This window comes from Aliterella atlantica CENA595 (genome assembly GCF_000952155.1).
In the GTDB taxonomy this organism is placed as follows: domain Bacteria; phylum Cyanobacteriota; class Cyanobacteriia; order Cyanobacteriales; family Chroococcidiopsidaceae; genus Aliterella; species Aliterella atlantica.
In genome coordinates this window covers 115,343-173,013 of the sequence record NZ_JYON01000009.1, presented here as the reverse complement: position 1 = coordinate 173,013, position 57,671 = coordinate 115,343, and the positions used below count along the sequence as shown (strand labels likewise).

Below are 57,671 nucleotides of genomic sequence, written 5' to 3'. Positions count from 1 at the left end.
CATTCTGTTATTGGTAATACTAGGAGGACTAACGCTGTTGTTAGTGCAAAACTGGTCGCCAGTCCTACCTTTAGTATTTTTAGGCGTGACAACTCCAGCGCTACCATTAGCAGTTTGGATTTTATTTAGTTTAGCCGCAGGTGCTAGTACATCTTTGGCGATCGCTAGCTTGTTGCAACTAACCAATTTCTTTAGTCAACCCAAATCTAGCAGCCAGCGCCAAGTCCAACCACCGCCTCGTACTCAATCCCCGCCCAAACAAGCGTCTTACACTGCAACAAGCACTGTACCACCCAAAACCTCCCCTCCGCCTTCAGATCCCGCGATCGATGATTGGCAGGAAAGCAGTAATGAGGACTGGGATTTTGAGGAAGACGATAAACAATCTCCTCCTCAAGATCGCGTTCAAGACTCAAGAAACTATGAAAAAAGCAGCGAACCCAAAAGCGGCTATCAAACAGGCTCAGTTTATTCCTATAACTACCGAGAACCCAGCGATTCTGGAGTTGGTAGGACTGAATCGGTATATGATGCTGACTATCGAGTTTTGACCCCACCATATCGAGAGCCAGAAAAAGTTCAAGAACAAGAAGAGGAAGATTGGGGCTTTGACGATGATGAGTTTGAAGATGAAGATGATGCACCAACGAAAGGCAGATAACTATTTCCTATCGATAATCTTCCTCAACCTTGCCTAACTCAACACTGCTCGACACTCACGTAGCACCAAGCAGAATTGGATGGAAAAAGATTTTCCCGCACGCTTTGCCACTGCTCGCGGGATTCTTGCTTAACTTGACCAGTCATTGCTGCTTCTTGTAGAGTCACAAAAGCATTTAAGTCTTCCAAATCGCATCTAGTCGCGAGCAACTGGCGTAGTTGTTCCTCCGCCTCGATAGTCAAGTAACCAGTTTTTAAAGTTTTTTGTACCAAATCGCTAATTAAAGCCATCCTTTCAACCTTAGATTCATAAGCCAGATAGTGCAATACCAACAGTCAACTCCGGCAGATGCTTGCTCGGATACCTTTAACCCTGTAAGGCTGATGTCATCACAGAATCAATCTGTAAAACTTTAGCTAGTTTGAGTAACCGAATTTGGGTTGAACTCATCTTGGCTTGACGTTGCAGGTGTTAATAAAGTTTCAGTAAATTCTATATAAAAATTGGATTAAGGAAAAGATATTTATTTAACAGAGCAAAAGCGATCGCACTTCATACCACCTCTAAAACACAGTCAGGAAAAACCAATGAGCAGCTTACTAAAAGGAGTAAACTTATACTTGATCGGCATGATGGGTGCGGGCAAAACCACCGTAGGGCAAGAAATTGCGCGGAAATTAGGCTATAGATTTGTAGACACGGACGCAGTAATTGCCCAATTTACGCAAAAATCAATCAATCAACTATTTGCCGAAGTTGGTGAAGGAGAATTTCGTCAAATAGAAAGCAAAATCCTTGCCGAGGTTTGTGCCTACACAAATTTAGCGATCGCTACAGGTGGAGGAATTGTTACTCAACAAAAGAACTGGAGTTACCTGCGTCACGGCTTAATTGTTTGGCTAGACGTACCAACAGACGTGTTATACCAACGCTTGGCAGAAGACAATACCAGACCTTTGCTCCAAAATGCCGATCTATTAACCAAACTGCAACTAATCTTACAAGAGCGGCGATCGCTCTACAAACAAGCAGATCTCCATATCAGCGTCAGCGCCAATGAAACAGCTTCTCAAATAGCCGCACGGATTATTAGCGAAATTCCTACCGTCTTAAAGCCCGATCCCCCATCATCGTCCAACACTTAGCAGCAAATGCAGTTGAAAAATGTTCTTAACGACATTGTTTAGCAAGTGCAAACTAAACTAAACTGCATTGAAGACCTTGCAGCCAAACTATGATCGAAGATCGCGAATACATCAAAGAAATCGAAGCTACTCGCGTACGAGTATTAAGCGAAGCCTTACCCTACATTCAACAGTTTTCTGGTCGAATTGTCGTTGTCAAGTACGGCGGCGCAGCTATGAAAGATAGCACCTTAAAAGATAAAGTCATCCGCGATGTAGTCTTTTTATCCTGCGTGGGATTGCGCCCTGTAATCGTTCACGGTGGCGGTCCTGAAATCAATAGCTGGTTAGATAAGCTAGGAATTGAACCGCAATTTAAAAATGGACTGCGAGTTACTGACGCGCCTACAATGGACGTAGTAGAAATGGTATTAGTGGGGCGGGTCAATAAAGAACTTGTCTCGCTAATCAACAAAGCTGGAGGCTCTGGGGTAGGTTTGTGCGGCAAGGATGGCAATTTGATCAAAGCTCGTCCTGAAGGTCGCCAAGGCATCGGTTTTGTGGGCGAAGTCAATACAATGGATGTGCGTCTTTTGGAATCCCTGCTCAAAGATGGGCATATTCCTGTCGTTTCTAGCGTCGCTGCTGATGAATCAGGGCAAGCTTACAACATTAATGCCGATACTGTAGCTGGAGAAATCGCTGCCGCTTTGGGAGCAGAGAAATTAATTTTACTTACAGATACAGCAGGGATTTTGCAAGATTATCAAGACCCGTCAACCTTGCTTTACAAATTAGACATTCAACAAGCAAGGGACTTAATAGCTTCTGGTGCAGTTGGTGGCGGGATGATTCCGAAAGTAAATTGTTGCGTGCGATCGCTAGCTCAAGGCGTAAAAGCCGCCCACATTATCGACGGACGCATCCCTCACGCCTTACTCTTAGAAATTTTTACTGACAGCGGCATTGGTTCGATGATCGTTGCTTCGGAGTTTCAAGCATAAAGCGATCGCCAAAAATTCCCTAATAACGCGCGGGTTGTCTAAATCTATCTTCCCGCTGCCACCTTCCTCTAGGAGTAATAATTACAGGATTAATTAACGTTGAGTCGCGAATTGTCGGATTAACTAGAACGGGATTAGAAAGCGGCTGATTTCTTCTATTTAAAGGGGTAGGATACGGGTAATAATTAGGATTGGCATAATATCCAGGATTAACAGAACCAAACGGAGAACCTGGAAATGGGTCTTTGTAAATAACTGTATTGCCACCAGGAACTCGATAAATACCGTTTGGTGGTGCAACTATAACTGGCTGTTGGAGTGGGAAATTTCTCCTAATTACTGGACTTGGATAATATCCAGGATTGACATAACCAGAGCGAAAACCCGAAACTTGGTCGCTGTATATAATTTGGCTGTTATCAGGAACTTGCTCAACTGTGCCAAATACTGTCCGTTCGGTTCTAATTACTTGAGCGGTAGCAGGCAAACTTGTTGCAGCAATTAAAACTACACTTACAGGAAATAGCGTCCTCATACCAATCCATTTATTTTGGTTAAACTGCCAGCGCTGAGTATGCATATATTTGTGCCGTTGGGTGAAAAGCCTGACTAAATAATTCGTAATTCGTAATTCGTAATTCGTAATTCAAGAGGTGCAAGCCCCTGACTTTAGTTCAAGGCGCGAATGAGCGAATTGTCGCGTAGCGACTTGACGATCGCGAAATCTGCAAAGCACCCATAAAAAAGTCGTAATTAAATTCTAATAGTTCCACGATTTTACTGCTTCTCGTCTGGGGAATATTTCCTAACTGGCGGTGAAAATGGCAACATCAAGGAAAGATGAGTTCTAAATTTTAGGGAAAAGTGACAGAAAGTTTAGAAATTGCGACCAAAGAGTATCAAGCTGGAATTGCTGCTTTTGAACGCGGACAGTACCGCGAATCTGTCGATCGCTTACAAAAAGCTAGCGCTTTGACTACTGGCAACTCCCGCTTGGGCGGAAAAATCCAAATCTGGCTAGTTACAGCTTATGAAGCCGCCGGACAAAGAACAGAAGCGATCGCCCTATGCGAGCAACTCAAACAACACCCTGACTCGGAAACTAGCAAGCAAGGTAAAAGGCTGCTGTATATTATGCAAGCACCGCAGCTAAAAAGACCCACAGAATGGATGACCCAAATTCCAGACCTTGCCGCAATAGCCGATAATGAAAGCCAAGTCCGTATAGGTAGCGGCAATAATAAACCCAAACAACCTCCACAGCCAGAATTTGTAGATTTAAGCCAAGTAAATACTCAAGACAATCGCTTTATTTGGGTATCTTTAATTGCGATCGGTTTAACGCTAATTGGATTGTTGTGGATAGCCTGAAATTATTTGGAGGTGTTAGCTGTGTACAGAAAATTTAAGCGGGGAGTAGGAGATTTTTGGCAGCGATCGCGTTTTGCCTGGATAATGCTGCTAGCATCGTTGCTGTTATCTGGTTGCGTGCAGTACGACGTAGGCGTAAATTTTGCTAGTCCCCATCGCGGCGAAATTGTCCAGCATATTAAGCTAGGAGAGCGCCTGACAAGTTTTAGCGGCGAATCAGCTACGCAATGGTTAAGTAGTATCGAACGACGCGCTAGGGAACTGCAAGGCAAAGTCAAGCGAATTTCAGCAGAAGAAATTACAGTCAAGATTCCCTTCAACAATGGGGCTGAACTAGAACAAAAGTTCAATCAATTTTTCAACCCCGTTAGCCAGCAAAATGCTACAGTAGCCGCTGCTGAAGAATTGCCGAAAATTGACTCTAAACTCGATTTACAGCAAAATAACCTCTTACTACTGTTACGCAACCGCTTGAGTTATGACTTAGATTTGCGATCGCTGTCTCTAATTGCCAATAACAACAACGTTCTAGTTAGCCCAGGTTCGCTGTTCGATTTAGAATTTCGGCTCAATACTCCCTGGGGTAGTCGCAGCGTAGAAAAAGCTGAAAACTCTATTGCCCCAGAAAATCCTCAAAATCGTCGCCAAATGGTATGGAAGCTGCAACCAGGTCAAATCAATCATCTAGAAGCAGTATTTTGGCTACCTAATCCGCTAGGTATTGGTGCTGTTGTTATAGGTTTAATCGTTGCTAGCGGCATTTTCCTGAGATACAATTTCATGCCCGATCCGCGCACGATATCAAAGCCGTCAGTTGTGCCACAAAACCAAGCAAGCTAATACTTTCAATGCGGTCAAATTTATATTGACCGCATTTTTGCTTACGGAGATAAGCGCTTAACTAACCAACTGCGATTGCTTTGCTGCAAATAGAGCAAGCGATCGTGCAGCCTACTAGGTCTTCCTTGCCAAAACTCAATTTCTCTAGGAATAACTCGATAACCGCCCCAGTGAGCAGGACGCGGAATAACTTGTTCTGCATATTTAGCTTGTAATTGAGCTAGACGTTGCTCCAAAACTTCGTAACTTGCAATTTCTTGACTTTGGTTAGATACCCAAGCACCTAACTGGCTGTTGAACGGACGACTGTGAAAATACTCATCAGATTCTTGAGCAGAAACTTGAGTTACTTGTCCTTCAATCCGTACCTGGCGCTCTAGTTCCGCCCACCAAAAAACCAAAGCCGCTTGCGGATTTTCGGTTAATTGTTGCCCTTTATGGCTTTCATAGTTGGTATAAAACACAAAACCGCGATCGTCAAAGTCTTTAAGCAACACCATTCGGGCAGTAGGTTTGCCATCTTTAGTTGCTGTGGCGATCGTCATCGCATTCGGTTCGGGCAGTTGCGCTGCTAATGCTTGCTCGAACCACTTTTTAAATTGTTGCACCGGATCGGGGTATAAATCTGTTTCCCTCAATCCTTGTTTCGTGTAATCTTTGCGAAGAGCCGCTACACTAATGTCCATCTTATGCAGAAAAATTCCTTGGGAGCTACTTATACAGGTTACTTAAGATGCGCCGTTCAGCCTCATTTCAACGTTTAATTGTCATTGGTCTGAGCGGTCCCATAGTTGCTTTAAACGTTTGGGTTTTGTCTCAGGCTTTCAGCTATTTTGACCATCTATTTACAGTATTAACTGTGTCGGCAATTCTGTCTTTTTTATTAAACTACCCAGTTAAGTTTTTTGAAAGAGTTGGCATTAGCCGCGCTCAAGCAGTGATTATTGTTTTGCTGATTGGCATAACATTATTGGTCTTGCTCGGACTAACTTTAGTGCCGTTAATTTTTGACCAACTAAGGGGGCTGCTGTTGGGGATTCCAGCTTGGTTAGAGATGAGCCAAGATAACCTAGCATGGTTGGACAAATGGGCAAGGGCGAGGCGCTTGCCTCTGGATCTAACTGGCTTTAGCAATCGGATTACTGTCCGCGTAGAAAACCAAGTGCAAACCTTTGCGGGTGAAGCATTTGGCTTTGCATTGGGTACGCTTTCAGGCTTAGTTGATACTGTCCTAGTAGTTGTATTGGCTTTTTATATGTTGCTGTACGGCGATCGCCTATGGCGCGGGTTAATCGACCTCTTGCCATCTTGGTTGGGACCTGCTCTTAGTACATCTTTACGGCTAAATTTTCACAATTTCTTTATCACTCAACTCATGCTAGGGCTATTTATGTTTGTCACCTTGACTCCTATATTCTTAGTCCTCAAGCTACCTTTTGCCCTACTATTTGGGCTGCTGATTGGCGTTGCCGAACTAATCCCCTTTATTGGCGCAACTTTAGGTATAGGTACAGTTACAATTTTAGTTTTATTCCAAAACTGGTGGTTGGCGATTCAAGTGGCAATTTTGGCTGTGGTTGTGCAACAGTTCAAAGATAATATTTTAGCTCCTAGATTAATGGGTAATTTTACTGGACTTAATCCCATCTGGATTTTTATTGCTTTATTAATGGGAGCAGAAATTGCTGGTCTTTTAGGCGCTCTTGTAGCAGTGCCGATTGCAGGCACGATTAAAGGCACAATTGATGCCGTTCGCGCTCAAAAAGTCGATCGAGTTATGCCAATGGCGGTCGACGAATCACCCTAGAAAACGAAGTCGATAATCGAGCGTTCAATGGAGAAAGAAAATGGATGCTGCCAAACTGTTTGAGAGTATTGCATTATTAATTGACCTTGCCCAAAAAGGAGAAATCGATCCCTGGGACGTACAAGTAATTGAAGTGTTCGATCGCTATCTAGTCAAGCTATTTGCCGATCGCCAAACCACAGCCTCAGCTTACGAAGCTGATTTATCCCAATCAGGGCAAGCTTTTTTATTAGCTTCTATGCTGGTTTTATTCAAAGCTAATACTTTAAGCAATTTAGAATTAAACCCCCAAGAACCAGTTGAAGACGAATTAGCCCTATTAGAGCAGGGCAGCATAGGCATGAAACCTAGATTGCATCTAGAACAACAACTGCGCCGTCGCCCTGCAGCTTTGCCACCTCAAAAACGGGCAGTAACCTTGCAAGAACTTATTGACCAGTTGCGCTTGATGGCAACTCAAATTCAAGCTAGCGAGCATGGCGATCGCCCAACTGCCAAGCGATCGCTGCGTCCAGTTTCTCGCGCTCAAATTACCCGCACTACCTTAGAGCTTGCCCACCAAGAAAATTTAACCGAAGTTGCTGGAAAATTAGCTCAATTTCTCAGCAGTTATGCTCAAGGGCGGCGAGAACAACAACAAACATGGCTCAACCTCGAACAATTAGTAGAATTATGGTCGCACGCTATGCCTAGCCATACTATCCACAAGCAACCAGCAGACTTAGCAACCCCGCACCCAATACAAGGCGATCGTGTTGGCGTATTTTGGGCTTTGCTGTTACTATCGGCTCAGTCTAAAGTGGAGTTGTCCCAAGAAGAATTTTACCAAGAACTCAAAATTCGTACTTTGGAGGAGTCGGCGATTGGCGAACTTCAAGATGCCAGCTAAATTGTCAATATTTAATAAAGGCACGAAATCCGAGTAAATTAATAAACAGGTAAATAACTTCCTAAACAATGCCATCTCGATTAGGACTGGCAACTTATTCTAGCTATGAATCTTTGCTCGTGAAGCTTCCAAGCTGGAACCAAAGGATGATGGCAATATTAAATAACTAAAGTGAAATGGCATTAATACCGAGGAGTGAATCTTTATGAAAGCCATGATTCTAGCGGCTGGTAAAGGTACTCGCGTGCGTCCTATTACCTATGTAACGCCCAAACCGATGATTCAAATCTTGCAAAAACCAGTAATGGAGTTTTTGCTAGAACTACTACGTCAGCATGGTTTCGACCAAATCATGGTCAACGTTAGCCACTTAGCTAACGAAATAGAAAATTATTTTCGGGATGGACAGCGGTTTGGAGTAGAAATCGCTTACTCATTTGAGGGGCGAATCGAAGATGGCGAATTAGTGGGAGAGGCGATCGGTTCTGCTGGCGGAATGCGGCGGATTCAAGACTTCTCGCCATTTTTTGACGATACTTTTGTCGTATTGTGCGGCGATGCTTTAATTGACTTAGATTTAACTGCGGCGGTGAAGTGGCACAAAGCCAAAGGTTCAATTGCCACAGTAGTTATGAAGTCCGTACCTAAAGAAGAAGTTTCTAGCTACGGCGTAGTTGTCACTGACGAAGACGGTAGAATCAAAGCTTTCCAAGAAAAACCATCAGTAGAAGAAGCTTTAAGTAACAACATCAATACAGGAATTTATATTTTTGAGCCAGAAGTTTTAGATTATGTTCCTTCCGGTCAAGAGTACGATATCGGCAGCCAACTATTTCCCAAATTAGTAGAAATCTCCGCACCCTTCTATGGCATCCCAATGGATTTCCAATGGGTAGATATCGGTAAAGTCCCTGACTATTGGCAAGCGATTCAGGACGTGCTACTAGGTAACATTAAGAACGTCCAAATCCCCGGTCATCAGGTCAAAGAAGGTATTTATACAGGCTTAAACGTTGCCGTAAACTGGGACAAAGTAGACATTACAGGACCAGTTTACATCGGCGGCATGACGCGGATTGAAGATGGAGCTAAAATAGTCGGACCAACCATGATCGGTCCTAACTGTTGGGTATGTGGGGGCGCTATGGTAGAAAATAGCGTAATCTTTGAGTATTCGCGTCTCGGTCCTGGCGTTCGCTTAGTAGATAAGCTAGTTTTCGGGCGTTATTGCGTAGACAAAAATGGCGCTACTATTGACGTTCAAGAAGCAGCATTAGACTGGCTAATTACCGACACAAGGCAAGCACCACCTTCGCATCCGGCAGTGGAAAGACAAGCGATCGCAGAATTATTAGACAGCCACTAGAACAGTGACCAGTTATGCAGTGACCAGTGACCAGGTAAAAGAGAAGTAGCAAAATACTGTTAATTAACAGCCACTAATTACTATTTCTTAACTGGTAACTGGTCACTGGTTACTGGTCACTGATTAAGATATGTGTACCGACTGAGACTTTGTTCGTAAGTTTGCAATAGCCTTTGCGATTCTGCTAAGGTAATGCGCTTTTCTTGCAAAGCTTGTTCGGTACGCTGGCGGATGCTTTCTACTAAATCCTCGGCATCATATTGTACGTAGCCCACAACTTCTGTCATCGTGTCCCCTTTGACTACGTGTTCGATTTGGTAGCCTTTGGGCGTTAACTGAATGTGAATGGCATTAGTATCGCCAAATAAATTATGCAAATTGCCCATAATTTCTTGGTAAGCACCGCTGAGGAACATTCCCAAGTAATAAGGCTCTCCTGATTGATATGAATGCAACTCCAAAACAGATTTGACATCGCGCAGATCGATAAAGCGATCGATTTTGCCATCGCTGTCGCAAGTTAGATCGGCTAAAATGCCTCGCCGCGTCGGTTCTTCACCTAACCTGTGAATCGGCATAATCGGAAATAGCTGATCTATTGCCCAACAATCTGGCGCTGATTGAAACACAGACAGATTGACGTAATAGATGGAAGCCATAATTTTTTCCAATTCTTCCAAATCGTCAGGAACGTAATCTTGCTGTCTGGTAATTGCCAAAATCTTCTCGCAACAAGCCCAGTAAATGCGCTCTACCCTAGCACGTTCAGTTAGGCGCAAAATGCCTAAGTTAAACCGACTAATGGCTTCTTCTTTAAATTGAGCAACATCGTGATAAGCCTCTTGAAAATTCTCAACGTTAATCGATTGATAAGTTTCCCATAGATTCCAAATAATCGGTGGTTCGCCTTCTTGGGGTGGTTCTGGTTGCCCTGATGGTGCATCGCAGGTGCTAAGAACATCAAAAATTAGCACTGATTGGTGGGAAGCGATCGCTCTACCACTTTCGCTAATCAATGTTGGTACGGGTAACTGCCGTTCGGCACAAGTATCTTTCAACTCCGCCACAATATCATTGGCGTAGTTTTGCATATTGTAATTTTTCGAGGCGTAAAAATTAGTTTGCGAACCGTCATAATCTACGCCCAAGCCGCCGCCAACATCTAAATATTTCATATCAGCGCCCAAAGACGCTAATTCTACATAAATCTGACTAGCTTCGCGAATTGCATCTTTAACGACGTTAATTGCCGAAATTTGCGAACCAATATGGAAGTGCAACAACTGCAAAGAATCTAGCAAATCAGCCGCTTTTAATTGTTCTACAGCTTGGATAATTTCGGGAATAGTTAACCCAAACTTAGCCCTGTCGCCGCTGGATGTACCCCAGCGCCCCATTCCTTGCGTACTTAACTTAGCCCGTACGCCTAAAATCGGTTTAATGCCCAATTGACGGCTAGCAGCAATCACTAAATCGACTTCCTCAATTTGTTCGAGAACAATAATTGCCGTTTGTCCCAATCTTTGGGACAGCATCGCCGTTTCAATGTATTCTCGGTCTTTATAACCATTACAAATTAACAGCGCTCCTGGCGTATCTAAAAGAGCTAAAGCAATCATCAATTCTGGTTTAGAACCAGCTTCTAAGCCAAATTGGTGCGGTTTGCCAAAGCGCACCAAATCCTCAATTAAGTGACGTTGCTGGTTGCATTTGACCGGAAAAACGCCTCGGTAAACACCAGAATAGTTATAACGAGCGATCGCTTTGGCAAAACAAGCATTTAAGCGTTCGATCCGATCTTCCAAAATGTCCGAAAAGCGCAACAGCATTGGTAAACCCAAATTGCGCTGTTTGAGGGCATTTACTAATTCAAATAAATCTAAAGAGCCACCGCGATCGCCTTTAGGAGATACAGTGATATGACCTGCGGCATTAATTGAGAAGTATGGTTCTCCCCAACCTTCTATCCTATAGAGGTCTTCGCTATCTTCTATTTTCCACTGGGACGAAGGCTCAGTTTTAACTAGCGCCACCGACGTTTTTTGTTTGCGAGCTAGTTTGCCATTTTTATCTTCGCCTGTTTCTGGGGCGGATTTTTTTTCAATTGCTGACGTGGCGGTTGACTCTAAACCCATTTTCTACTAAACCTCCATTAGCACCTGACGAATAGCCAGTCTAACAAATCTATTCCCAGACCATCTCATCTTATAGGAGACTTTGTAAGCTAATCTGATTTTTGTACTAATTTCGTAGATTTTAGGGAGATAGTTTTGGAGAGGACATTTCTTGCAATCAAGCCTGACGGCGTACAACGTCAACTCATCGGCGAAATTATCTGCCGCTTTGAAACTAAAGGTTTTACTTTGGTTGGCTTAAAATTCATGAAAGTTAGCCGCGAACTTGCCGAGCAACATTACGATGTTCACAAAGAAAAACCCTTTTTTAACGGACTTGTAGAATTTATTACTTCTGGTCCAGTTACAGCTATGGTCTGGGAAGGCGATGGAGTCGTCGCTGCGGCTCGGAAAATGATTGGTGCTACTAATCCTCTTTCTGCCGAACCAGGTACTATTAGAGGCGATTTCGGCGTAAATATCGGTCGCAATCTCATTCACGGTTCTGATGCTGTAGAAACGGCGCAGCGGGAAATAGGGCTTTGGTTTAAGCAAGAAGAATTAGTTGATTGGCAACCTACTTTAAGCGGTTGGATGCGCGAATAAGACAAAAATAGCCCGCATTTGCGGGCTAATCAATTACTCATTCAGAAACTGGACTTTGTTCGGGTTCTATAGCTTCGCTTTTAACAAATGGTTGAGTTAAAGTTCGTTTCGAGAAACCCCAGACAAAAATTAATGCGATCGCACTAATCATTAACCACTCTGGCGGGACTAAATCGGGGTTGAATACCCGCACGAGCAAGCGCAAGCCTACTAGCGCCACAGTAATATAGCCAGCAGTCTCTAAATGGACAAATTCATCGAGCCAGCGAATAAATAAGCCAGCCATAAAGCGTAAAGTTACAATACCGATAGTTGCGCCTGTAAGTACCAGCCAAGTTTCTTGCGAAACTGCGATCGCTGTTGTGACGCTATCTAAGGAAAATGCTAAGTCTGTAAAGGCAATAACGGGGATAGCTTGCCAAAGTGAGTCAAAGCGCGGTCCGTGATGTTCTCTACCATCATCGTCATCAGAAGTAAAGTATTGAAATACCAGCCATAGCAAATAAGCTGCTCCTAACAGTTCAAACTGCCAGAACTTTGTTACCCATGTAGCTGTCAAAATTAGGCTAATTCGCAGTACATAGGCAACAACTAAGCCTAAATTGAGCGCTCTATTTTGTATCTTAGGATCTTCCAGTCCTTGGGCGATGGCGGCTAAAGCGATCGCATTATCGGCAGATAGCACTGCCTCCAGAAAAGATAAGATGATTAAAACTAAAGCAGCTTCAATCGATGCGTGGTACGGGGAATTTAGAATTTGGTCGAGCATTAACTATTTCTATAATTTGAGACTTATAAATTGCGTATCAGGTTAGATAAATCAACTGTTGCTACTTTATTACAGCTTAACCTCTAGACGATAGATTCTACAGCTTTACTTAGGGAAAGGGCGATCGCTGCTTTTCACTACCGCAAAGTTGTAAATAATTTTTGTCTTTATAGTAATTTTATGTATATTTTATGACTACTGCTTTGAATAAAAACAGTAATATTACGCTTGCCAATCAAAGAGGCATGAAGTTAAATTGCTTTGATATTTTATAAAACTGCTGAAAAATAATTGGCAAAGATACTTTAAAAATAAATAACAAATGTCTTGAGTGCAATAGATAACAAGTAATTGTCTAGTTAGCAGTAAATAATTTAATGTACATTTGTTGGGTAAAAATTTTACTATTTCAACAGTCTTTCTAATATATAAAATTAGCAGTAATAAATTACACTTAACTTATCGTAAAGTGTAAAAGCTAACTGCAAGAGCAACTTTATGGCACATATTAGTCAAACGGAAACAATCATTGAAGCCGGACGTACAGAGAAGCAATACTGGAAAGATTTATGGAAATACCGAGAACTATTTTATTTTTTAGCATGGCGAGATATATTAGTTCGATATAAACAAACAGTTATAGGTATTGCTTGGGCATTAATTCGACCGCTTTTAACAATGATTGTATTTACAATTGTATTTGGTAATCTAGCCAAGCTGCCTTCTAGCGCACCTTACCCTATCCTGGTATTTGCTGCAATGCTACCTTGGCAGTTTTTCTCAAATGCACTTACAGAATGCAGCAATAGTTTAATTGTTAATGCTAACTTAGTTTCTAAAGTTTATTTTCCTCGCTTGATTGTACCTACTAGCGCAGTAATTGTTAGCTTTGTAGACTTTATGCTGTCTGGTACAATTTTGCTGGCTCTAATGGCATGGTATAACTTCGTACCTAGCTGGCGAATTTTGATATTGCCTATATTTATTCTTATTGCTTTTGCTGCCTCAATGGGTGTAGGGTTGTGGCTAGCAGCCTTAAATGTTAAATACAGAGATTTTCGCTATATAGTGCCATTTATTGCTCAGTTTGGACTGTATATTTCTCCAGTAGGTTTCAGTAGCAACATCGTCCCAGAAAAATGGCGGTTGTTATACTCAGTTAATCCAATGGTAGGTGTAATTGATGGATTTCGCTGGGCGATTTTAGGAGGAGAAGCACAACTATATTTGCCAGGATTCATTCTTTCTATGGCTTTAGTTATCTTCCTATTTTTTAGTGGAATTTGGTATTTTCGGAAAACAGAGCGATCGTTTGCTGATGTGATTTAGGTAATAGTTATAAACAATGACAGAACCAGTAATCAAAGTCGAAAATTTAGGCAAAAAATACATCATTAATCATCAAAAACAAGAGCGATACACCGCCTTAAGAGATGTAATGACTAAAACAGCCAAATCTTTCGGCAAAAAAATACTAAATCCTTTTAAAGCAACACCTAGTTCATCTGTAGAAGATTTTTGGGCATTAAAAGATGTATCTTTTGAGATTAACCCAGGCGATCGCGTAGGCATTATAGGTCGAAATGGAGCAGGAAAATCAACTTTATTAAAAGTTCTCAGTCGCATTACTGAGCCTACAACTGGGAGAATCGCAATTAGAGGTAGAGTAGCAAGCTTACTAGAAGTAGGTACAGGATTTCATCCCGAATTAACTGGTAGAGAAAACATATATCTTAACGGTTCTATCTTGGGTATGAGCAAGTACGAAATTCAAAAAAAGTTCGATGAAATTGTTGCTTTTGCTGAAGTAGAAAAATTTTTAGACACACCAGTAAAACGTTATTCTTCAGGAATGTACGTACGTCTAGCTTTTGCTGTAGCAGCACATTTAGAGCCAGAAATACTGATAGTAGATGAAGTATTAGCAGTAGGAGATGCAGCTTTTCAAGAAAAATGTTTGGGGAAGATGGAGTCAGTAGGTTCTAGTGGTAGAACTGTTATTTTTGTAAGCCATAACATGGATAGTATTCGCAGGCTATGTACGTCTGGGATCTATCTTAATTCAGGAGTCATAAAAGACAAAGGTTTAATCGAACCTATAATTGTTAAATATTTGGAGCAATTTCGCGGACAGCAAACTGATAACAATATTATCAGTTTTAATAAGCCTAATGCAGCAAGTTTTTATGTAGATAGAATTGAAATTTTAAAGGTAGATGAAACCCCTAATTACGAAGTCTATACGTGGGATGCGGTGAGATTTAGGATAGTATTTTATTCTCCTTATAATCTAAAAAATGGCTCTGTAGTTATGCAAATTTCCACTCTTACAGGAACAGTATTAAGCTTATGTTCAACTCAACCAGATAGTTGTGTGAAAGTTGATTTTAAGCAAGGAATGAATCAGATTGATTGTATATTTCCCAAATTAATGCTTTCAGCAGGACAATATCTTATAGGTGCTGGGTTAGCAATAGCAAACGCAGAGTGGCTTTTTCGAGAACTAGATAGAGGTGTCATGAATGTCTTGTCAAAAGATATCTTTAACTCAGGACTTGCGCCCGCTTCTTCTCGCTATACAATTCCACAAGAACATCTTTGGGAAGTATAAAGCATAATGCTGAATATTGATAACAATTTTACTTTTAAATGTTGTCCTGTATGCACTCAAGATACAACTTATAAGGTGGGAAATATTAATTATTCTTCGCCAATCTACTTTTCAAGCCAAGAAATATTAGTTAATATGCAACCTGCATTGTGGCGATGTAAAAGTTGCAAGTCAGGTTTTGTCCAAAATATTATTCCCGAAGAAATAGCTACTTATCTTTATACAAATAGTTCTGCTGATAAAAGATGGTCTAGCTCGAAATTTACAGAATCAAAATGTCAAGAAGTCATCAAGGCTTTAAACGCAATTTTTCACTCAGGTTCAAGCGTATTAGATATTGGCTGCAATACAGGAGAACTGCTAGATTATGCTAAGGAAAAAAATTGCAAAACATTTGGAGTTGAATATTCATTAACAAGTAGAAATGTGCTTAAAAGCAAGGGACATACCGCTTACGGCGATCTACTTGAAGCTAACGATTGCTACGACATAATTACGGCATTCGACTTGATAGAACATTTGTATGACTTACCAAGTTTTTTGGAGGTTTGTCATGAAAAACTAAATAATAACGGTTATTTAGTTTTTCTAACAGGTAATATTAATTCTATAAGCTCTTTAATAACTAATTCTAAATGGTGGTATGTAAGTTATCCAGAGCATATTATTTTCCCTTCAAAGCATTACTTCAAGTCTAATCCTAAATTTAAACTGCAAGCATGGATTCCTACTTATGCCAGCAAGTATTTCAAAAGGTCTTGGCTATTTTTCATAGAAAGATTTACTAAAAGTTGTTTATTAAATAGATATAATGGTTTTCCTTCTATTGGTAAAGATCACATATTGATTATTTTAAAAAAATGTCTTTTTGATAATTAAGTGTTTTTAACATAATCTTGATATCCGAGATATTTTGTATGCAAAAGTGTAAGTATATTATATAAAAACATTATTATAATCTAAAAAGGAGCTTAAATTAACTAAGATGTGTAATTTTAAATTCAAAATATAACCATTATGAATAACACTTCTGACAAATTGCAACAATTATCTATAACACCTTCAAACAGACCTGTGTCGCCTTGGTTAGACAAAGAAAGCTGTACATCAATACAAAAAAACGATGAGTTTAAATATCCAAAAATTTCGGTGGTTACTCCCAGTTATAATCAAGACCAATTTATAGAAGCAACTATTAGTTCTGTACTAATGCAAAATTATCCGAACTTAGAATACATAATTATAGACGGTGGTAGCACTGATAAAAGTGTAGAAATTATTCGTAAATATGAGCAATATCTTACCTATTGGGTGAGTGAAAAAGATAGGGGACAGTCTCATGCAATAAATAAAGGCTTTGCCAAATCAACTGGTGACATTCTCTGCTGGATCAACTCTGATGACTTACTGAAACCAGGCACGTTAGACTTTGTAGCTAGAAGTTTTTCAGATACATCTATACCCGCTTGGCTTATAGGTTGTAGTGAAATTATTAATAGTACGGGTTCTGTAATTAAGCTAAAAACACCCAAAAATCTAAGTCTCAAAAGTATGTTATTGTGGCATAAAAACTGGTTTTCTCAGCAATCTACATTTTGGACTCAACCTATGTGGGAAATTGCAGGGGATTTAGATGAAACTCTTTATTATGCTATGGATTTTTCTTTATGGATTAATATGTTTAGGTGTAGTTCGCCTATTATAGTTGAAGATATTTTATCTTGCTACCGCTTTCAAGATCGAGCTAAATGTTTAGTTCAACCAGATAAAGCTTTTGCAGAAATTTTAGTTGTTCTATCAAAAAAACTAAAACCAACGTTAAAAGATGTAAAGTTTAAAACTTTTGTAATAGAAGCTTTGATTAAAGTGGCTGCTGCATATAGTTTGCAGCAACTAAAAGGCAATAAGGTAGCTAAAGTTGGCAGAAAAATTGTCAGAAAAATAGTTTCAACATAATATAGACCTTGCACTTGAAGTCGTTCAAAGATAAAAATTGCCTAGATTAAATTTGCCATATTGAATTTAATACTAAAGTTTAAGACTTTATCACTTTGCATATAAAACATGATCAAAGATACAGTTAAAAAAATTCTAAATTCTTTAGGATTTGATGTAAGAAAATACAATCCTCAAGCTTCTGAATCTAGTAGACTTAATCATTTTTTTACATATTATAATGTTGATTTAGTGCTAGATGTAGGAGCAAATGTTGGACAGTACGCCAAATTTATTAGAAAAATTGGATATTCTGGAAAAATAGTTTCATTTGAACCTCTATCAAGTGCATACTCTCAACTACAACTTATTAGCAGTAAAGATCCTTGTTGGGAAATTGCGCCTCGTGCCGCTATTGGAAGTTATGAAGGAGATATTACTATTAACATATCTGCTAATAGCCAAAGTAGTTCTGTATTAGATATACTTGAATCCCATCTCAATGCAGCACCTGAATCTAGGTATTGTGATACCGAAACAGTAAGACTTACTAAACTTGATACTATAGCTCAACAATATATTACACAGGGTACTAAATCAGCTTTTTTGAAGATAGATGTTCAAGGATTTGAGAAGCAAGTTATAGAAGGAGCAAGTCAAATCTTATCCACAATACATGGTATTCAAATAGAATTATCTCTAGTTCCTCTATATCAAGGTCAATTAATTTTTTCAGAAATGTTGAAATTTATGGAAGAAATAGGTTACGAACTTCATGCTGTTATACCTGGATTCACCGATTTAAAAACAGGTAGATTGCTTCAAATGGATGGGATATTTTTTAGAAAATGAAAGTATGTATAGTTAGCCGTTCTGATGGTAGAAGTGGTGGCTTTGCGGCTGCCTATCGACTTTATCAAAGTTTACTTCAGTCTGGTGTAGATGCAAATATGCTAGTTGAGGACAAACAACGCGATGACTCTACAGTTTTATCTCCAAAAAGCAAAATTGCTAAGGGATGGGCAAAGTTCGTCCCAACTTTGGACGCATTGCCACTATCACTATACCCACAGCGAGAACGTGGTAGCTACTCTATGCAATGGGTTCCAGATCGAGTTGCTGCAAAAATTGCTCGCATTGCACCAGAAGTTATCAATTTACATTGGATTAATGCTGGGTACGTACAATTAGAAACTGTTGCTAAGTTCAAAAAACCGATTGTTTGGACGCTACATGATATGTGGGCTTTTACAGGCGGTTGTCACTACAGTGGAGACTGCGATCGCTATATCAAATCGTGCGGTTCTTGCCCTCAACTCCACAGTAGCAGCGATTGGGACATCTCGCGCTTATTGTGGCAGCGAAAAGCTAAAGCTTGGCAAAATTTGAATTTAACTATTGTTACTCCTAGCGCTTGGTTAGCTGAACGTGCTAGGGCTAGTTCTTTATTTCAAGACTTGCGGATAGAGGTAATCCCCAACGGTATTAATACTCAAAGCTACAAGCCAATCGATAAAAAAACCGCTAAAGATATATTAGGATTACCCCAAGACAAACAGATTATTTTGTTCGGTGCAACTAATGCAGCAAGTGACTTAAGAAAAGGATTTCATTTGCTCCTACCAGCTTTGCAACTCTTGCAGCAATCTCATGGCGATCGCTTAGAAGTAGTAGTTTTTGGTTCATCCCAACCTAGCAATCCACCAGATTTTGGATATAAAACTCACTATTTGGGTAAGCTATATGACGATATTTCCCTATCTTTAGCATACTCCGCTGCAGATGTCTTCGTTGCACCTTCAATTCAAGATAATTTACCCAATACAGTTATGGAAGCTTTAGCTTGTGGTACTCCGTGTGTCGCCTTTAAAATTGGCGGGATGTCTGACTTGATAAGCCATCAACAATGCGGTTATTTAGCTCAACCATTTGTCGTAGAAGACTTATCTCAAGGTATTTCTTGGGTAATAGAAAATATCGAAAGACATCATAAATTAGCGAGCAATGCTCGAAAAAAAGTTGAAGAAAACTTTACTTTTAAGATTCAATCTAGCCGCTACTTAGCTCTTTACAAACAAGTAACAACTTAGATTTTGAACTAAATATGACAATTAAACCCGATATTTTATTTATTCTCATCGAATTCGCTTATTTAATAATTTTTCTCACCTTTGAGTTTACTAACTTTAGCTTTCTAGTTGGGATAGCGTATGTTTTAGCAGGCTTCAAATTCTCTATTGCTGCAACTGCTTCCTCTGATATGCTTGCTTATAATAAAGTTTATGATGGGATAGCAAGTTTTGGTGCAGAAGCAACTTTTCGCCGCCAAGGTTATACTATGGAGGGCAGTTTTTTAAACTTACTATATATTGTCAAATTGTTACATATACCGTTAATAGTATTTCATATAATCATAGTCATTCTTTTTTTACTATCAGTCAACTTTCTATGCCAAGCTCTGGTATCTAAAAATCAAGCAACTCGAATAGCCTTGTTATTTGGCTTCTTCCCAGTTGGCGGAGAGCTTTGTTTTTATCTGTTAAGGCAACTTTTATCCACTAGCTTGGTATTTACAAGTTTAGGCTTTTTATATAGAGATAAGCTAACCAAAGCTTTTGTTATTTTTTCTTCTTCTGTATTATTTCATAGTTCTGCTATCTTATATACTCCTTTTTTCATTGCTAAATTAATAAAAAACAATATATTAAAAATAACACTAATTATGCTCATTTATGGAGCTTATATCTTTTTAATTTCTAATACTGATGTAGGTGGTCAGCTAATTTCTTCTCTAACCGGAGAATCATCAATATACTCTTCTAAATACCGTATAAACACTTTAGCAGATTATACTGTAGCCCAAGGTCAAAGACGAGCAGATATTGGAGTAATTACTGCAGTTATGCTCTCTTACTTTGCTTTAATGGTGACATTTAAAATCAATGCTATCCAAAAAAGTAAGTTGTGGCTATATCATAGCTTCACATTTATATTTACTGTCTTTTATATACTTTTAAATTGGTTGGAAATATTCTGGATATCTTCAAGAGTTAATTTCATTTCAGATATGTTGCTTTTTACATCAAATATATTTCTAAGTATGGAGTTTTCATTCAAGCATAAAGACAAACTAATTTTTTCTACTTTAGCTGTAGCACTTTTTTGGATTTCTACATATGTAATTATTAAAAATTATGAAACCAATGGAGTATTATTTAGGATTTAATTTTAATTTGTCAATCTATTAACATATTTTCATTGTTAAAAAAAATACAATTGTAATATAAACAAAAATTATAAAGAAAACAAATTAAGATTAAGCACATAAAATTCAATAAAATTTATAAAATAACATTTATGAGCTATAACAATTCATTGGTAACACCATTAATCTCGGTTATTGTTGCAGTATATAATCGCTCTGCATCCTTGCAGCGTTGTATTGATAGCGTAGTAGCTCAGACCTATGCTAATAAAGAATTAATTATTATAGATGGTGGTTCTACTGATGGCACAGTTGACATACTGAAAGCGAATAATGAAAAAATTACTTACTGGGAATCAGAAAGCGATCGCGGAATTTATCATGCCTTCAATAAAGCACTAACACAAGCAAAAGGCGAGTGGATCTATTTTTTGGGTTCTGACGATTATTTATGGGATGCTCATACCTTAAAGACTATAGTTGATGAACTAGAAAACATTAAAGATGAAAATGTCAAAGTAGTGTATGGAAAAGTTGCTATCGTTTCTCAAACGGGCGATGTACTGCAAGTAATCAATAAGCCTTGGTATCAAGTAAAAAAATTATTTTTACAAGGTTGTTATATATGTCATCAAGGTGTTTTTCAGCATCAAAGCCTGTTCGCGCAACACGGACAATTCGACGAATCTTTTCCTATCTCTGGTGACTACGAATTATTACTAAGAGAATTAAAATCTCCACGTAGCCAGCCTATATTTCTCCCCGATATTACAGTAGCAGCCATGCAAACAGGAGGTTATAGCACTTCCCCACAGCACAGAATTAAAATTTTGCAAGAATATGCTAGAGCAAGGCGAAAAAATCGCGTGCTTGTATTTCCCTTGGTTTGGCTGTGGAGTTACATAAAAGCTGTGATTTGGTTAATGCTAATGAAGACTTTTAGCAAGCAAACTGTGACATATATAGCCGATCGCTATCGATTTTTTACAGGAAGAGTGCCAATATGGAGCAAAATATCCCAGAGTGAAAACCCGTAAGACAGCTTTCTGCCTTTAACACTCTAAAATTGCATCCTACTTAAAGCAAAGCTTGTGAAAGTCCTGCATATTATCCCTTCAGTTGCTCAAATTAGAGGCGGTCCCAGTCAAAATACCTTGGTATTAGTTAAAGCCCTTCGCAAATGTGGAGTAGATGCAGAAATCGCCACAACTAATGACAATGGTCCAGACTTGTTAGACGTGCCTTTAGATCGGTGCAGCGAGTATCAGCAAGTTCCTGTGTGGTTTTTTCCTCGCTTTTCACCCCCAATCAACTCAGTACGCGAATTTGCCTTTTCCAAAGGGCTAACTAAATGGTTATGGCAAAACGCTTCTAAATACGACCTATTGCACGTCCGCGCTCTATTTTCTTATGCTTCTACCGCCGCAATGGCGATCGCCCGCAGCCAAAATTTAAATTATCTAGTTGAACCTCACGGTTTACTCTGTCAGTGGTCGATGCAACAAAGCACGCTCAAAAAACAAGTTTACCTCAGTGTAATCGAGCGAGCAAACATCAATGGTAGCCAAGCTCTACGTTTTAGCTCCCTGCAAGAGCAACAAGAAGCAGCCCAACTTAACCTCAAAGCGCCGAGCTTTGTCTTAAATCACGGGCTAGCTATACCCGAACTTATCCCTAACGCCCGCCAGCAACTACGAGAATTGCTGCAAGTTCCAGAAGATCGACCTGTAATTTTGTATATGTCTCGGCTGCACCCGAAAAAAGGACTAGATTATCTCATTCCTGCTTTAGGCAAACTAGCACCACAAGAATTTAGTTTTGTTTTAGCAGGAAGCGGTACGCCTGAGTACGCTGCCGAAGTAGAAGCGCTGTTAGTTGCCGCAGGGATTCGCGATCGCACCTATCTAGCTAACTTTGTCTCTGGCGAAACCAAGGATATATTCTTACAAGGAGCCGATTTATTTGCTTTGACTTCTCACTCAGAAAACTTTGGCGTTGCTGTTTTAGAGGCAATGGCGGTAGGCGTACCTGTTTTAATTACACCTGGTGTCGCTTTAGCTCCTTTAGTTGCCCAACATCAACTAGGATATGTAGCCGAACTGGATGTAGAGGCAATTGCTTTTAGTCTGCAATCTTGGCTAAACGAGCCACTGCAAGCCAAACAAATGGGCGATCGCGCTCGGCAACTAGCAAGGGAAAAATATGCATTAGAGCGCGTAGCTGCCAACTTAAAAGACATTTACACAGCTATTCTCAAACGAGAACTTATTAGTTACTAAAAATCTATGGAAACAACTGCAAGCAAACACGATTATGGCTACAGCAACAGTAATGCAGGGCATCATCACGCCTACTTACTACCTGTGCTTTTACCCATGTTACGTACCCACACAGAGCGCAGCGATGCTAAAAAGTTGCGCGTGTTGGATTTAGGCTGTGGTAACGGTAGTCTTAGCAATGCGATCGCCCAAAATGGTTATGAAGTCGTGGGCATTGAAGAATCAGACTCAGGCTTTAAGTTTGCTTGTCAAAGCTACCTAGATTGCCAGTTTATCCAAGCAAGCATTTACGATTTACCCTATTCGCAGTTAGCCGACGCTTTTGATATCGTCATCTCTTCTGAGGTAATCGAACACTTATTCTATCCTAGAGAGCTATTAAAAAATGCCAAAAAATGTCTTAAACCCAACGGAAGCTTGATTTTGACCACACCCTATCACGGTTATTTTAAAAATCTATCGCTAGCTGCGACTAACAAAATGGACAATCATTTTACAGCCTTGCGCGATGGTGGGCATATTAAGTTCTTTTCGGTAAAAACGTTAACTTCTTTACTGATATTAGAAGGATACACAGATATTAACTTTAGTTTTGCTGGTCGATTGCCCTATCTATGGAAATCAATGTTATGTTCTTGTACGCCTACTAAGGAATAGATATTTAGCAGCATAGAGCAATGATTGAGAAAATAACCCCACTAATTTTAACGTTCAACGAAGCGCCTAATATTGACCGCACTCTGCAACATTTAACATGGGCGCAAAAAATTGTAGTAATTGACAGCTACAGTACCGATAAAACTGTAGAAATTCTCCAATCCTATCCTCAAGTAGAAGTATTCGAGCATAAGTTTGAATCCTTCGCTGCTCAATGCAATTATGGTTTAGAAAAAATTCAATCTCAATGGGTACTATCATTAGATGCAGACTATATTTTAAGCGATGAATTAATTGCAGAAATTAAATTATTACCCCCAGAACCAGACGCAGACAGCTATTCTGTTAACTTTAAATATTGCGTTTTTGGTAAAGCATTACGCGGAACTTTGTACCCAGCTAGGCAAGTGTTGTATCGCAAAGATAAAGCTTATTATCAAGAAGACGGACACGCTCATAGAGTAAGTATCAACGGATATTCAAGCGCTCTTGCATCCTATATATATCACGACGATCGCAAATCGTTAGATCGTTGGCTGAATGCTCAAAATAAATATATGATAATAGAATCAAAAAAGATTCTCACAACTCCAAATAGCCAACTTAGCTTTAGCGATCGCATCCGCAAGCAAAAAATTATTGCGCCATTAGCAATATTGTTTTATTGCCTAATTTTAAAACAAGGCATCCTAGATGGTTGGGCTGGCTGGTATTATGCATTCGAGCGGATGCTAGCAGAAACTTTACTATCAATCCGCTTAATAGAAATGGAAAAGTTACTGCATAACCAAAACTAGACAGACGAATGCTCGACATTAACTAAATTAGCGCAAAAAACTGATGACACTCAATCGCAAATATAGGAGACATCAATTTAGCTGTTTAGCACTTGTTGGACTAATTGTCGTCATATTAAGCTGTATTCCGCTCCGCATGGCGATCGCCAAACAGATTGCGCCCGCCCCTCAAGCTATTCTTACTTTGGGCGGCGATATAGATCGGGAAATATTTACCGCTCGCTTTGCCCAAATGCATCCATCCTTAGACATTTGGATTTCTTCTGGCGCTAATTTAGAGGCAACGCGGCGGGCTTTTCAGCAGATTGCGCCGACACGAGTTCATATAGATCGGCGGGCAATTGATACTGTAACTAACTTTACTTCATTAGTTGCTGATTTTAAACAGCACAAATTTCATCATATATATGTAGTTACTGCTGACTACCATATGCGCCGCGCAAAAGCGATCGCAACCTTCGTCCTTGGCAGTCAAGGGATTGCCTTTACTCCTGTAGCCATGCCTACTAATAAACCTGTAGAATCTCGGTTGCACCTACTGCGCGATGTTTGCCGAGCCTTACTTTGGGTGCTTACAAGACGTACTGGCGCTAGCCTGCATCCTAGTATTTAATGCAGAATATAGCTTATTATCATCTTAATTATTTTGCTGCAATCAGTTAAAAAGGATAACACCCTTGAAAAAAGCGTTAATTTGTGGAGTATCAGGTCAAGATGGAGCATATCTAGCTCAATTACTCCTCGATAAAGGGTACACCGTCTGCGGTACTTCCCGCGATGCTCAAATCTCCTCATTTTCCAATCTCGTGCGTTTGGGCATTCGCGATCGCTTAAAGTTAGAATCAGCCTCCTTGAACGACTTTCGCAGCGTCTTACAAGTGTTAGCAAAAATTCAGCCAGACGAAGTTTACAATCTAGCCGGACAAAGTTCTGTCGGTCTTTCCTTCGAGCAACCTGTAGAAACTCTCGAAAGTATTTCAGTAGGTACGCTTAACTTACTAGAGGCGATTCGCTTCATGGGCGAACCAATCAAACTCTACAATGCAGGCTCTAGCGAGTGCTTTGGTGATTGCAGCCAACAGCCAGCAGATGAAACTACTCCTTTTCGCCCCCGCAGTCCGTACGCTGTAGCCAAAGCAGCAGCATTTTGGCAAGTAGCTAACTACCGCGAAGCTTACGGCTTATTTGCTTGTTCTGGCATCCTCTACAACCACGAGTCTCCGTTGCGCCCAGAACGTTTCGTCACTCAAAAAATTATTGCTGCGGCGTGTCGCATTGCTCGCGGGAGCCAAGAACAATTGCATTTAGGAAATATTTCTGTTGTGCGCGATTGGGGCTGGGCTGCTGATTATGTGGAAGCTATGTATTTGATGTTGCAGCAAGAGCAACCTGACGATTATGCGATCGCTACAGGTGAAAGTCATCCACTATCAGACTTTATTGCTACAGCTTTTGCTTGCTTAGGTTTGGACTGGCGCGAACACGTAGTTAGCGATGCGAGTTTGCTGCGCCCTACAGATATTGCAGTAGGTAGAGCTAATCCTACCAAAGCTAAAGAAAAGTTAGGATGGCAAGCACGCCATAAGCTTAAAGATGTAGTAGAAATGATGGTACAAGCTAAACAAGCCGAGTTGGAGCGTACAAATACAACTCCATGCGTTTAGATAATTACACCCTAGGTAGCTATACCCCTGGTGCTACTTTATGGCAGCAGCTACTTTGGTATTTTGTCGGACAGCCATTATTTTGCAGTTATTGGCTGCCCTTTTCTAGATTGAAAGTATGGCTTTTACGCTCTTTTGGTGCTGAAGTTGGACAGCACGTACGGATCAAGCCAGGAGTAAGGGTAAAATTTCCTTGGCGGTTGAGCGTTGGCGATTATGTTTGGATTGGCGAAAATGCTTGGTTAGATAATCTTGCTGCAATTAAGATTGCTAGTCATGTTTGTATATCTCAAGATGTTTATTTGTGTACTGGAAATCACAACTGGAGCCATCCAGATTTTCAGCTAATTACTGCCCCGATTGAAATTGAACAAGGTTGTTGGATTGCCGCTCGTGCCGTTGTTGGACCTGGAGTTACTATTGGCAAAGGTGCAGTTCTAGGATTAGGTAGCGTTACAGGGCGATCGCTCCAAGCTATGACTATTTATACTGGCAACCCTGCCCAACCGCTCAAACAGCGGATTATTTAACTATATTTCCAACTATTTAATAATTACTTTTTATACACTGGGATTGCTCGCGCATTTAAAAGATTTTTAAAATATAGCCTGTGTAATTTTATACATTAAATTTAGGCTAATTATTATATATAAATTTTTTAAATATTGAGACTAAATAACAAGTAGTAACTTAGTTGATTTTGAGCTAAGAGTCAATAACAATTTGTTGCATTTGTTGCTAATAAAATTGCAATGTGCTAATTTGATTTACCGTACTACTACTCCTACAAATAGTATATACTTTTATTTTTGCTTCCGTAAAATTACACTTGTAAGCTTAAATAAACCAAGCTACATTCCTGGTGTAATTTTGTTTTGAGTGTCTACCATCAAACATCTGTATCCGCAGATACTTGCATTTGAGCTTAAAGACTTAAGCTCATAATTTTTAATAAATTTTAATTTTTCTATGACCAAACAATTTGCATCAGTAACTCAGATAAGCTGCTCGATTTGCCCAAAAACCTCAAAATACACGTAAAAACGGCAACGAGTAGTAGCAATTTTTGGCGAACGACGCAAGTGTTTGTTAGACCCAAGTTTAAAGCTAGGAAGCTAGGGATGTTAGATAAATATTGGTCAAAACCTGCTCAAGTCAAATTAAAACCATTGGGAAAAAAAGATAATCAAACAAAACTACATAGTTGTTTAAAGTTGTCTGTTTTCACACAGTTTTATCCTCCAGATTATGCAGCTACAGGTCAATTAGTTGAAGAGCTAGCTATAGAATTAGCTAAGTTAGGCATAGAGGTACAAGTATTTACCGGACAGCCTGGGTACGCTTTTGAAAAAGCATCCGCTCCTTTAAAAGAATGTGCAGATAAATTACATATTAGGCGATCGCGCACAGCTAAGTTATGGAATGCCCGGATTAGAGGCAAAGCAATCAACGGACTGTTATTTTGTCTGCGTTCTGGGTTGCATTTATTAAAATCAGCAAGTCGTGGCGATATCTTGCTGCTGACAACTGCACCACCTTTCTTGCAAATCCTTGGCTACTTAGCTAATCGTTGCTTCGGTACGCCCTACGTTTGTTTGATTTATGACTTGTATCCAGATGTAGCAGTGGAGTTGAAAGTAGTTTCACCGCAAAACTTGCTAGTCAAAAGCTGGGATTGGCTAAATAAAAAGATTTGGCGCAAAGCCCAAAGTGTCGTAGTCTTAAGCTCGACAATGAAAGAACGAGTACAAGCCAAATGCCCAGAAATAGCTCAAAAAATTACTGTAATTCACAATTGGGCTAATCCAGATTGGATCGTACCAATCGCCAAACAAGATAACTGGTTTGCTCAAAAGCACGACTTAGTAAATAAATTTACAGTGCTTTACTCAGGTAATATGGGGCGCTGCCATGAAGCAGACACAATATTAGCAGCCGCAGCACAACTACAAAACGAGCCAATTCAATTTATATTTATTGGCGGTGGCGCAAAACATAAAAGTTGCCTGCAACAAGTAGATCGCCTAAATTTACATAACTGCAGGTTTCTGCCCTACCAGGAAAAGGAAGTTTTACCCTACTCGCTTACAGCTTGTGACTTATCTCTAGTTAGCATCAACGAGGGTATGGAGGGATTAGTTGCGCCCAGCAAACTTTATGGTACTTTAGCCGCAGGTCGTCCAGTAGCAGCAATTTGCGAGGAGCATTCGTACTTGCGATCGCTACTTGCAGAAGCAGGGTGTGGCGATACCTTCAATCATGGAGATGGAACGCAGTTAGCCCAGTTCATTCGCCATTTAGCTAATAATGCACAACTAGCAGCCAAAATGGGTAACTCAGGACGACAATACTTAGAAAGGAACTTTACCCCCGAAATTATTGCTCGGCAATATTCTAAACTATTGCGTCAAGCCGCAGTCAAACCCCAAAAACCTATTTTGCCCAAATTGTTTAAATCTATTTCTCAAACAGTTAAAAAAGAAAAAATTAAACGCTAAACGAGCGAAGCTTGTGAGTAAATATGACTAAGTTATTGTCCTGCACCAGATTGCCGATTGGCAGCTAAATTATGGAAGAGCAACAAAAAACTCAGCATTTAGCCTTTGAGAAAAATGGCAAGCACCTCCAGCCATCATTACCTATCTATTCAAACTCCTTAGCCAACAATAGCGATCGCTCTGACAACGATTTAGACTTGCGATCGCTTTTGACAGTAATGCGTCGGCGAGCAATCACAATAGGCAGTGTAGCGATCGCCATCGCTGTAGGTATTGGTTGTTGGACATTATCGCGGGAACCTAAATACGAAGGTACTTTCAAACTTCTAGTTGAACCGGTAACTACAGAAAACAAACTAGACGAACTAACGCAAATTCCTGGGATCAGTAACATCAACTTGCAGCAACAGGGCTTAGACTACGATACCCAAGTTCAAGTGTTGATCAGCCCTGAATTAATGGAGCCAATTATTGCTAGATTAGCCCAGCGCTATCCAGATATTGACTACAAATCAATGTTGGAAGATTTAGCAATTGAGCGTTTTGAAGCTACAAAAATTTTAGAAGTCAGCTATCGAGCTACGCAACCAGAGCAAATTCAATTTGTCTTAGAGCAGCTAGCTAAAGAGTATTTAAAGTATAGCTTGGCAGAGCGACAAACTACTTTGCGTCAAGGCATCCAATTTGTTGATGCTCAGTTGCCAGAAATGAGAAGTCGTGTCAATAGCTTGCAAAGAGAATTACAAGTATTTAGACAACAATACAATTTTATCGACCCAGAAGTTAAAGCAGAGCAACTAGCAAAGCAAGTAGATGAAATTGAACTGCAACGCTTAGATACAGCCAAAGAATTAGCAGAAACTCGCGCCCTGTACGCAAATTTTCAAACTCAATCTGGCGCAGCACTAGCTGATAGTCCAGAATTTTACACGGCAACAAGTTCGCAAGAGCGAACAGATACACCTCAAGCTTTAAAAGAAGCTCCTGTTTATCAAAAATTAGTAGGACAGTTGCGCGATATCGAAAGCCAAATTGGCGCAGACTCAACTCGATTTCAAGACGACAGCCCGACTATGATTGCGCTACGTCAGAAACGAGAAAATTTACTACCAGTACTGCGGATAGAAGCGCAAAGGATATTAGGAAATAAATTAGTAGAACTGTCAACTACCATTTCTAAATTAGAGGTGCGTTTGGCTCAAATTGTCCAAGCAGAAAACAAAATAGATAGGCAAATCGAACAACTACCAACCTTGGCACGTCAGTACACAGACTTGCAAAGAGAATTAAAAGTAGCAACTGAAAGCTTGAACCGATTTTTAGAAAAACGCGAATCATTGCAGATTGAAAACGCGCAAAATGAAATTCCTTGGCAAATTATCGCCGCGCCCAAAGTCGACGACGAAGATCCAGTTTCACCCAAGATCGCACGCAATTTGATTTTAGGAGCGATTGCAGGCATCATGGCTGGTATAGGTGCAGCTTTATTAACAGAACGGTTAGACAATGTATTCCATTCACCTGAAGACCTCAAAGAGCTAACAAAGTTGCCGCTTTTAGGTGCTATTCCCTTCAACAAAGGACTCAAACAACTGACACCTTTAGCACAAGCCAAGGTAGAAAAGAAAGTAGACGGCTATAAATTGGTACTGCCCAATATTAACAGCCAGCAAAACGAGTCTTATTTCCCATTTATAGAAGCATTCCGTTCTCTGCATACAAATATCAATTTTCTAGGTTCAGATACGCCAATTCGCTCTTTAGTAGTGAGTTCGGCAGAAAAGGGCGATGGTAAATCTACTGTAGCCATACAATTGGCACAAGCTGCAGCATCAATGGGTCAGCGAGTGCTAATTGTCGATGCGGATATGCGCCTACCTCAAGTACACTTACGCTTAAATTTGCCCAACGAGCAAGGTTTGAGCAACATCATTTCAACCAACTTGCCTATATACGAAGTAATTCAGCGATCGCCCATATCAGATAACTTGTTTGCGATTACTTCCGGTCAAATCCCGCCCGACCCAATCAAACTGCTATCTTCTAAAAAGATGCTGAATATCATGGCAGAAATACGACAGGAGTTCGATTTGGTAGTTTACGATACGCCGCCGATATTAGGTCTTGCTGACAGCAGTATCATTGCCAAACATACAGACGGAATTGTGGTCGTTGTCCGCCTAGCTAAAACCGATCGCTCAGTAGTCAAACAAGCATTAGATGGATTGAGGCTTTCTCGCGCCAATGTTCTAGGGACAGTAGTAAATGGCGTAAAAAAACACAGTAGTAGTGCCTACAATTACTACTACTACAAAGGCAAGACTCCCCACGCTAACTCTAATTGAACTGTAAAGCAAGTGTATTAACAAACAGTGAAATACCGAAATTATCAGCAAGCATTACTGCTACTGCCGTTAATTGCAGTAATGCTTAACAGTCCAGTTAAAGCATCTGCTGCAACTACTGATACTACACAACAAATTAGCCGCAGCCTACCTCCTGGTTTGACAATGCGTTTGCCACCTCAAAATTGGCTAAATGCCCGTTTGGGCGATCGCAGCAGCCCAAATATTCAAGTTGTGCCTCAAACCTCTAAAACTGGTTTGAGGCTCGATTTATTTAAATGCCAGCAGCAAACAGCAGCTTGTTTTGTCGGTAGCGTAGTAGCCCAAAATTCACCAGCAGCAGGCAACGAACTAGCAAAACACCAAGCTGCAGCTGCACCAGTTACCCTTGCTAAAAATTTGCGCGGCTATTTGTTAACGCCACAAGCAGGCAAACCAGTTTCATCGCTGATGTGGCAGCAAGATAAACAATATTACACCGTTGAATTGCCAGCTACCTCGCCGCGCCAACAAGTAATTTTTCTCGCCTCAGCGATCGCCCGTTCTGCACCAATCCAAAGCACAGCAAGCTCTCAGGCAATAGCCCAAACGCCACCACCCGAACAAGCACAGCGATCGCCTTTGCAAACTCGCGCTCCTGTCTTAACCACAGCAGAACAACTGCGCCAAGGAGAAGTATTAGTTAATCTACGTTATCGTCAATCTTTCCCTGAAGGAAGTGCCGCAGACACAGGTTTAACAGGTCAACCGACGCTAGGTGTCACTTGGGGAGTAACAGACAATTTAGAGCTAACACTTGATGCTCAAACCGTTGATAACTCTGGTCCTGGTCGTCAAGGTCGGTTTGATGTCAAAAGAATTAATAGCGACGACACCAGCCCAAACTTCTTTCAAGAAATTACCTTACAAGGCAAACACCGAATTTGGCAAAACGAATCGGGGACTCAAGCTTTAAGCGGTGTAGTTGCAGTTTCAGCGGGCGTTCAAGGCAGACCTTACCGTTTTACAGAGGCAAATGGAGCGATCGCCTCTAGCGGGCGCAATAGCGGCTTAGTTACTTCTTTCGAGTTGCCGTTTACAATTTCACCTAGCGATCGCTTGCAACTAACTTTATCGCCCAAAATTGCTTTTTTCCCTAATAGCCACGCTCTCTACTACACTAGACCGCCTAGAAGCGATTCTGAATCTTTTGGGACGACTTTTGGTTTAGCGGGCGGTATCAGCTATCAAGTTCTGCCTCGTCTGTTATTATGGGGCGATGCTTTTATCCCTGTAACTGGCAATAACTCAATCAACCGTGCTACAGGCTCTCCAGCGCGGACAGTTGCCTTTAATGCTGGCTTGCGCTACCTAGTTAATCCGCGCTTGGCTACAGACTTATTTGTTTCCAATAGTTTAGGCAATACAGGAGCGATGTCTGTACTTGGCGATCGCGCCTACACTTCTTTAGGTTTGGGCGTGACCTTTTTGCCTGGAGTTAGTAGCGCCAATCGTCGCTACGCTCAAAGCTTCCGCACAACTGTGCAACCACCGCCTAGCACTGTGGCAGGATTTGGCTTTTTAGACGGCGGTACGGTTGCTAACCAACAACTATTATTAAATTTGCAAGGTGGCAGTCAAGGACTACTAGGCGCTGTTCGTTATGGACTATTAGATGATTTGGAACTAGGTATTTTTCTGGACTACGTTCCTGGCATCATCGACGAGTCGCAATTTGGCTTTAGCGGTAAAGTTAGATTTTTGCACCAAGCAGACGGCGACCCTTTTACTCTTAGCGGTGTAGCTACCTTAGCTCGCTCTAATAACGTACTGATAAACCTTATCAATGACAATCGCAATGAATTTGAGCAAAGAGGTTTAGAAAAAGGTGGCTTTGCTTTTAGCAATGAAGGCGCAGGCGAATTATTTATCATTACCCTTTCTGCTCCCATGCATTACCAATTTGAGGGCGGTAGTGCAGTTTGGTTAACGCCAACTTTAGGATTTATTCAACGTAATGGCTTGCAAATTGCTGGACTGAATTTAGGTGGCTCAGTGCCATTGAGTAGAGATATAAATGCGATCGCTGAAGCTGGGATTAATTTCACCAGTGACGGTAATGCCTTTATTGACAATAACTTAGAAAATGCTATTCCTTGGACTATAGGTTTGCGTTGGCAACCATCCTCTTTATTCGGTATTTCTGATAGTCCCCAAATAGAAGCCTATCTCACTAATAGAGTAGGTTCTTCCCCGTTTGAAACCCTAAGGGTAAGGGCAGATAACGATTTAGCTGTGGGTGTGGGTTTGTTGTTGCCAATCCAATTTTAGAATTGTTGCCCTAGAAGGCGTGTAGAGATTCTGCACTGCAACCTCTCTACACACCCCAGCCTATTTAGTCGCGGTTGGTGTTTGCGCCGTCAAATAATTAGGCAACGAATTACGCAGGCGATCGCCATATAATGCCAAAGCGTTGCCACCCAACAACAATTCCAGGTGTTCTCTGTCATAATCAGCGACTTCTGCCGCATCTTTAACACAATTGTGCAGCACTCCGTCCCAATGCCCGTAATCGCCAGAGAAACAAGCTAAATGCTTGCCTATTTCACCCATCGCTACAGGCAAATAAGCTGGTCCTGGATCGTCTGATTCAAAGGAAGTAAAAATTTGTCCCCGTTCAAAATATTCCATTGGATCTCGATGGCGCAAATCGTAATGCTCGTAAAGACTCGCATCGTCAATCTTAGTTGGATCGTGTTGCTGATTCCACAACAGATCGAATAGATTTTTTGCTTGACTAATCAAATTGAAATTATTGCTCGTGCCTCTTTCCTGAATCATTAACTTAGTAAATTCCATCAGCGAAGGGCGATAAGGAGTTTTGGGATCGAAATCGCGAATCCGCTTTTCCCAATGTTCGTGAAAAGCATGAGCAAGATCGGGCAACCAACCGCAACCGCCTTCCAAAAAGCCTACTCGCAGCGTGGGAAATTGCTCGAATGCACCATCAAATACCATCCGCGCCAGCGCTAGCTGTTGCTGGTTTCTTTGCACGAAAATATGAGTTAAGACAAAAGTCTCTGTATAGTCAGAAATTCCGCCCACCATATAAGAACCAGGTCCGCCATGAATCCCCAACGCAATATCTAAATCTACAGCCGCTTGCAGTATTGGTCTAAAGTCTGGGTGGCTAATTGTCTTGCAACTGCGAATCTCTGGGAATGCATTCGGCGCTTTGGGGTGAGGAATGGGCATATTCGGCGCAACAGCTACACTAATCATGCCTAACTCATTGATACAGCGGTGCATTTCTGCAACTGCTGCATCTACATCCTGCAATGGCAATACGCCAATAGGTTTGAGCCTATTATCGTATCCCCGACAATCGTCCGCTATGTAGCTGTTGTATGCACGACAAAGGGCGATCGCAAAATCCTTATCCAAGATGCTAGAAAAAATTAAGTTCAACGTGCCGTAAATTACATGGACATCAACACCTTCAATATCCATGTGTTCCAAACGTATGCGGTTAAACATAGCGCCCATAGTTGTCTCTGGATGCAATGTCCTAAAGCCACCTTTGCCCATACCTTGGGGTTGCGGAAACATCCGCATTAAGTCATTTTGACCAGTTGCTGGATTATAGTCTACAATTCTTGCTCGTTGATCGCCCAAACTATCAATTACTAGCCCAATGCGATCGCGGTACTCTGGGTCTAGATATTCCCGCAGTACCAGCGGATTTTCTAATTTGTGAGCATCGGCATCAATGACTTTCAAACCTTGATACATAAACCATCCTTAAAGTCAATACAATAAATACTCAATTAAGTTGATAGTTAAGCAGATATTAGTTACCAAGCGAGGTAGTATTTTACTGTTTAATTGTCCCAAACCTGGTAACTGGTAACTGGTAACTGGTCACTGTACTCGGCGCAAACCAAACCAGCGTTCAAAAGACCACATCATTGATGTAGGGATAGTAATCCAAACAGGATACTTAACAAAAGCAGGTTGATTTTTCTCAAAAACTAAGTGTCCGCCAATAGCCAGAACTTGAGTTAGTACCAAGCAAACAGGCGTTAACCGCCAGTCATAAAAGAGAAAAACAGCAGCAGCGATCGCAAGTATGTTGGTAACGTGGTGCAAAAATTGGTTGATAGGATGCTGATGGCAGGCAGCAAAATAGACTTTTGCCTCTTGAAAGTGGCTCAAAACGATTCTCCTACACTCACACTAGATTCGGAAAATAATTGCAACGTTTCAGGAAGGATATCACTAACACTCAAAAAAAGCGACCAACTGAGAATAATTTTGAGTTTTGAGTTGGGGAGTTTCTAGTAGTTTTGAGTTACTGAAGTGCCAAAAATTCAAATCTCTGCTTCTTATCTCCATACCTTCCCCTTTTCTGTTCTTTTACCACCAGCGTAATTGCAACAAACCCTGTTCTGGCTGGCTAAGTTCTTCCTCGTCTAGCCATTCCACAGGTTTGTAAGTACCAAAAAGCTTATCCCACCAATCTACGGCTAGACCAAAATTATGATGCCACATTCCGTATTTGTGATGGACATAGTGAACTGGCATTTTCATCCAAAAGCACTTAGTTGGGTTTTCGTGTTGTAATTGATGAGCGTACGCAGAAAAAGCTGCGTATGCCAAACCGCCTAAAAACCAACTAACTCCAGCTACCCAAGAAAAGAGGAACATTACAAACATTGCTAAAATGCCACCTCGGACGTAATCTCGAAACTCCCACAAAACGCCTTGTCCTTCATTGCGGCGGTGATGATCCAAATGACGTTCGCCAACTTTTTTTGAGACGTGCATCAAACGATGCAACCAGTATTCAACTAAACTAGCAAAAATAAACGCGCTAGCAAAACAAGCAATTGCAATCGATGTGTTTTGTACGAGCATTAGTTCTCCCTTACACCACTTGCTTGATTCTTTAGTGTACACTTTTGCTAATTTTTGCAAGGATTGATGGCAAACTTTTTCCTTCCTCTTTTGACGGCTGTAGCTAGTCGCGTCAAAGACAACTTTATCCAACAAACTCGACGCACTTCCCAGGTACAAGAGCAATACTTACAGCAATTATTGCTAGCTTATCGAGATACAGAACTAGGACGTGAATATAAGCTGAGGGAAATCAAAACAATTGACCAATTTTGCGATCGCATCCCAGTTCTACCTTACAGCAGCTACGAATCTTATACCGAACGTATCGCCGAAGGGCAGCAAAATGTATTGACAAGCGATCGCGTCTTGTATCTCAATCTTACTAGCGGCTCGACTGGGACAAAAAAACTAATTCCAGTTACCAAGCGATTTCAAAATTCATTGCGCCAAGCTAATTTAGCTAGTATTGGCTTTTTAGATGAGGCTTTGCGTTCCCAAGGACGGCAATTTGGCAAACTACTAGCGACAAACTCCGTTCAACTGTTAGGACGTACTAGCGGCAGTATAGACTACGGTCCTGCTAGCGTTGGCGTATTGCGGATGGGTAAGTTTGTCTACGAACAGCTTTTTGCTCATCCTTACGAGACTTTACAACCAGCCGAGAGTTTAGCGCGGCATTATATATGCTTATTATTCGCTCTTAGCGATCCTAATTTGTGCGGAATTGGGGCAAATTTTCCCATGCTTGTGTTACGTACTTGCAATTATTTAGAAAAGTATGCTGAAGATTTAATTCAAGACTTACAAGCAGGAACTATAGCTAGTTGGTTAAAACTAGAACCAGAAATTCGCACCAAACTAGAGCAAAAATGGTCTAAACAGCCAGATAGAGCCGCTCAACTGCGCGAAATATTCAAAAATGCTGGAAAACTGACACCAAAACTTGCTTGGAAGAACTTATCTTTCGTAGCCACAGCGCGAGGAGGAACGTCAGATTTTTATTTTCAACGCTTTCCTAGCTATTTTGGCGATACTCCAGGATTTGGCGCTGTCTACTCCTCAGCAGAAGGAACTTTCGGCATCAACCACGCCCTAAATAATGATGGTAGTATTTTGGCTATTACTAGCGGCTTTTTTGAGTTTATCCCTCAAGACCAGTGGGAAGCAGAACAGCCGCAAACTCTGCTAGCTACTGAAGTTAAAGTAGGCGAACTTTATCGGATTTTAATGACAAATTACAGCGGTTTTTATCGCTACGATATTGGAGATGTAGTAGAAGTTGTCGGCTTCTACGAACAAGCGCCCTTAATTGTATTTCGCTACCGTCGCGGTGGTTTGCTCTCTTCTACCACAGAAAAAACTACAGAATTTCATGTCACCCAGGTAATGCAAACATTGCAGCAAGAATTTAACTTGCCTTTGGAAGACTTTTGCTTTACTTTGTCAGATGATGTAATTCCTGCTCGTTATTTGATTAATATCGAACTTGCACCTAGTCAAAAATTAGGCAATCCGCAAGAATTTTTAGCTAGATGCGATCGCCAATTACAAGCAATTCATACATCCTACGCAGTCAAACGGCGCGATCAAGTCCCACCGCCTAGACTGAGAATACTTGCTCTTGGTAGTTTTGCGATCGTGCGTCAGCGCCAACTGCAAAAAGGGATTCCAGATTCGCAGTTAAAATTTCCCCACATCAACGAGGATCGTAACTTTCTTTCGGGATTAGTAGTAGAGCAAGAAATCAAGCTGGTGGAGGATTTGGATTAACGAAGTCTTTATCGTTTCTACTCAAGGCCAACATCAATAATCCAGCAATAACAGAGACGCTAGCCGCACCATAAAATACTAATTCTATTCCACCGTAGTTTAGCAAAGGTCTAAGGATAATCGGCGAAAGAAACTGTCCTAAAAATCCTGCACCTGTTCCAGCAGCTAGTATGCTCGATTTGAGGCTGGGAACAGCTATATTTGCTAAAGCGCTATAAACGTTAGGAAGAACAATCCCAAATCCCACGCCAAAAAATACTGCTGTGAGGATAATCCAGCCTAATTGTTCGAGGAGAGGAATAGTAGTTAATGTTACAGACATCAGAGCGCAGCCTAACATTATTGCTTTCGCTAAACCTAATTTTTGCGCTAGCCATTTGCTACCCAAAGCTGAGATGACAGCCGCACCAATCGCTCGCGATGCTAAAACCACGCCATTTAAAATTGCCCCCGCGCCGATGGTAGCTTTGAGATAAAGTGGCGCGTAAACTACTACAGAGTACATAGAAATAGAAACTAAACTCAGAGTAACTAGCAGCCAAATAGTAAATGGCTGCCCTAAAACTTGAGTAAGTTTATAACTAGGTACAGTAGTTCTATGCGTTTTTTGTTCTAGGGGCAAAATTGAACGTGCGCCTATAGCTAACGGTATCGCCAACCCATAAAGACAAAAAGCATATCGCCAATGACCAGTACCAACAGCACCACCAAGCAGCGGAAATAAAATACCAGCAATAGTTAGGGTACTGGTAGCATAGCCTAGAGCCTGCGATCGCACTTCGCCATCATACATATTTCCCAACAACCCCAAACTAGCCGCTGCAATTCCGCCACTAGCTGCGCCAATTAACGCCCGTGTCACTAATAGAGGCGTAAAACTATGCATAAAAGCCCCTGCTATCCCAAATAGCGCGTAGAACAACAAAGAGGCAATTAATACCTTAACCCGACCAATCCGGTCTGCAAGAATACCTAGCGGCGGGCTAAACAAAGCTAGCGTCAAGCAATGCGTACTAACTAAATTAGCTGCTAATCCTGGGTCTAAGTCCAGTTCTTGAACTATATCGGGTAAAATCGGCGCTACAACTCCCCCCGCCATCGTCGTCAAAGAACCCGCAGCTAGCAGGATTAATAATTTGCGATCGCTTAATCTTAACGATTTTTTAATAAATTTTGGTGCAAACGCGCTAGGCATATAAATTTACTCGATAAAAATTGGGGAAAGGGAATTTCGTCAAAAGTCTCCTAGGTTATTGACTTCAATAGCCGAGAAGGCTAAATTTTGTCACAGTAATTGCCAACATTAGTACGAATAATGGATTTAGCAACCACCCTCACCAGTCAGACAGTACAAAACTCTGTCCGCAAAGTTGGTATCAATCCTAACTACTGGTATCCCATTGGTTGGGCAAATCACCTCAAGCCTGGTGATATTATGCCCGTAATGGTTTGGCAACAAGCGATCGCTATCTACCGCGATCCCAACGGTGATGTTCGCGCTTTAGAAGATGCTTGTCCCCATAAAGGTATTGCCCTCCATAAAGGCAAAGTTCAAGGCTGTAACCTAGCTTGTGCGTATCATGGCTGGGAATTTGACGGACAAGGCAATTGTGTTAATATTCCCTACTTACCTCCAGAGCAAAAATTGCCCCGCGCTCGCGCCCGCAGCTACCGGGTACAAGAGAAATATAATCTAATTTGGATTTTTCCTGGCGATCCGGCTTTAGCGACTACTAACTCACCACGTGATATTCCCGAATTTGACCAACCTAATTGGTTAATGGTTCCGGTAACAGCCCAGTTTCAAGCCCATTTTTCAATCTGCAATGAAAATACTATGGATGTATTTCATGGCTTTCTCCATCAAAACTTGCAGGAATGGTTCGATCCGGTGCTACTAAGCTTGCGCGAAACAGAAACATCTGTACTTGCCGAATATCAAGTATCCTACAAAAATTGGATTGCCAAATTTTTGGGCTTGAGCGATCGCGCTGACGCTGTAACGACATTACCTGTCTCAGTTTATTACCGCTACCCGCACTACTACACTATACTGCAAGGAATTTCAACTTTATACTTATTTAGACTGCCTTTAGATCCAACCCAAAGCCGTTCTTTTGCCTTCTTTTTTTTCAAAGTCCGCTTACCACAACTGATATCAAAACCGCTTACCCCTATATTGCAAAAGATACTGCAGCGCTTTATGTTAATGAAATTCTTGGCTCAAGATATTGAAATGCTCGAAAGCGAACAAAAAACTTACTTAGCCAACCCGCAAAGGCGTTATGTCGAAATTAACCCAGCGATTATCGCTATTCAGAGGTTAATTGTGCGACAGTACGAACAATTTTTGCAAAAATCGCGTCCAAAAATGTAGTTACAGCATTTTCCTGGTTTTGACTCTCAGTATGGTGGATTAATTTCTAAATAGCCAGTATTATATTTTCTCTAAGTAGGCTATTTATAAAACTTAACATAGCAAATATATAACTGCGAGAATATACTGTTGAGCCAGAGGCAATTAGCATAGCTGGTAAAAGGTGAGGGGAGTAAATTAGTGCAAATTATCAAAGAGTACGTTCAACGCTGGTATGAAAGCGGACTCGATCCCGATGAGTATATTTGTCATCGAAAGCAAGGAAACTTAGTAGAAATCGAAGATGCAGCAACAGGCGATCGCCGCACCGTTTTGAGTTTCTGCACCAACGATGTACTAGGACTTGTCCACGAGGAAGCCGTCAAGCAAGCAGCGATTGACGCAATTCTCCAGTACGGAACTTCTAATAGTTCCTGCTCGGTTTTGAGCGGTAGAATCGGCTTGCACCAACAGCTAGAAGCAGAAATTTCTGCTTTTAAGCATTTGCCACACACCCAGCTATTTCTAAATGCCTGGATGGCAATGCAAGCATTGATGGATGCTTTTTGTCACTTAGCAATTCCAGTGCCAGGTTTTCAGAATACCAGAGAAACGTTAATCTTGACCGACGTTCTCAATCACGGCTGCATTCTCTCGGCAATTGTTAACGCTGGAACTCGCTCCGGTAAAGTATTTGGACATAGCCCCCGCGTCCGCATCAAAGCTTACCGCCACTGCGATCCCCAAGACTTATCGCGCAAATTGCAGCGCCACGCCCGCGCTGACGATCGCATTATGGTCGTCTCTGATGCCGTATTTTCTATGGATGGAGACATCGCCCCACTGCCAGATATGATCGATGTCATGCGTGGCTACGAAGGTAGCGTCCTACTTATGGACGAAGCACACGCTAGCGGAGCCATAGGAGCTACAGGAAGGGGGATATACGAGCATTTTGATATTCTGCCCAGTTATGCTATAGAAAGGGGCGTTGTACCCCTGATTATGACAACTTTTTCCAAGTTTGCCGCCTCAGCTGGAGCAGCGATTAGCAGTCATGTCGCAGAATTAAAACCGTTATTAAACGTATCGCCCACATCAATCGGTACGATCTCACTATCACCTCCACTGACTGCGGCGGCGTTAGAAAGTATCCGTCAAGTCCGCCAGCATCCCGAACTCGTGCAAAAATTACAGGAAAATACTCGCTACTTAAGAACGCGCTTGTTAGAAGCTGGCTTTTTAGCGATCGGTGAAACCAACGTCATTCCAGTTCTTTTACCTACTGAGATCAATCCGAAAATCTTTGCCAGACAAATAATGCAAAATTACGGGATTTGGGTATCGCCAATATGGTTTATTGCCAAACCGCGCATGAGAATTACAACCAACGCGCTGCATACCAAAGAAGATATGGATCGTTTAGTTACAGGCATGGTAGCAACTAGAGATTTGTTGTACAAACCAACAATTAGTGCTTAATTTAGCTGATAGCTGTTAGCAACGGCTATCAGCTAATTATTGTTGCTAAAAATAGGTAAAAAATGTTAAAAACAGCAACTTTCCAAATCCAAACAGTTAAAACTCCAGCAGATAACGAGTTATTTTTGGATGTACCCAAGCTAATCTATGCGGGCGATCCTCATTGGGTGCAACCCTTGCGTAGTAGCATTGCTAAAAATTTTGCACCCGACAATCCATTTTTGCAGTATGGGAAGCTGCAACAATTTATTGCTCTATCAACAGGCGATCGCCCACAAGCGATCGGGCGGATTGTCGCCGCCGTCAACAATAGGCTGATTGAGCGAGAAAATCAAAACGTTGGTGTATTTGGCTTTTTTGAATGCGTAGAAGACTTTGAAGTTGCTCAAGCCTTATTAAACGCTGCTTGTCAATGGCTAAAAGAACAAGGTATGACAGTAGCTAGAGGTCCCATCGATCTTTCTACTCATAATAATTGCTTGTTATTAATCGATGGTTTTGACTCCGAACCGATAATGATGATGCCTTACAACCCACCTTATTATCCAAAATTTATGGATAAGGATGGTTGGCAAAAAGCTAAAGATGCTTATGCTTACAAGTTTGGTTTAAAACAAGACTTTCCTGGCGAATTTGAAAGAGGCTACCGCATCGCTAGCAAATCTGGCGTTACATTTCGTCCGATGCGACTCAAAGGTAAAGAATTTGAAGAAGATTGTATCAAGTTGTATCACCTCTTCAATCGCGCCTTTGTCAATAATTGGAGTTCGTCGCCGCGCACCGAGGCAGAATTTTTAGCCGAAGCAAAAGAGCTACAAAGTATAGTAGATCCTGACATTTTTCCGATCGCCGAATGCGATGGCGAAATGGTTGGCTTTTTCATGGCTATACCTGATTACAACGTTCCACTCAAACAAGTCAACGGCAAATTAGATTGGTTGGGAATTCTCAAATTATTGTGGTATCGCCGTAAAATCGATCGCGTGCGAGTAATCGCCTTTTGTTCTTTGCCAGAATACCGCCGAAAAATGGTTCCTTTAGCAGTAGTACATTTGGGGCTACAAGGCGCAAATAAGCAGAACAAACGCTACGAGTGGGCAGAACTTTCCTGGGTTTATGAAGACAACGATGCTTCGCGCAAACTAATAGAAGCTGGCGGCGCAAAAATCTACAAGACTTACCGCATATACGAAAAAGCCTTATGAAAGCGCTAGTAACAGGAGCAAATGGTTTTACAGGCTCTCATTTAGTCAAAGCTTTAGAACAAAGAGGCGATCGCGTTGTCGGGTTGGTGCGAAAATCGAGCAACCTCGAACGTCTAGCTAATTGCCAATTGCAGCTAGTATATGGCGAAATTACCGACAAAGAAGTTTTGCAACAAGCGATCGCAGGAGTAGACGTAATATTCCATACCGCAGCTTATGTAGAGCTAGGCATAGTAAATGACGCAGAAATGACACGGGTAAATGTAGAAGGAACCCGCACACTGTTAGAAGTTGCTCAAACTGCTGGTGTGGCAAAAATGGTGTATTGCAGCACTATTGGCATATTTGGCGACACTGCAGGCAAAGTTGTAGATGAAAGTTTCAAGCGCACTCAGCAAAACTTCTCCTCAGCATACGATCGCACCAAACACGCAGCCCAAGTATTAGTAGATGAATTTGCAACTCAAGGATTACCAGTAGTTAGCATTTTGCCATCAGGAATTTTTGGCACTGACGATCCGCATTTTGCCCCTGTAGTGCAGCAATTCCTTAAAGGTAGATTGAAATTGTGGGCAGGAGGCGATCGCGTTACAGGTATAGTCCACGTAGACGATCTAGCCAATGCAATGATTCTAGCCGCCGAAAAAGGCACATCTGGGGCGCATTACATCATCTCGGCAGGGGATTTAACAACCCGCGAAATGTTTGCCCAAATGGCAGAAAAAACAGGTATAACCGCCCCTCAAGAAGCGCCCAAGCTTGTAGTTAAGTTAGCTGGAAACTTGCTCGATCCGATTGGACGGATATTTAAATTTCAGCCGCCATTAAGCCGAGAAAGAGTTCACTACATTTACGATCGCTGCGTGCGCGTAGATGCTACTAAAGCTCGGCAAGAATTGGGTTGGCAACCACGCTCAGTTGCCGAAACTTTAGCCGAACTTGTTGCCAATAGCTAACTACTGCTTCAACATTCCGTCTTCTAAATAGGTAATGCGATCGGCTGCATCCACAATACGGGGATCGTGCGTTACCATCAACACAGTACAACCTTGCTCTTTTGCCAAAGACCGTAATAATTCTATTACAGCGTGTCCGCTGCGAGAATCTAAAGCCGCTGTTGGCTCATCTGCCATGATTAATTGCGGGTTTCCTGCCAAAGCCCTAGCGATCGCCACTCGCTGTTTTTGCCCGCCGGATAAGTCACCAGGCTTTTGATTTGCTTGATTTTCTAACCCAACTTGTTCTAATAATACGCGCGACTTTTCTTGCGCTACTTTACCGCGCACACCTTGAATATTTAGCGCTATTTCTACGTTTTCGATTGCTGTCAACGCCGGAAATAAGTTGAAGTTTTGGAAAATAAAACCAATATTTTGCTGTCTAAACTTAGCCAACTGAGCGCGAGACATAGCTGTAACGTCTTCGCCTAGCAAATATACTTTGCCTTTTGTTGGAGTCATTAATCCAGCCAAAATTGACAGTAGAGTAGTTTTGCCCGAACCAGAAGGACCCATTAATAACTCAATACTACCTTCAGAAATTGATAGGTCTATACCTTTCAAAACCTGGAAGCAACGTTTTTGAGATTTAAATTCCATCTCTATCCCTTGAGCAACAATTGCTCCTATTTGGGTAGTAGATGTATCTAAACCAAGATTAGGTAATTGCTTATAAGGAGCAAATCTACTTCGCGAAGCACTCATTATATTAAAATTCTTTAAGTTTATTCAAAGCACCAGCAAAGCTCATGCCAAGATAGTGTGTTTACTGACTATTATTGCTATCGCTACATTTTACTAGCTAGCAATAGTGGACACTTATAGCTTCCGGCATACCTATATAAGTAGAAATGCGAAAGGTGAGTATGTAAGTGGGCAAATATTTAACCTTTGAATACCGTAGCTGGATCGAGACGGATAACTTTCTGGATAGCGAAAATAGCTGAACCGACACACATGACAACAGATATGCCAAAAACAGCGATCGCAATAGTTGGGGTAATTAAAATCACAATTCCTTGAGTAGCGAACGTCCAAATACCTACAGCCCAACATAGAGCCATTCCTGGAAAATAGCCTAAAACAGCCATCCAGACAGCTTGTTCGACAATCGCACCGTAGATAATACGATCGGACGCACCCATTGCTTTAAGAGTTCCATATTCTTGCAGGCGATCGGACACAGAAGAGTAAAGAATTTGTCCGACAATAATGCCACCAACAATCACACCTACACCAGCACCCAAGCCAAGAATAAAGCCGATACCAGTTCTTTGCTGCCAAAATTGCTGAGTTTTTTGCGTTAACTCCTCGCGAGTATAAGCGCGAGTATCAGGGATAGCAGACTCTAGCCTTTGTTGCAGAGCTTGTATATTCTCACCCGATCGCGCTTGAATCAAAATAAAACTAATAGTATCAGCAGAAGTCAAGTCTTTAGGAGGCTCAGTAGCATTGGGATCTGGCTTAGTAAAAGTATTTGTGCATTGAATATCACCAGAACCAGAAGGCAACTTGCAAGATAAATTTGCTACTTGTCCTGAATTAGCATAAGCATTAGAATTTGCCAAATCTGTAAATATAAAAGGATTAGACGCAATCGAGCGATTTCCTTGAGTTAAGCCAACTAACTCTACAGGTAACGTACTAATTTGAGCTACATCGCCAACTTTACTAACATTCAAAGATTTTAGATTAGTGCTATCTACAATCGCCGTATAAGGAGCCTTAATAGCGCTCAAACTACCTTGAGTAATATTTTGGGGAATAAACAACCGACCATCAGGATCGAAACCAACCAGCCTAACTACAGCAATTTCATCAGTGCGATCGCGCCACACACCGCTTTTAATAATCAAAGCTTCCGCCCGTTCTACCCCTTCTACCTCCCTAGCTTGATTTAGATGAGCCAAAGGAATAGGCAAAGTTAATTCAGTATGCACCAAACTTGCCGAAGCCAGCCAAATATCTGCCGAAGAATTATCAATTAACTGAGTAGTAGAACGAATAAACCCCGTAAAAATTCCAGCTTGAATCGTCACCAAACTTACAGCAAACATAATCCCCGCCTGAGCCACCAAAAAGCGAGGAATATCTTCAAGCAAATGCTTACGAGCAATAGAAACCATAAAAGCCGCAACAAAAATTAACTACAGTTTCACAAAAACTCTACAAACTATACACCTCAATTCCTCTGCGCCTTATGCGTCTGGGCGGTTCGATCCAACTTAAAGAAAAGCAAACTCAATAGTGCAAAACTACATTCAAAATATTTTTGAGCAAAACCGATTACAGCAAAAATATGTCACAGCCCACAATTGAATCAATCCTACAAGAAAAGCGTTTATTTCATCCACCCGCTGAATTTTCGCAAACAGCCCAGATTAAGAGCAAACAAGACTACCAACAACTATACGATCGCGCCAAAGCCGATCCCCAAACATTCTGGGCAGAACTAGCCGAGCAAGAATTGCATTGGTTTCAAAAGTGGGACAAAGTGCTAGATTGGCAACCACCCTTTGCCAAATGGTTTGTCGGCGGCAAAACAAACATCTCCTATAACTGCCTAGATCGCCATCTCACAACCTGGCGCAAAAACAAAGCCGCCTTAATTTGGGAAGGAGAACCAGGCGACTCGCGCACCCTCACATACGCTCAACTGCACCGAGAAGTTTGCCAATTTGCCAACGCACTTAAGCAACTAGGCGTACAAAAAGGCGATCGCGTAGGCATATATATGCCCATGATTCCCGAAGCTGCGATCGCTATGCTAGCTTGTGCCAGAATAGGCGCAGCGCATAGCGTAGTATTTGGGGGTTTTAGCGCCGAAGCATTGCGAGACAGGTTGAATGATGCTCAAGCCAAAGTAGTAGTTACAGCCGACGGCGGGTGGCGCAAAGATGCGATCGTCCCCCTCAAAGAGCAGGTAGACAAAGCCTTAGCCAACAATGCAGTGCCAAATTTGCAAAAAGTCCTAGTAGTCAAGCGTACAGGACAAGAAACTAGCATGACATCAGGACGCGACTTGTGGTGGCACGAGTTGCAACAAGAAGTATCAGCCGACTGCCCAGCCGAACCAATGGACAGCGAAGATATGCTATTTGTCCTTTATACATCTGGTAGTACGGGCAAACCCAAAGGAGTCGTACATACAACCGCAGGTTACAACTTGTACGCTCATATGACAACTAAATGGATCTTCGATCTGCAAGATACAGATGTATATTGGTGTACTGCCGATGTAGGCTGGATTACCGGACACAGCTACATAGTTTACGGTCCGCTTTCCAACGGAGCAACAACCCTAATGTATGAAGGCGCTCCTCGCGCTTCCAATCCAGGTTGTATGTGGGATGTAATTGAAAAATACGGCGTTACCGTCTTCTATACAGCACCTACAGCAATTAGAGCCTTTATCAAAATGGGCGAACAACTGCCCAACGCCCGAAATTTATCTTCATTACGTTTGCTAGGAACCGTAGGAGAGCCAATTAACCCCGAAGCTTGGATGTGGTATCACAAAGTAATTGGCGGCGAACATTGCCCAATAGTAGATACTTGGTGGCAAACAGAAACAGGCGGAATTATGATTACACCTTTACCTGGGGCGATTTCCACTAAACCTGGTTCGGCGACATTACCATTCCCAGGCATATTAGCTGATGTTGTCGATTTAGAAGGCAATAGCGTAGGCGACAACGAAGGCGGCTACTTGGTGGTACGTCACCCTTGGCCAGGCATGATGCGGACTGTTTATGGCGATCCTGACCGCTTCCGGCGCACTTATTGGGAGCATATACCACCTAAAGATGGGAAATATGTCTATTTTGCTGGCGATGGAGCAAGAAAAGATGAAGACGGATATTTTTGGGTAATGGGGCGCGTTGACGATGTAATCAACGTCTCAGGACACAGATTAGGCACGATGGAAGTTGAATCAGCCTTAGTGTCTCACCCATCGGTAGCCGAGGCTGCGGTGGTTAGCAAGCCAGATGAAATCAAAGGCGAAGACATAGTTGCTTTTGTCACTTTAGAAGGCACTTATAGCCCTAGCGACGAACTAAGTAAAGAACTCAAACAGCACGTAGTTAAAGAAATAGGAGCGATCGCCCGCCCTGGAGAAATCCGTTTTACCGATGCTTTGCCCAAAACCCGTTCTGGTAAGATTATGCGGCGCTTATTGCGAAACTTAGCAGCAGGGCAAGAAGTCTCTGGCGATACTTCTACTCTTGAAGATCGCGGCGTACTAGATAAACTGCGTAGTGAAGGTTAAACGTTAGGCTGGGTGTATGAATAAAAATATACCCAGCCATCAACAAGACATTTATTTTGCTGCTGTCGGCGATGTTCACGGGCATATGTACGCCATGTTAGGCTTACTCCAAGCTTGGGAATCACGCGATCGGCAAAAACTAGCGTTTGTTCTTCAAGTAGGTGATTTTGAACCGCATCGCCAACAAGCCGATTTAGCCACAATGGATGCACCTAATCGTTACCGTAAATTAGGAGAATTTAGTGATTTTTACAGCAAAAAGGCAGAATTTCCTTGGCAAATCTACTTTATTGGTGGCAATCACGAACCTTACGGATTTTTAGACTTAATGCCAGCAGGTGGGGAAGTAACTAAAAACTGCTATTACTTGGGTAGAGTTGGGTTTTGCGAACTAGCAGGACTAAAAATAGTTGGACTTTCTGGTATCTATCGAGAAAATCTATTTTTGCATACAGCAAGACCTGATATCGCTCAAATTGGCAGCCGTTCAAATAAAGACTACATTGGTTTCATCCAATCTGATATCGATCGCGCATTAGATTTTCAGTCAGCAGACATCCTAATGCTACATGAATGGTCAACAGACACGATAGCAGCAGACGATATAGAAAGTTTTCAGCAGTGGCTTCCCAGTCTCAAATACGAGGTTTTAGGCAATGAGTACGCCCGGATGTTGATTGAATTTCTCCAACCTAAATTGGTACTGTGCGGACATATGCACAAAAGCTATCGCAATCAAGTATCGTTTTCACCTGGTACAGTCACAGATATTTGCTGTCTGGCTAACGTGCAACAAGGAAAAGATGCGATCGCTATTTTCAAACTCGCCCCAGATGGGACAATAGTTGAAGTTAGTAATTAGTTAGGGCAAATTTGATGCAAGTTGCCATTATTAACATTCTGATTGCTGCAATAGTCTCAATTAGCTTAAAACCAGCGTTTGCAGCAACTTCAGCTAGCGATTACCGTTCCTTGGGATTATCTCATCGCGCTGCGGGAAGGTATGACGAAGCGATCGCAGCTTTAAAAAAATCCGTTCAACTCGAACCGCAAAACTCCTCTGGGCGAGTATTATTAGGTTGGACGCAGCATTTAGCAGGGCAAGAAGAAGCCGCCGCCCAATCTCTACTACAAGTAATTTACCGCGATCCGCAGTCTGTACTTGCTTTAAATGCATTAGGAATTGTTTATTTAGTCAGCGGATATCTGCCTGAATCAGTTACGGTTCACACTTGGGCAGCAATATTAGAGCCAAAAAACGAAATCCCTTATTACAACTTAAGCTTATCCTTGCACCGCCTGCAATTATATGGACTTGCGATCGCATCGGCAAAAAAAGCTGCTATTTTAGAACCTAGCAATCCTCATCCTTTGGTAGCTGAAGCAATGAATTATTGGAGTATGGGCGATCGCACTGCTGCAAAACTGGCTTACCGTAAAGCATTGAACTTAGATCCTCTATATAGCGATTCTTCTTTCCTGGCGCATCTCCAACAAGCAGCATTTACTCAAGAGCAAATTGTCTTAACTAAGCAAGTTCTTTCAATTACAAATTAACTTATGCAATTAACAGAGCAAAAATGTACCGCCTGTCATAAAGATGCACCCCGCGTCACCAAAGAAGATATCGCCGAACTCCATCCCCAAGTTCCCGATTGGCAAATTATTGATGTAGACGGACAATCGCGCCTAGAACGTATTTACAAGTTTCCTGATTTTGTCAGTGCGATCGCTTTTACTAACAAAGTAGGCGAAGCTGCAGAAGCAGAAGGACATCACCCCGCCTTACTTACAGAATGGGGAAAAGTAACAGTTACTTGGTGGACTCACGCCATTTCTGGACTGCACCGCAACGACTTTATCATGGCAGCAAAAACAGACCAAATAGCTGCAACTTAATGAGCGACAGCGCCGCCAGTTGCCTTAGTTTTCTTAAAGAAGATAATCGCTACGCCGCTTAACAATAAAGCAATGCCAATAAAGTAAAAACAATCATTGAACGCCATTACATAAGCTTCTCGACGGACAATATTACCTAGAGAAGCGATCGCGCGATCGTGCGCTGTATTCATATCTGCGCCGCGACTAACAAAATACTGAGTCAACTGGTCGATGCGCTGTTGAGTATTAAAGTCATACAACGAAATTGAATCCCCTAAACGATTGGAGTGAAATTGCTCTCGCCTAGTTAATAGCGTTGCTAGCGCCGCAATCCCCATAGAACCGCCTAAATTACGCATCATATTAAATAAACCAGAAGCAGAACCCGCTTGCTCTTTTTCAATTCCTGCTGTAGCGATCGTTGTTAGCGGTACAAAAATCATCGGCTGTCCAATCGCCCGTACCAATTGCGACCATTTTAATTCATCAATACCCGTGTCGTGGGTTAGCGTTGAATTCATAAAACAGCTAACTGCAAACATACTGATACCAAATGCAATCAACAAGCGACTATCAATGCGCTGCATCAATTTTGGTACTAAGGGAACAACGAGCAATTGAGGTAATCCTAGCCAGGCAATTACTTCGCCAATTTGCAACGGATTATAGCCTTGAATCTGAGCTAAGTACAACGGCAAAACATACACCGATCCATACAGCCCAATACCCAAAGAAACATTAACGATACTAGCTAAACCAAAATTCCGCCTTGCCAATAAACGCAGATTAATAAAAGGTTGCTTGCGGGTAAGTTCAATCCAGAAGAACGCTGTCAAGAAAATAGCCGCAATTATCGATAACCGGACAATTAAAGGCGAACCAAACCAATCTTTGCGACTTCCTTCTTCCAAAACTACTTGCAAAGAACCCAACCCAATCGCCATCGAAATAATCCCCAACCAGTCTCCTTGTTTGAGTAAATGCAGTTGCTTTGGTTGAGGTGCGAGTGCATACCAAATTGCCCCTACAAGCACTAATCCTGGAATCACGTTGAGATAAAAGATATAGTGCCAGCTAAAGTTTTCTGTCAACCATCCTCCTACTGTAGGACCAATAGCTGGAGCAAATACCGCTGTAATCGCAAACATTGCCATACCAATTGGCTGCTTGGCAGGCGGTAAGGTGGTCAGCAAAATTGTCAAAGCCATCGGGATCAAAACTCCGCCCGTAAAGCCTTGCAAGGCGCGAAAAACAATCATTGAGGGCAGATTCCACGCCCACGCACAGCAGACAGAAAAGAAGATAAATGCGATCGCATTTCCCAACAAATACAACCGAGTAGAAAATACCCGCGACAACCACCCCGTTAAAGGAATTACTACAATTTCTGCAACCAAGTAGGCGGTAGAAATCCAAGAACCTTCTTCTAATGTTGCTCCTAAAGCGGCTTGAATTTCTTCAAGTGAAGCATTGGTAATCTGAATATCTAGCACCGCCATAAACGCGCCTAGCATCGCTCCGCCAACAGCAATCCAGCTTTTGAGGGGAACTTGGGGCGATCGCATAGTATTATTTGGTTGTCTAACTGCTCCTGTATCAGCCATTGCCGTACTTCCTTGGGTAGATCGAGCTATGTGCTATGCGAAGCTGGGATAATGCCTTTTTGTTGATAAATTGAACGAGTTGCTTGTCTGATTTTCGGTAAGTATTTAGCAAACAGCAGAGAGCCTAAAATACAAAAAACTCCGCCGATTATTAACGTATATGGTGCGCCGATGCGTTCGGCAAGAATGCCTGCAATTAAATTGCCAAATGGGAACATTCCTAGAAATGACATGGTAAATAAGCTCATTACTCGACCGCGTTTGTCATCTTCAACAATTGTTTGAATAACTGTATTGCTCGATGAAATTTGCAATATTGAACCTAAACCAACTAGCAAAAGCATCAATATCGATAGCCATAAAGTGCGCGATAAAGCAAAGACAATAATGCCAGTTCCACACAGCGCGGGCGCAAAAGCAATGATTTTTCCTAAACCAAGTACGCTTTTACGGGTACTTAAATAAATGCCGCCTATTAATGCGCCAACTCCTGATGCTGAAGTCAAAAACCCTAAAGTATGAGCATCGCCGCCTAAAACTTTAGTTGCAAAAATAGGAATAAGCGTAATATAAGGTGTCGCCATTAAGCTAAATAATGCTAATAGCAATAATACCGAGCGAATTAAAGGCGAATTAAAAGCGTATATATAGCCTTCCTTTAATCTTTGTAGTACATTACCTGTTCTAGCAGTTATTTGTTTGGGTTTAACCCTCATTGCCACGAACGCTGCAATTACTGCTATATAACTGATGCCATCAATCAAAAAACAATAACTTGCCCCAACTCTAGCAATTACAATACCTGCGATCGCCGGACCAATTAACCTCCCCCCATTTACTAGCGAAGAATTAAGCGCGATCGCACTTGCTAAATCTGCTCTTTTTTCTACCATTTCGGGAACAAAAGTTTGCCTAGCTGGAGCATCTAAAGCATTAATTACACCTTGAAATAAACTCAAAAAGATAATATGCCAAATATCGATCGTGCCTGTTAGTGCTAGTACGGCTAGTGCTAAAGACTGCATCATTGCCAATACTTGCGTAATAATTAATATTTTTCGAGTATTCCAACGATCTACTAATACGCCGCCAAAAGGAGCAAGAAAAAAGCTAGGTATTTGGCTGGTAAAACCTACTACCCCTAGCATTAAAGGTGAATTGGTTAGCTGGTAGACGAGCCACACTGTAGCAACTTGAGTCATCCAACTACCAATTAAAGAAATACCTTGCCCCGCAAAAAATAGTCGGTAATTTCGCGATCGCAAGGCAGGTATGCCCGTCCAAAAATTAGTTAATATTTTAGTCATGCTTGCTACTCCGTACACCTAGAGTTTGCCGATCGCGGCTGATGAACGCCTCTATCTGCTGGAATGTTTAGAATTGCAACATCTAAAAGCATTAAAACTCTACTTAATAGTCACTTCTACTTCTGCCGACATTCCTGGAGTAATCCGCGATTCGTATCCCTTGATACTTTGGGCATCTAAAACAATCTTGACGGGAACACGCTGAACAATTTTAGTAAAGTTACCCGTAGCATTATCTGGGGGTAGCAAGGCAAATTGAGCGCCTGAAGCTGGCGATATACTCTCTACTCGCCCTGTAAAAGTGTGGTGGGGAAAAGCATCAAGTTTAACTTCTGCTTCCTCGTTAGGCTGCATATTTTCTAGCTGTGTCTCTTTAAAGTTGGCAACTACCCAATATTCATTACCCACAACCGCCATTAACGGCGTTCCTGATTGCACTCTTTGCCCAACTTCCACAGATTTACGTCCAATTCGTCCGCTACTAGGCGCGGTAATCTTGATATAAGATAGCTGCAACTGAGCATCTTTAAGACTAGCTTCTGATTGGGCGATCGCTGCTTTGGCTGCTTGGTACTGACTTCTATTTACATTAGTCTGCACGCCTGTAGCTGTTGCTTGCTGCAATTTACCTCTCGATTCGGCTAAATTCGCTTGCGCTGTGGTTACGCCTTCTCTGGCTTGCGCTAGTTTAGCTTGCGCTTGTGCTACTCCTTGCTGTGCTGCTTTAGTTTGCGCTCTTGCTACTTCATAAGCTGCTTTTGCTGTATCTAACTGCTGACGCGCGATCGCTCCTTGGTTAAATAACGATTGATAGCGGTTGTAATCTACTTGCGCTTTTTGCAAGTTTGCTTGTGCTTGTGCTACTTCTGCTTGCGCGGCGGGAATCCCAGCTTGGGCTTCATTTACTGCTGCTTGTGCGGAAGCGATCGCTGCGATCGCGCTATTAACGCTTCCTTGTGCTTGGGTATTCTGCGCTTGGCTATTTTGCGCGGCTAAGTTAATGTTCTCTTGTGCTGCATCTGCTTGACTTTTAGCAGCTTGAATCGATGCTTGCACTTGCTGCACTTTATTTTGATAGTCTTGCGGATCGAGCTTGACTAATAGCTGTCCTTTTTGCACCAACTGGTTATCGTCAACCAAAACCGCGTCTACTGTACCAGGAACTTTGGCACTTACTTGGTAAATATGTCCCGCCACCGTAGCGTTATCAGTAGTTTGGTGGCTCGATGCATACTGCCAATATCTATAGCCAAATACCCCAGATGCGAGCGCGCCTACGCCTAATACAGCTAAAATTAACCCCTTTGGCTTGCGCTTTGCTTTTGGTTTCTCTGGTGGCGGTGCTGCCTCCTCTTGCTTTTCTGGAGGTGCTATTTGAATTTCTGGCGCTTTAACTACTACTACCTCTGCAGCTAATTCTTTAATTGCTTCTGGCTCTACTACTGCTTGCTTACCGTTCAAAGATGTACCCATGATTGTCATCTCCATAATGTGCGAGTTTTAATAATTTACTTAGCGTACGTAATATTTATGTAAATGTTATCTGTACGTAATTATCTCTTATGCGTAATATTAATTAAAACTGAAAAGTTACGAATCTTCGCCTACCGTTTGGCTAATGTTCGCTACACCTAAGACATATTCGCGATCGCCAAATCTATAAGCTGCGACATTTTCTCGCGATCTTGCTCGGAAATACCATGCAATACTTTTTCCCTAAGTTCCGCCGCTATTGGGGGTAAAACAGTTTCTAGTTCTTTTCCCGCATCAGTTAGCCAAATGCGCCAGATCCGGCGATCTCTAGGATCTCTTTCGCGGCGGATCAACTGTCTTTCTTCCATGCGATCGAGTACGCCTGTCAAAGTTCCACCTACTTGTTGCAACTTTTCCCCAATACTGGAAGTTGGTAAACCGTCTTCGATCCACAAACAGCACAGTACCAACCAGTGAAAAGGAGTTAAGCCAAATGGTTCTAAGCGATCGGAAAAAGCGCGTGTCAGCAGTTGCGATAGCAGCTTAATTCGATAACCCATGTTATACGGTGCTAAAACTTGCTGCCACTGATATACAGGTGTTTGCTCGACAGGTGTAGAAGGCATTTGCAAAATACTTAGTGTGCGTACTATTATTTTAACTTGATTTGGAGAAAATAGCTGTATTTTAAGTACAGTCTTGCGCTTACAACGGGTAAGTTTTTCTAGACTGGAAAGAGTACAGCTAGACTTATTACACAATAATGCCACTTGGACCGCAACAGCGCACCAAATTAGACGCTACAGACGACAAACAGTTTTATGCCTATCCGCGATTTGTGACCCATGTTGATGAAGGCTTTATTCAACAGCTGACGGACTTGTATCGCCAGTCATTGCAACCTAATACGCGGATATTAGATATGATGAGCAGTTGGGTATCACATTTACCCGATGAGATGCAATTTGCTCATGTAGAAGGACACGGACTCAACGGCGAGGAACTTGCTAGCAACCCTCGGTTGAACCATTACTTCGTTCAAGATTTGAACGCCAACCCCAAGTTACCCTTGCCAGATAGAGACTTTGACGCAGTATTAAATTGCGTTTCGGTGCAGTATTTACAGTATCCAGAAGCAATATTTACAGAGATTCACCGCATCCTCAAACCTGGGGGAATCGCAATCATTAGCTTTTCTAACCGGATGTTTTATGAAAAAGCGATTCAAGCTTGGCGAGAAGGATCGGAAGCTAGTCGGGTGGAATTAGTCAAAAGCTACTTTCAGTCAGTACCAGGATTTAGCGCACCTCAAGTTATCGAACGCAAGTCTCCCACCAATTTACTCCAGTGGTTAGGTGCGGGTGGTAGCGATCCTTTCTATGCTGTAATTGCTCGCCGCAATGCAGCTTAATGCTAGTTGTTGCGGAAAGTGGAAGAAAAAAACATATTTGCCTAAATCGAGGCAATAATCGGCTAATAAATATCAGGAGGCGGTTATGACATTTCGTAATGCGCGCAGGGTTGTAGCGGCTTTATTACTCTCAGTGATGCTGCTAGTTACAGCCTGCGCTACACAAGCACCCTCGCGTTTTGACCAAGCGCAGCAAGAAAGCAGCCAACAAAGAAGCGGTCAAGCAGTTGCTAAAGATGCAACTCAAGGTAGTAGTTTCAATAGATATTTTCCTCCTACTCAAGCAGGGTTTGAGCGAGTTTACACCCAAGAGAAAAAAGGCTTTGCTGAAGCGAAGTTAAAGAAAGCAGGTAAAGATGTAGCTGTTTTATCTATTTCCGATACCCAAGGTGTAACAGGTGGCGCTAACCCAGCAGCTAAATTCCAAAACAGCAAGCTGACGATCGCCGGATTTCCCGCAGTAAATCAGGGGAGAAATAATACAGCTATTTTAGTTGGCGATCGCTACCAAGTAAAAATATCTTCGCGCGATGCGTCGTTTACTCAAAGCGATCGCGAAGCTTGGTTGCAAAAGTTCAACCTCAAAGGACTTTCTAGGCTGCAATAGCAGTTAGGGTAAGCGGTTTTTGTACTTGATTTGGAGGCTGATGTGAGCAAACCTATCTTTGAGTTGGTGAATGAATTGCCAACTAATAACTTGACTGTTTCCATGTTGCGATCGCTAGATTTTGTTGCTCCTGGCGAGTGGAACAATTTAGTCGGCTTTGAAAATACAATTCGCACCGTTACAGGTGAAACTGACGAAAGTTTAATTCAACAAATTGGCGAAAGAGCAATTTACCTTTATAACGACCGTTCGCAAGGTTATCAAAGAGCAATGTGGCTTTATCAAACTGTAGATACTACAGATAAAGCACTTGGCGCAGCAGCTTTAGCTAGTAAAGTAGGCGAATCGATCCCGCTTTTAGGTTTTTTAAACAAAGTTACTCCCAAAGCCGATAAAGCGCAAACTATTGACTTAAGTTTGAAGTTAGTCGCTGAATTAGTAGCTTTTTGTCAAATCAACGGTATTCCTGGCGACAGTATTGGCGATTTTGTTGCTTCTTTAGGTGAGTATAGTGGCGAATCTTTGATGCGGATGGTTGCTTTAGTTTGCGTTGACGGATTAATTCCGTTAGGACCTGACTTTATTATGAAAGTGCAATCGAATTTAAGTCAAACTACGCCGCAAGATTTGGAACGTAATTCTACCTTCCAAAACATCAATAACGAGATTCCTGGCGGTAGTTCTGCGGGCAAACTTGGCTTTATTAATCAAAGTTTCGATTCTGTTAAAGGCTGGATGAGTAACTTAGTAACTTCGCGGAATTTAACACCCGAAAAAGTTGTCAGTAATTTGCAAAGAGTCGTACAAATTGCTGACGATAAGTTAGATTATTTAGCTGCCTTTATTGATGTCAGTACCAACTATTACGAACATACTGGTACGCAAACTTTGGCGCGACGTTTAATAGAAAGAGCCGTAGCTGAAATCTAAATAATGTAAATTGCCCTACTTAAGCTTATAAGTCTTAGTAGGGTTTTTACTAGCACTATTTATTGGATTTTTCCGCAGACTCTAACTCACTTAAAATTATTTCCGCCTCGCTACAAATTAGAGCGTGACAATTTCCATTACTTGCAACTATTCCACCCCATTGATTTACATCACCTTGGTTGTATTGCAAAGGACTACCATCAAGATGAGTAAATTGTCCGCCAGCTTCAGTCAATATTAGTTCTGGTGCAGCAAAGTCCCAATCTTTAGGAGCAGATTTACCAGAAAGGGAAATATATACATCTGCTTTTTGCTCGACAATTGTGGCAATTTTACAACCCACACTACCAACACATTGTTGATTTTTGAAATCTAACTTTTGCAGAAGATAGTTAAACCTTTCATCTCTATGAGTACGGCTAACAACTACAGTTAAATCTGATAATTGGCTATGTTCTGATACTGATAAGCGCGTAATTTGTCCGCTGCGAGTTTCTACAAAAGTACCCTCGCCAAGCGTTGCATAATATAACTTTTCTATTTCAGGATATGCAACTATTGCAAGAATTGGACGGTGATTTTTGACTAAAGCAATATGAATTGCGTATTCGTCTGTCCGATCGATAAAATCTCGCGTACCATCTAAAGGATCGATAATCCATACCAATTCTTGAGTTAATTGCTGAGATTGCTCTTTGTAAGTTTCTTCGCTAATATAACCAAAATCTTGTTCGCCTAAATTACTTTTTAATCTATCTAAAATATATCGATCTATAGCAATATCAGCAGCAGTTACCGGACCATCTTTTTTGTTTTGAATATCTAATTTTCCCTCATTAATTGCTCCATGATAGTAAGAACGTAAAAGGTAGGATGCACCCCAACCAATAGAACGAGCGATCGCTAATATTTCTTGTAATTCTGGCATCAATTTATACCTATAGTTGACCCTGGTTC

Annotated in this window: 55 protein-coding genes (2 of these 55 running past the window's edge); 38 read left to right on the top strand and 17 right to left on the bottom strand. The window is 41.6% G+C overall.

Going from position 1 to position 57,671, the window contains the following annotated elements; translation table 11 throughout:
- Positions 1–661 carry the 3' portion of a hypothetical protein gene (locus UH38_RS10820; RefSeq protein ID WP_045054667.1) on the top strand. Its footprint begins 8 nt before the window's first position, so only the last 661 of its 669 coding nucleotides appear in the window; the start codon falls outside the window, past its left edge; its stop codon occupies positions 659–661.
- A 38-nt stretch (positions 662–699) separates the two neighbouring features.
- Here UH38_RS10820 and UH38_RS10815 read toward each other — a convergent pair whose 3' ends face one another.
- Positions 700–951, bottom strand: coding sequence for a hypothetical protein (locus UH38_RS10815; protein WP_045054666.1), 252 nt, complete (start codon positions 949–951; stop codon positions 700–702).
- Between the two features lie 297 nt (positions 952–1,248).
- On the opposite strand from UH38_RS10815, the gene UH38_RS10810 reads away from it, so the two are divergent.
- Positions 1,249–1,806 (top strand): shikimate kinase, encoded by a 558-nt coding sequence (locus tag UH38_RS10810; RefSeq protein ID WP_045054665.1) that lies wholly within the window; start codon positions 1,249–1,251, stop codon positions 1,804–1,806.
- An 89-nt stretch (positions 1,807–1,895) separates the two neighbouring features.
- Positions 1,896–2,789, top strand: a complete 894-nt coding sequence (gene argB / locus UH38_RS10805; protein WP_045054664.1) for an acetylglutamate kinase — start codon at positions 1,896–1,898, stop codon at positions 2,787–2,789.
- A 19-nt stretch (positions 2,790–2,808) separates the two neighbouring features.
- On the opposite strand, the gene UH38_RS10800 is transcribed toward argB, so the two are convergent.
- Positions 2,809–3,369, bottom strand: a complete 561-nt coding sequence (locus UH38_RS10800) for a hypothetical protein (RefSeq protein ID WP_045054663.1) — start codon at positions 3,367–3,369, stop codon at positions 2,809–2,811.
- Positions 3,370–3,653: 284 nt separating this feature from the next.
- On the opposite strand from UH38_RS10800, the gene UH38_RS10795 reads away from it, so the two are divergent.
- On the top strand, positions 3,654–4,160 hold the full coding sequence (locus UH38_RS10795) for a tetratricopeptide repeat protein (protein ID WP_045054662.1): 507 nt from the start codon (positions 3,654–3,656) through the stop codon (positions 4,158–4,160).
- A 21-nt stretch (positions 4,161–4,181) separates the two neighbouring features.
- On the top strand, positions 4,182–5,000 hold the full coding sequence (locus UH38_RS10790) for a DUF3153 domain-containing protein (RefSeq protein WP_045054661.1): 819 nt from the start codon (positions 4,182–4,184) through the stop codon (positions 4,998–5,000).
- A gap of 41 nt (positions 5,001–5,041) precedes the next feature.
- On the opposite strand, the gene pdxH is transcribed toward UH38_RS10790, so the two are convergent.
- Positions 5,042–5,686: a pyridoxamine 5'-phosphate oxidase gene (gene pdxH, locus UH38_RS10785; protein ID WP_045054660.1), complete on the bottom strand. Its 645-nt coding sequence runs from the start codon at positions 5,684–5,686 to the stop codon at positions 5,042–5,044.
- Between the two features lie 47 nt (positions 5,687–5,733).
- Between pdxH and UH38_RS10780 the strand changes: the two genes are divergently transcribed.
- From UH38_RS10780 to UH38_RS10770, 3 genes are all read left to right on the top strand, one after another.
- Positions 5,734–6,807, top strand: coding sequence for an AI-2E family transporter (locus tag UH38_RS10780; protein ID WP_045054659.1), 1,074 nt, complete (start codon positions 5,734–5,736; stop codon positions 6,805–6,807).
- Between the two features lie 40 nt (positions 6,808–6,847).
- Positions 6,848–7,696, top strand: a complete 849-nt coding sequence (locus UH38_RS10775; protein WP_045054658.1) for a segregation/condensation protein A — start codon at positions 6,848–6,850, stop codon at positions 7,694–7,696.
- Positions 7,697–7,901: 205 nt separating this feature from the next.
- On the top strand, positions 7,902–9,062 hold the full coding sequence (locus UH38_RS10770) for a sugar phosphate nucleotidyltransferase (RefSeq protein WP_045054657.1): 1,161 nt from the start codon (positions 7,902–7,904) through the stop codon (positions 9,060–9,062).
- A gap of 116 nt (positions 9,063–9,178) precedes the next feature.
- On the opposite strand, the gene speA is transcribed toward UH38_RS10770, so the two are convergent.
- The gene (speA, locus tag UH38_RS10765; protein WP_045054656.1) at positions 9,179–11,197 is read right to left on the bottom strand and encodes a biosynthetic arginine decarboxylase; all 2,019 of its coding nucleotides are present in this window, start codon (positions 11,195–11,197) and stop codon (positions 9,179–9,181) included.
- Positions 11,198–11,332: 135 nt separating this feature from the next.
- On the opposite strand from speA, the gene ndk reads away from it, so the two are divergent.
- Positions 11,333–11,782 (top strand): nucleoside-diphosphate kinase, encoded by a 450-nt coding sequence (ndk, locus tag UH38_RS10760; protein WP_045054655.1) that lies wholly within the window; start codon positions 11,333–11,335, stop codon positions 11,780–11,782.
- Between the two features lie 37 nt (positions 11,783–11,819).
- On the opposite strand, the gene UH38_RS10755 is transcribed toward ndk, so the two are convergent.
- Entirely contained in the window at positions 11,820–12,551 is a 732-nt protein-coding gene (locus UH38_RS10755) for a TerC family protein (protein ID WP_045054654.1), read from the bottom strand.
- A gap of 498 nt (positions 12,552–13,049) precedes the next feature.
- Between UH38_RS10755 and UH38_RS10750 the strand changes: the two genes are divergently transcribed.
- From UH38_RS10750 to UH38_RS10670, 17 genes are all read left to right on the top strand, one after another.
- Entirely contained in the window at positions 13,050–13,880 is an 831-nt protein-coding gene (locus UH38_RS10750; RefSeq protein ID WP_045054653.1) for an ABC transporter permease, read from the top strand.
- A gap of 16 nt (positions 13,881–13,896) precedes the next feature.
- A complete protein-coding gene (locus UH38_RS25340; RefSeq protein WP_045054652.1) occupies positions 13,897–15,162 on the top strand; it encodes an ABC transporter ATP-binding protein in 1,266 nt (421 codons plus the stop codon).
- Between the two features lie 6 nt (positions 15,163–15,168).
- Positions 15,169–16,041, top strand: coding sequence for a class I SAM-dependent methyltransferase (locus tag UH38_RS10740; protein WP_045054651.1), 873 nt, complete (start codon positions 15,169–15,171; stop codon positions 16,039–16,041).
- Between the two features lie 138 nt (positions 16,042–16,179).
- Complete coding sequence (locus tag UH38_RS24790; RefSeq protein WP_052672341.1) at positions 16,180–17,118, top strand: glycosyltransferase family 2 protein; 939 nt, start codon at positions 16,180–16,182, stop codon at positions 17,116–17,118.
- Between the two features lie 108 nt (positions 17,119–17,226).
- The gene (locus UH38_RS10730) at positions 17,227–17,949 is read left to right on the top strand and encodes an FkbM family methyltransferase (RefSeq protein ID WP_045054650.1); all 723 of its coding nucleotides are present in this window, start codon (positions 17,227–17,229) and stop codon (positions 17,947–17,949) included.
- Positions 17,946–19,187 carry a glycosyltransferase family 4 protein gene (locus UH38_RS10725; RefSeq protein ID WP_045054649.1) on the top strand — a complete coding sequence of 414 codons (1,242 nt, stop codon included), beginning with the start codon at positions 17,946–17,948 and terminating at the stop codon, positions 19,185–19,187. Before UH38_RS10730 ends, UH38_RS10725 begins: the two co-directional genes overlap by 4 nt.
- 14 nt (positions 19,188–19,201) lie before the next feature.
- Positions 19,202–20,323: an EpsG family protein gene (locus UH38_RS10720; RefSeq protein ID WP_045054648.1), complete on the top strand. Its 1,122-nt coding sequence runs from the start codon at positions 19,202–19,204 to the stop codon at positions 20,321–20,323.
- A 131-nt stretch (positions 20,324–20,454) separates the two neighbouring features.
- The gene (locus UH38_RS24785; RefSeq protein WP_052672340.1) at positions 20,455–21,339 is read left to right on the top strand and encodes a glycosyltransferase family 2 protein; all 885 of its coding nucleotides are present in this window, start codon (positions 20,455–20,457) and stop codon (positions 21,337–21,339) included.
- Positions 21,340–21,393: 54 nt separating this feature from the next.
- On the top strand, positions 21,394–22,581 hold the full coding sequence (locus UH38_RS10710; RefSeq protein ID WP_045054647.1) for a glycosyltransferase: 1,188 nt from the start codon (positions 21,394–21,396) through the stop codon (positions 22,579–22,581).
- A 6-nt stretch (positions 22,582–22,587) separates the two neighbouring features.
- On the top strand, positions 22,588–23,238 hold the full coding sequence (locus UH38_RS10705) for a class I SAM-dependent methyltransferase (RefSeq protein ID WP_045054646.1): 651 nt from the start codon (positions 22,588–22,590) through the stop codon (positions 23,236–23,238).
- Between the two features lie 20 nt (positions 23,239–23,258).
- Positions 23,259–24,035, top strand: a complete 777-nt coding sequence (locus tag UH38_RS10700; RefSeq protein WP_045054645.1) for a glycosyltransferase family 2 protein — start codon at positions 23,259–23,261, stop codon at positions 24,033–24,035.
- 43 nt (positions 24,036–24,078) lie between these two features.
- Positions 24,079–24,648 carry a YdcF family protein gene (locus UH38_RS10695; RefSeq protein ID WP_045054644.1) on the top strand — a complete coding sequence of 190 codons (570 nt, stop codon included), beginning with the start codon at positions 24,079–24,081 and terminating at the stop codon, positions 24,646–24,648.
- A 64-nt stretch (positions 24,649–24,712) separates the two neighbouring features.
- Positions 24,713–25,699 carry a GDP-mannose 4,6-dehydratase gene (locus UH38_RS10690; RefSeq protein WP_045054643.1) on the top strand — a complete coding sequence of 329 codons (987 nt, stop codon included), beginning with the start codon at positions 24,713–24,715 and terminating at the stop codon, positions 25,697–25,699.
- Positions 25,690–26,229, top strand: coding sequence for a putative colanic acid biosynthesis acetyltransferase (locus UH38_RS10685; RefSeq protein WP_045054642.1), 540 nt, complete (start codon positions 25,690–25,692; stop codon positions 26,227–26,229). The genes UH38_RS10690 and UH38_RS10685 overlap by 10 nt, the downstream gene beginning before the upstream one ends.
- Before the next feature lie 591 nt (positions 26,230–26,820).
- On the top strand, positions 26,821–28,197 hold the full coding sequence (locus tag UH38_RS10680) for a glycosyltransferase family 4 protein (RefSeq protein WP_045054641.1): 1,377 nt from the start codon (positions 26,821–26,823) through the stop codon (positions 28,195–28,197).
- A 71-nt stretch (positions 28,198–28,268) separates the two neighbouring features.
- Positions 28,269–30,542, top strand: a complete 2,274-nt coding sequence (locus UH38_RS10675; RefSeq protein ID WP_052672339.1) for a GumC family protein — start codon at positions 28,269–28,271, stop codon at positions 30,540–30,542.
- Between the two features lie 27 nt (positions 30,543–30,569).
- Positions 30,570–32,852, top strand: coding sequence for a transporter family protein (locus UH38_RS10670; RefSeq protein ID WP_052672338.1), 2,283 nt, complete (start codon positions 30,570–30,572; stop codon positions 32,850–32,852).
- Positions 32,853–32,912: 60 nt separating this feature from the next.
- Here UH38_RS10670 and UH38_RS10665 read toward each other — a convergent pair whose 3' ends face one another.
- From UH38_RS10665 to UH38_RS10655, 3 genes are all read right to left on the bottom strand, one after another.
- Positions 32,913–34,313: an amidohydrolase family protein gene (locus UH38_RS10665; protein WP_045054640.1), complete on the bottom strand. Its 1,401-nt coding sequence runs from the start codon at positions 34,311–34,313 to the stop codon at positions 32,913–32,915.
- A gap of 129 nt (positions 34,314–34,442) precedes the next feature.
- Positions 34,443–34,736 (bottom strand): Mpo1-like protein, encoded by a 294-nt coding sequence (locus UH38_RS10660; RefSeq protein WP_045054639.1) that lies wholly within the window; start codon positions 34,734–34,736, stop codon positions 34,443–34,445.
- Positions 34,737–34,937: 201 nt separating this feature from the next.
- Complete coding sequence (locus UH38_RS10655) at positions 34,938–35,438, bottom strand: sterol desaturase family protein (RefSeq protein WP_045054691.1); 501 nt, start codon at positions 35,436–35,438, stop codon at positions 34,938–34,940.
- A gap of 66 nt (positions 35,439–35,504) precedes the next feature.
- Between UH38_RS10655 and UH38_RS10650 the strand changes: the two genes are divergently transcribed.
- On the top strand, positions 35,505–37,190 hold the full coding sequence (locus UH38_RS10650; RefSeq protein ID WP_045054638.1) for a GH3 auxin-responsive promoter family protein: 1,686 nt from the start codon (positions 35,505–35,507) through the stop codon (positions 37,188–37,190).
- Here UH38_RS10650 and UH38_RS10645 read toward each other — a convergent pair.
- Positions 37,165–38,385 (bottom strand): MFS transporter, encoded by a 1,221-nt coding sequence (locus tag UH38_RS10645; RefSeq protein ID WP_045054637.1) that lies wholly within the window; start codon positions 38,383–38,385, stop codon positions 37,165–37,167. The genes UH38_RS10650 and UH38_RS10645 overlap by 26 nt on opposite strands.
- 120 nt (positions 38,386–38,505) lie before the next feature.
- Here UH38_RS10645 and UH38_RS10640 point away from each other — a divergent pair, with 120 nt between their 5' ends.
- The 4 genes from UH38_RS10640 to UH38_RS10625 all read left to right on the top strand — a co-directional run bounded on the left by UH38_RS10640 (position 38,506) and on the right by UH38_RS10625 (position 43,189).
- Positions 38,506–39,567, top strand: coding sequence for an aromatic ring-hydroxylating dioxygenase subunit alpha (locus UH38_RS10640; protein WP_045054636.1), 1,062 nt, complete (start codon positions 38,506–38,508; stop codon positions 39,565–39,567).
- Positions 39,568–39,747: 180 nt separating this feature from the next.
- Complete coding sequence (locus UH38_RS10635; RefSeq protein ID WP_045054635.1) at positions 39,748–41,028, top strand: aminotransferase class I/II-fold pyridoxal phosphate-dependent enzyme; 1,281 nt, start codon at positions 39,748–39,750, stop codon at positions 41,026–41,028.
- A gap of 62 nt (positions 41,029–41,090) precedes the next feature.
- Positions 41,091–42,233 carry a hypothetical protein gene (locus UH38_RS10630; RefSeq protein ID WP_045054634.1) on the top strand — a complete coding sequence of 381 codons (1,143 nt, stop codon included), beginning with the start codon at positions 41,091–41,093 and terminating at the stop codon, positions 42,231–42,233.
- The gene (locus tag UH38_RS10625; RefSeq protein ID WP_045054633.1) at positions 42,230–43,189 is read left to right on the top strand and encodes an NAD-dependent epimerase/dehydratase family protein; all 960 of its coding nucleotides are present in this window, start codon (positions 42,230–42,232) and stop codon (positions 43,187–43,189) included. The genes UH38_RS10630 and UH38_RS10625 overlap by 4 nt, the downstream gene beginning before the upstream one ends.
- Here UH38_RS10625 and UH38_RS10620 read toward each other — a convergent pair whose 3' ends face one another.
- Together UH38_RS10620 and UH38_RS10615 are read right to left on the bottom strand one after the other, a co-directional pair.
- Positions 43,190–43,936 (bottom strand): ABC transporter ATP-binding protein, encoded by a 747-nt coding sequence (locus UH38_RS10620; protein ID WP_045054632.1) that lies wholly within the window; start codon positions 43,934–43,936, stop codon positions 43,190–43,192.
- Positions 43,937–44,115: 179 nt separating this feature from the next.
- On the bottom strand, positions 44,116–45,357 hold the full coding sequence (locus UH38_RS10615) for an FtsX-like permease family protein (RefSeq protein ID WP_045054631.1): 1,242 nt from the start codon (positions 45,355–45,357) through the stop codon (positions 44,116–44,118).
- A gap of 173 nt (positions 45,358–45,530) precedes the next feature.
- On the opposite strand from UH38_RS10615, the gene acs reads away from it, so the two are divergent.
- The 4 genes from acs to UH38_RS10595 are packed head-to-tail and all read left to right on the top strand — an operon-like array spanning position 45,531 to position 49,400.
- The gene (gene acs, locus UH38_RS10610; RefSeq protein WP_045054630.1) at positions 45,531–47,501 is read left to right on the top strand and encodes an acetate--CoA ligase; all 1,971 of its coding nucleotides are present in this window, start codon (positions 45,531–45,533) and stop codon (positions 47,499–47,501) included.
- Positions 47,502–47,517: 16 nt separating this feature from the next.
- Positions 47,518–48,363, top strand: a complete 846-nt coding sequence (locus UH38_RS10605) for a metallophosphoesterase (protein WP_045054629.1) — start codon at positions 47,518–47,520, stop codon at positions 48,361–48,363.
- A 14-nt stretch (positions 48,364–48,377) separates the two neighbouring features.
- A complete protein-coding gene (locus UH38_RS10600; RefSeq protein ID WP_045054628.1) occupies positions 48,378–49,058 on the top strand; it encodes a tetratricopeptide repeat protein in 681 nt (226 codons plus the stop codon).
- Between the two features lie 3 nt (positions 49,059–49,061).
- A complete protein-coding gene (locus UH38_RS10595; protein WP_045054627.1) occupies positions 49,062–49,400 on the top strand; it encodes a 4a-hydroxytetrahydrobiopterin dehydratase in 339 nt (112 codons plus the stop codon).
- Here UH38_RS10595 and UH38_RS10590 read toward each other — a convergent pair.
- From UH38_RS10590 to UH38_RS10575, 4 genes are all read right to left on the bottom strand, one after another.
- Positions 49,397–50,986, bottom strand: a complete 1,590-nt coding sequence (locus UH38_RS10590) for a DHA2 family efflux MFS transporter permease subunit (RefSeq protein ID WP_045054626.1) — start codon at positions 50,984–50,986, stop codon at positions 49,397–49,399. The two genes, UH38_RS10595 and UH38_RS10590, sit on opposite strands and share 4 nt — an antisense overlap.
- 26 nt (positions 50,987–51,012) lie before the next feature.
- Positions 51,013–52,293, bottom strand: a complete 1,281-nt coding sequence (locus tag UH38_RS10585; protein WP_045054625.1) for an MFS transporter — start codon at positions 52,291–52,293, stop codon at positions 51,013–51,015.
- A 99-nt stretch (positions 52,294–52,392) separates the two neighbouring features.
- Positions 52,393–53,766, bottom strand: coding sequence for an HlyD family secretion protein (locus UH38_RS10580; protein WP_200892385.1), 1,374 nt, complete (start codon positions 53,764–53,766; stop codon positions 52,393–52,395).
- Positions 53,767–53,924: 158 nt separating this feature from the next.
- A complete protein-coding gene (locus UH38_RS10575) occupies positions 53,925–54,392 on the bottom strand; it encodes a MarR family winged helix-turn-helix transcriptional regulator (protein ID WP_045054690.1) in 468 nt (155 codons plus the stop codon).
- 137 nt (positions 54,393–54,529) lie between these two features.
- Here UH38_RS10575 and UH38_RS10570 point away from each other — a divergent pair, with 137 nt between their 5' ends.
- From UH38_RS10570 to UH38_RS10560, 3 genes are all read left to right on the top strand, one after another.
- Positions 54,530–55,177: a class I SAM-dependent methyltransferase gene (locus tag UH38_RS10570; protein WP_045054623.1), complete on the top strand. Its 648-nt coding sequence runs from the start codon at positions 54,530–54,532 to the stop codon at positions 55,175–55,177.
- Between the two features lie 85 nt (positions 55,178–55,262).
- The gene (locus UH38_RS10565) at positions 55,263–55,784 is read left to right on the top strand and encodes a hypothetical protein (protein ID WP_045054622.1); all 522 of its coding nucleotides are present in this window, start codon (positions 55,263–55,265) and stop codon (positions 55,782–55,784) included.
- A gap of 42 nt (positions 55,785–55,826) precedes the next feature.
- On the top strand, positions 55,827–56,714 hold the full coding sequence (locus UH38_RS10560; RefSeq protein ID WP_045054689.1) for a hypothetical protein: 888 nt from the start codon (positions 55,827–55,829) through the stop codon (positions 56,712–56,714).
- A gap of 55 nt (positions 56,715–56,769) precedes the next feature.
- Here the strand turns inward: UH38_RS10560 and UH38_RS10555 are convergent, their stop codons facing one another.
- Both UH38_RS10555 and UH38_RS10550 read right to left on the bottom strand, forming a co-directional pair.
- A complete protein-coding gene (locus UH38_RS10555; protein WP_045054621.1) occupies positions 56,770–57,642 on the bottom strand; it encodes a 3'(2'),5'-bisphosphate nucleotidase CysQ family protein in 873 nt (290 codons plus the stop codon).
- A gap of 10 nt (positions 57,643–57,652) precedes the next feature.
- Positions 57,653–57,671: the 3' portion of a sugar kinase gene (locus UH38_RS10550; RefSeq protein WP_045054620.1), read on the bottom strand. 860 nt of this gene lie beyond the right edge of the window; the window shows 19 of its 879 coding nt (coding positions 861–879); its start codon lies off the right edge, out of view — the gene reads right to left on this strand; its stop codon occupies positions 57,653–57,655.

Excerpts from the sequence above, each read along its gene's own strand:
- UH38_RS10815 (WP_045054666.1), bottom strand. The coding sequence starts at position 951 with ATGGCTTTAATTAGCGATTTGGTACAAAAAACTTTAAAAACTGGTTAC.
- UH38_RS10810 (WP_045054665.1), top strand. The coding sequence starts at position 1,249 with ATGAGCAGCTTACTAAAAGGAGTAAACTTATACTTGATCGGCATGATG.
- argB (WP_045054664.1), top strand. The coding sequence starts at position 1,896 with ATGATCGAAGATCGCGAATACATCAAAGAAATCGAAGCTACTCGCGTA.
- UH38_RS10800 (WP_045054663.1), bottom strand. The coding sequence starts at position 3,369 with ATGCATACTCAGCGCTGGCAGTTTAACCAAAATAAATGGATTGGTATG.
- pdxH (WP_045054660.1), bottom strand. The coding sequence starts at position 5,686 with ATGGACATTAGTGTAGCGGCTCTTCGCAAAGATTACACGAAACAAGGA.
- UH38_RS10780 (WP_045054659.1), top strand. The coding sequence starts at position 5,734 with ATGCGCCGTTCAGCCTCATTTCAACGTTTAATTGTCATTGGTCTGAGC.
- UH38_RS10775 (WP_045054658.1), top strand. The coding sequence starts at position 6,848 with ATGGATGCTGCCAAACTGTTTGAGAGTATTGCATTATTAATTGACCTT.
- UH38_RS10770 (WP_045054657.1), top strand. The coding sequence starts at position 7,902 with ATGAAAGCCATGATTCTAGCGGCTGGTAAAGGTACTCGCGTGCGTCCT.
- speA (WP_045054656.1), bottom strand. The coding sequence starts at position 11,197 with ATGGGTTTAGAGTCAACCGCCACGTCAGCAATTGAAAAAAAATCCGCC.
- UH38_RS10755 (WP_045054654.1), bottom strand. The coding sequence starts at position 12,551 with ATGCTCGACCAAATTCTAAATTCCCCGTACCACGCATCGATTGAAGCT.
- UH38_RS10750 (WP_045054653.1), top strand. The coding sequence starts at position 13,050 with ATGGCACATATTAGTCAAACGGAAACAATCATTGAAGCCGGACGTACA.
- UH38_RS25340 (WP_045054652.1), top strand. The coding sequence starts at position 13,897 with ATGACAGAACCAGTAATCAAAGTCGAAAATTTAGGCAAAAAATACATC.
- UH38_RS10740 (WP_045054651.1), top strand. The coding sequence starts at position 15,169 with ATGCTGAATATTGATAACAATTTTACTTTTAAATGTTGTCCTGTATGC.
- UH38_RS24790 (WP_052672341.1), top strand. The coding sequence starts at position 16,180 with ATGAATAACACTTCTGACAAATTGCAACAATTATCTATAACACCTTCA.
- UH38_RS10730 (WP_045054650.1), top strand. The coding sequence starts at position 17,227 with ATGATCAAAGATACAGTTAAAAAAATTCTAAATTCTTTAGGATTTGAT.
- UH38_RS10725 (WP_045054649.1), top strand. The coding sequence starts at position 17,946 with ATGAAAGTATGTATAGTTAGCCGTTCTGATGGTAGAAGTGGTGGCTTT.
- UH38_RS10720 (WP_045054648.1), top strand. The coding sequence starts at position 19,202 with ATGACAATTAAACCCGATATTTTATTTATTCTCATCGAATTCGCTTAT.
- UH38_RS24785 (WP_052672340.1), top strand. The coding sequence starts at position 20,455 with ATGAGCTATAACAATTCATTGGTAACACCATTAATCTCGGTTATTGTT.
- UH38_RS10705 (WP_045054646.1), top strand. The coding sequence starts at position 22,588 with ATGGAAACAACTGCAAGCAAACACGATTATGGCTACAGCAACAGTAAT.
- UH38_RS10700 (WP_045054645.1), top strand. The coding sequence starts at position 23,259 with ATGATTGAGAAAATAACCCCACTAATTTTAACGTTCAACGAAGCGCCT.
- UH38_RS10695 (WP_045054644.1), top strand. The coding sequence starts at position 24,079 with ATGACACTCAATCGCAAATATAGGAGACATCAATTTAGCTGTTTAGCA.
- UH38_RS10685 (WP_045054642.1), top strand. The coding sequence starts at position 25,690 with ATGCGTTTAGATAATTACACCCTAGGTAGCTATACCCCTGGTGCTACT.
- UH38_RS10680 (WP_045054641.1), top strand. The coding sequence starts at position 26,821 with ATGTTAGATAAATATTGGTCAAAACCTGCTCAAGTCAAATTAAAACCA.
- UH38_RS10675 (WP_052672339.1), top strand. The coding sequence starts at position 28,269 with ATGGAAGAGCAACAAAAAACTCAGCATTTAGCCTTTGAGAAAAATGGC.
- UH38_RS10665 (WP_045054640.1), bottom strand. The coding sequence starts at position 34,313 with ATGTATCAAGGTTTGAAAGTCATTGATGCCGATGCTCACAAATTAGAA.
- UH38_RS10655 (WP_045054691.1), bottom strand. The coding sequence starts at position 35,438 with ATGCTCGTACAAAACACATCGATTGCAATTGCTTGTTTTGCTAGCGCG.
- UH38_RS10650 (WP_045054638.1), top strand. The coding sequence starts at position 35,505 with ATGGCAAACTTTTTCCTTCCTCTTTTGACGGCTGTAGCTAGTCGCGTC.
- UH38_RS10645 (WP_045054637.1), bottom strand. The coding sequence starts at position 38,385 with ATGCCTAGCGCGTTTGCACCAAAATTTATTAAAAAATCGTTAAGATTA.
- UH38_RS10640 (WP_045054636.1), top strand. The coding sequence starts at position 38,506 with ATGGATTTAGCAACCACCCTCACCAGTCAGACAGTACAAAACTCTGTC.
- UH38_RS10630 (WP_045054634.1), top strand. The coding sequence starts at position 41,091 with ATGTTAAAAACAGCAACTTTCCAAATCCAAACAGTTAAAACTCCAGCA.
- UH38_RS10625 (WP_045054633.1), top strand. The coding sequence starts at position 42,230 with ATGAAAGCGCTAGTAACAGGAGCAAATGGTTTTACAGGCTCTCATTTA.
- UH38_RS10620 (WP_045054632.1), bottom strand. The coding sequence starts at position 43,936 with ATGAGTGCTTCGCGAAGTAGATTTGCTCCTTATAAGCAATTACCTAAT.
- UH38_RS10615 (WP_045054631.1), bottom strand. The coding sequence starts at position 45,357 with ATGGTTTCTATTGCTCGTAAGCATTTGCTTGAAGATATTCCTCGCTTT.
- acs (WP_045054630.1), top strand. The coding sequence starts at position 45,531 with ATGTCACAGCCCACAATTGAATCAATCCTACAAGAAAAGCGTTTATTT.
- UH38_RS10605 (WP_045054629.1), top strand. The coding sequence starts at position 47,518 with ATGAATAAAAATATACCCAGCCATCAACAAGACATTTATTTTGCTGCT.
- UH38_RS10600 (WP_045054628.1), top strand. The coding sequence starts at position 48,378 with ATGCAAGTTGCCATTATTAACATTCTGATTGCTGCAATAGTCTCAATT.
- UH38_RS10595 (WP_045054627.1), top strand. The coding sequence starts at position 49,062 with ATGCAATTAACAGAGCAAAAATGTACCGCCTGTCATAAAGATGCACCC.
- UH38_RS10590 (WP_045054626.1), bottom strand. The coding sequence starts at position 50,986 with ATGGCTGATACAGGAGCAGTTAGACAACCAAATAATACTATGCGATCG.
- UH38_RS10585 (WP_045054625.1), bottom strand. The coding sequence starts at position 52,293 with ATGACTAAAATATTAACTAATTTTTGGACGGGCATACCTGCCTTGCGA.
- UH38_RS10580 (WP_200892385.1), bottom strand. The coding sequence starts at position 53,766 with ATGGGTACATCTTTGAACGGTAAGCAAGCAGTAGTAGAGCCAGAAGCA.
- UH38_RS10575 (WP_045054690.1), bottom strand. The coding sequence starts at position 54,392 with ATGCCTTCTACACCTGTCGAGCAAACACCTGTATATCAGTGGCAGCAA.
- UH38_RS10570 (WP_045054623.1), top strand. The coding sequence starts at position 54,530 with ATGCCACTTGGACCGCAACAGCGCACCAAATTAGACGCTACAGACGAC.
- UH38_RS10565 (WP_045054622.1), top strand. The coding sequence starts at position 55,263 with ATGACATTTCGTAATGCGCGCAGGGTTGTAGCGGCTTTATTACTCTCA.
- UH38_RS10555 (WP_045054621.1), bottom strand. The coding sequence starts at position 57,642 with ATGCCAGAATTACAAGAAATATTAGCGATCGCTCGTTCTATTGGTTGG.